This is a genomic window from Veillonella sp. 27098_8_77, from assembly GCF_041431535.1.
Taxonomy (GTDB): domain Bacteria; phylum Bacillota; class Negativicutes; order Veillonellales; family Veillonellaceae; genus Veillonella.
In genome coordinates, this window is sequence record NZ_JAPVXW010000016.1 from 1 (window position 1) to 44,250 (window position 44,250).

Here is a 44,250-nt window from a genome sequence, read left to right on the forward strand (position 1 = left end):
TAATTTGATAGTTACAAATATAAAAGGGACTCCTTCGGGAGTCTCTTTTTTTGTACCCCTTATAAATGGTATAATAGATAAATACAGTAATTATATAAGGGGGTCGGCTGATGAATCCTTCTTTTTCACATATTCAGATGGTGGCTATCGATTGTGATGAAACCTTGTTGCGTAGTGATAACATGGTGTCAGAGTATACTAAGGATGTATTGCATCGATTACAAGATAAAGGCATTCGTATCACTATTGCGACAGGTCGTATGTACCAAACGGCAAAGCCTGTTGGCATGTCATTGCAGCTTGGTAATGTGCCAATGATTTTATTTTCTGGAGGTCTTATACAAGAATTGGAATCAGGTCGTAAGCTATTTGAGCGGACTGTGCCATTAGATACGGTGCAACGCATTTGGAACATAGCTAGTCAATATGGATGGCATATTCAATCTTATGTAGATGATTATCTATTGTGTCATCATCAGGATTGGCAATCGGATGTATATGAACGTCAAACGGGGGCTAAAGCTGAATTTTTAGGCGATTCGTTGTATGAACTTTCACAAGAGCCGAATAAATTAATTGCTATAGATACTGTTGAAAACATAGATTCTATCATTGATACATTGAGGCCCGTTGTAGGGGATACGGCTACGTTAGTGCGGAGCCAAAAGGATTTTTTAGAAATCATTGCACCTCATGTATCTAAGGGCGATGCGTTAGAGCAGTTAGCACAGCAATATGGAATTGGCTTAGAGCATATTGTTTCCTTTGGTAATGCAGAAAATGATATATCTATGCTATCTAAAACGGGGTACTCAGTAGCCGTTGAAAATGCTGTAGATCATGTAAAATCGGTAGCCCGTGAGGTATGTGGACATCATAATGAAGATGGCGTAGCTCATTGGATTGAAGAACATTTATTATAATGGAGTAAGGTATGGAAGCATTTCGTTTATTAATCGTAACTGGCATGTCTGGTGCTGGAAAAACACAGGTATTACAGGCATTAGAAGATATGGGCTATCTCTGTGTAGACAATATTCCGCCTGTATTAATTCCGAAACTGAGTGAAATTTGTCGTCAAGGTGGGGACCGTACCAATCGCGTAGCCCTCGTTGTCGATATTCGTGGCGGCGAATTCTTTGAGGCTTTATCTACTTCGTTAGAGACTTTGAAAGAGATGAAGGTAGATTATGAAATCGTTTTCATGGATGCTAGCGATGAAACCTTGATTCGCCGTTATAAAGAATCTCGACGTAGTCATCCACTCGCACCAAGTGGGCGCATTACAACAGGCCTAAGAAAAGAACGTCAAATTCTAGATTCTGTGCGCCATAAAGCAGATTATATTATCGATACAACAGATATGAAAACCGCATCCTTAAAGGAATACTTGAAAAAACGCTTTACTCAAGTGGCGGATAAACACGGTATGTCGGTAACTGTTGTTAGCTTTGGCTTTAAATACGGCTTGCCATTGGATGCAGATATGATTTGGGACGTTCGTTTCTTGCCAAATCCGTTCTATATTCCAGAATACCGTCATAAAACGGGGCGCGTACAAGTTGTTAACGACTATATTCACTCCTTTGACGTAACGGATGAATTTAAAACACACTATTTTAATACCATGGATTTCCTTGTGCCTAATTATGAGAAGGAAGGTAAAGCACAATTTATTGTAGCCGTTGGATGTACAGGTGGTATGCACCGATCCGTTGCCATGGCAGAGGCTTTGTATGCTCATTTATTAGAAAAAGGTTATCGTGTCACCGTAGAACATCGGGATATGATGAAAAATAATGTGGAAGAAGATTTTAATCCACATCAAGCAGATCTAGGGGATTAAAAGAGGTTTATATGTTACGAAAACGTTGGTTCCGGTGGTTAATTCCGGGCCTCAATATAAAACGTTGGCTTGCTCTCTATAGCTTAGGAGTTGGCTTATTAATCATAGGCATTTCACTCTTATTTAACTATCAATGGTTATCGTATATAGAGGACATTGTTCTTGCCTATTCCTATTCCTTAACGGGATATTATAATTACAATGTGTTAATGTTAGTGGGTGCCGTGCTCATCGGTATCGCGGCTATCTTGATTTTAGTTGGTACCAGCAAGGTTATTAAAACCATTATCCGTGCGGTTTTACCGGACCCATCTAGCAAGGTATCGGATATTATCTTTCAAAATATCCGCCTTGATAAAGGCCCTAAAATCGTCGTTATTGGAGGTGGTACGGGCTTATCTAATTTATTGCGTGGTTTGAAAGCTCACACATCCAATTTATCGGCTATCGTTACGGTTGCCGATGATGGCGGTTCTTCCGGTCGTTTGCGGGAAGATTTTAAAATGATTGCACCTGGCGATTTGCGCAACTGTCTCGTGGCCCTTGCGGAACAAGAAGGGGTTATGGAAAACCTTTTCCGCTATCGTTTTGAAGGGGACAATGAGCTTTCAGGTCATAGCTTTGGGAATCTCTTTATCACGGCGTTAGCACAGGTTTATGATGGCGATGTAGAGGAGGCTCTCGAGGCAGCGAGTAAATTATTGCGTGTCCGTGGTCGTGTCATTCCGTCGTCTACAGAATTTATTCAGCTTCGAGCTGAGCTCATTGATGGCACTGTTGTTGATGGTGAAAGTAATATTCCACACGCAGGAAAGAAAATTAAACGTGTATTTAGTAGTCCAGAACATCCAAAACCAGAAGGTGCTGCATTGCGCGCCATTGATGAAGCGGATGTTATCATTTTAGGACCTGGTAGTCTCTATACAAGTATCATTCCTAATTTATTGACCGACAAAATCGCGGACCATGTGAGTGCTAGTAAGGCCAATAAAATTTACATTGCCAATGTAATGACACAACCAGGTGAAACGTCAGGCTACACATTGGCTGATCACGTACAAGCTATCATCGACCATAGTGGGGTAGGCATCATCGATACGGTTCTCGCCAATGATGGACCTTTGCCAATTCAAATGGTAGAACAGTATAGCGCAGTTGGATCGGAACCTGTGGCTATCGATTCTAAGCGTTTACAAGAGATGGGGATTCGCACGGTTAGAGCAACGCTCATCAGTCAAGAAAAACCGGCTATTCATGACCCAGAACGTTTAGGTAAGGTCCTTATGGATATCATATATGCTATGAAATCAGATATGGAACCACGTGTTTTAGAATATTATTTACGCCGTGCTGATCATTAGAAAGGAAAACCTATGTCTTTTGCAGAAGATGTAAAAAATGAATTATGTGCCTATGAGCCTGAAACGGATACCGATGTGGCCATGAAGATTGAAGCATCCTGCTTATTGCGCATGGGTGGTTCCTTATTGCTCGGTATGAATGGAGCTATCGGTATACGACTAGCCACTGCTAATAATGCGGTGGCTAGACGTTTGCTAGGCATACTGAAAAAACAATACGAATTGCCGACCCATGTTATGGTGCGTCAAGGTTTGAATTTGCGGAAAAAGAATATGTATACATTGACGGTGGATCCATCTCAAGAGGGGCGTCAAGCCTTAGAAGACTTGGCTCTGTGGCCTGTTACTGAGCAGTTGCCGCGGAAGTGGTTACACTCCATGGAGGCACGACGTGCCTTCTTACGAGGTGCTTTTTTAGGGGGTGGATCCGTTAATAAACCACAAAGTGATTATCATCTCGAGTTTATGACGGGCAACGAAGATTTTGCACGAGAGATTGTATATGTATTGAAATTATTTCACATTCATGCAGGGCTGACAGAGCGTAAAGAAGAATACGTGGTGTACCTTAAAGAGGGGGATGCCGTAACGAATTGTTTGCAGGTCATGGGCGCACAGTCAGCATTAATGGAATTTGAAAACGTACGCATCATGAAAACGGTTCGAAATCAGATCAATCGTCAGGTAAATTGTGAGACTGCCAATTTACAAAAAACCGTAGATGCAGCGGTGCGCCAAGTGAAGGCCATTCGTATATTAGATGAGCATATAGGTATTGATGCATTGCCGGATAAGTTAAAAATTGTAGCTAGATTGCGCTGGAATAATCCGGAAGCAAGTTTAAAAGAATTAGAAGAAATGATGAATGGTACCTTATCTAAATCGGGTATTGGACATCGTTTAAAAAAGTTAGAAGCATTAGCCCTTACATATGATCCTATGGGGCTGGAAGAGGTTTAATATTATGTTATTTAAGAAAACATATAAGCTAGCGACGATGTTAGCAGTTATGGGAGCATTAACAGGTCATGCGGCAAGCGATATTGATTTGAACTCCATAGGATATTTTTCATTTACTCCATTACCAGCGGAATTACAAGCGCAGAAGGATACATTGTTATTATCCGATAGTCCTGAATATGTAGGTCCTGTAGGTGGCGTTTTAAGTGCTGGTAGTATAAATGGGAAGGGGCGTATCTACTTTTACCATGTAAATGAAATGGCAGAGCCCCATAAGATTGCTATTATTTTAGAGAATACAGGTAATGAGCCGAATGGTATTGCCGTGTTTCGTGAACTAAAATCCATTGCAACGCCAGACTATTTTGCAGCAGGCCGTGATTTATCACGGAAGGAATTAGAGCAACCATTGTCTGATAAGCCACTTTATTCTTTTGTGATGCCACCTAAAAGTCGTCAGCTCGTATTTACAGATTTAGAACATTCTCCAATACCTAAAGATGCTCTATTTACAGGTATCGTAGATTTGCAAACGAGTGCACCTGTATTTGCACGAGTTATGATGATTCCTATGAATCTGAACTCCATTGAGTCCTCGTATTGGGTGAATAATTTACCTATCGACCATGTGCGGTTGCGTGGTACTTTCACCGGCGCTGAAAGAGAAATGGCGGTAACAAAAGAGTATAATACCACACTTGGTGGCGCCTATGTAGAACTTGGCAATGATAGAGAAGACCGTTTTGTAGAAGGTGTAGATGAGCTTGATAATAAGGCCTATGTAAAGGATGCTGGGAACTATGGTATTTCCTATACCGTTAAAATTCCTACAAGCGGTGAAGACCCTTTCCGTCTCTATTTCAATCCATTAGGCGGTGGTTATTCTGGTTCCTTTACTGTGAAAGCACAACGTCGTTGGCAGAAGGCACCTAGTGAAAGTATGACCTATCACATCGGTGGTGATGACGGACTGATGGCATTAGGTCATAATACTGTATTAGATTCTCGATACATGGGGAACTATTACGGTGGCGATACGTTGACCATCGAGTTCATGCCGGCTGGTGCTTCGAATTTACCGGTTCGCTTCTTACTAGTTCCAGAAGCCTTAGCCAACCCTCAATATGCGCGCGTATTGGCGACCAATGAAGCTGGTCAGCGTGCATTAGAAGCAGAAGCGCAAAAAGAAGCCGCCGAAGCAGCTAGGAAGGTGGCTATTGAAGAAAAATATGTAGCAGCGAAGACGCAAAAAGAAGAACAAGCGCATCAATTAGCAGAGGCAGCTAAATTAGCGGCTGAAAAGGCAGCTGCTGCTCATAAAGCGGTTCAAGATAGACAGGCTGAGCTTGATAAACGAGATGCAGAGGAACAAGCTAAACTTAAGGCAAAAGCTGATGCTGCTGCTGAACGAGCACGTGCTAAGGCGGAAGCTGATCGACAATTGGCTGAACAAAAAGCCAAGGCCGATGCTCAAAAAGCGGAAGCAGTACGTATTGCAGCAGAGCAAAAGGCAAAAGATGATGCGGCTAAGGCAGAAGCGGCTCGTATGGAAGCGGAACAAAAAGCTAAGGCTGATGCTCAAAAAGCAGAGGCAGCACGAATCGCAGCCGAACAAAAGGCTAAGGCTGATGCAGCAAGAGCAGAGGCAGCCCGTATTGCAGCAGAAGAAAAGGCTAAAGAAGAGGCCCGCATAGCAGCCGCTAAAGTTGAACAACAACGCATAGCAGCCGAACAAGCAGCTCGTGAAAAGGCTCAGAAAGAACAGGCCGCTCGAGAAGCAGCAGAGCAAAAAGCTCGCGAGTATGCAGCTAAATTAGAAGCACAACGTTTAGAAGCGCAGCGTAAGGCGGAAGAAGAACGCATTTTGGCTGAACAACGAGCTGAGGCTGCACGCATTGAAGCAGAACGCAAAGCGGCAGAACAAGCGGCTAAAAATGAAGCTGAACGCCAAGAAGCGGCTAGAAAAGCAGAAGCGGCGCGTCAAGAGGCGGCTCGTCAGGCCGAGGAAAAACGCAAGGCTGCAGAAGCCAAAGCAGAGGCTAATCGAATTGCAGCCGAAGCAAAACGCGCTGAAGAGGCTAGAAAAGCCGAAGAAGCTCGTCAGGAAGCATTGCGTAAGGCCGAAATGGCCCGTCAAGAAGCTGCCCGTAAAGCTGAGGAAGAGCGCTTAGCAGCGATTGCGAGAGCTCAAGAAGAAGCGCGTAAGGCTGAGGAAGCACGTCAACGAGAAGAGGCTCGTAGAGTGGAAGCCGCTCGTCAAGCTGAGGAGGCTCGCTTGGCAGCAATTGCGAAAGCCGAAGAAGAAGCACGCAAGGCGGAAGAACGACGCATTGCAGAGGAAGCGAAACGGGCTGAAGAAGCGCGTAAAGCCGAAGAAGCACGCCGTTCTGAAGAGGCCCGTAAGGCTGAAGCTGCAAGAATTGCAGAAGCAGAACGTCTTGCTGAGGCAGCTCGACAAGCCGAAGAAGCTCGCATCCGCGAAGAAAACCGCGCTGCAGAAGCGGCACGTAAAGCAGAGCGTGAACGTATTGCGAAGGAACAAGCAGAAGCGGCTAGAAAAGCTGAAGAAGCTCGTCAATTGGCAGAAAAACGATACCGTGAATACGAAATTGCACAAGAACAAGCCAAAGAAGCGCGCCGTCGTGCTGATATTCAACGGGAAGCTCAGAAAAAGGCAGCTCAACGGGCTGAAGAAATCCGCTTAGCTGCACAACGACAAATCATCGCTAAGCGAAACGCAGAAATTGCACGTCAAAAATTGGCAGAAGAACGTGAAGCAGCGCGTATTGCAGCACAAGGTGGTAAACGTCGTAGCTTTGCTGAATTGAATGATGTGAATACAAATGTGGATCAAGATGAAGATACAACACAAAATGCTGTATCCATTGATCAATTGACGAGAAAACAACAGTAAAGTAATCGGTTGATTCGCAGACTTTATCGGATGTCCATTAGGGCATCCGATTTGTGTTTCTTCATGGGAATTACATTGACTTTCACAGGTAATTTCAGTACAATGAATAGAGATAAGTGCAATATACAGTACGAGATACTGTAGCATTACAAAATCCCTTTTAAATTGGTCCAGAGAGGCTAAAAAAGGACATATAGTTGAAGCGCCCTCAAGGGCTTCTTTGTGCAAACTATTCGACCTTTTGCCCTGGGGCAAGAGGTCTTTTTTGTTATACGGTTAGGAGGCAATCATGGGACAAGTGAGCTTGCATGGCAAACATTTGTTAGGGTTACAACATGCTACACCTGAAGAGATTAAATTGATTCTAGATGTAGCGAAAAAGATGAAGAAGGTTGTTTTGTCTGATGACAAAAAAATCCCTTACTTGAAAGGTAAGGCGATTATCAATCTATTCATGGAACCTAGTACACGTACGCGTAGTTCCTTTGAACTAGCAGGTAAATATTTAGGGGCAGATGTAATCAATATTACACCAAGTGGTTCCTCTATGGGTAAGGGTGAAAGCTTCCGCGATACATTATTAACATTGTCCTATATGGGGACGGATGCTATCGTAATGCGCAGCAGCGCAGAAGGGGCTCCTCTTTATGCGACAAAAGCCGTTGATCCTATCATCATCAATGCTGGCGATGGTGCCCATGAACATCCAACACAAGCATTGCTCGATATGTTCTCTATCATTGAACGCAAAGGTTCACTAGAAGGTAAAAAAGTTGTTATCGTAGGCGATATCATGCATAGCCGTGTAGCTCGCTCCGATGTTTACGGTCTTACTAAAATGGGGGCCGACGTTCACTTAGCAGGTCCTCGCACCATGCTCTATCCTGAGCTTGAAAAAATGGGCGTTACCATTCATCACGATGTGCGTGAAGCTGTAAAAGATGCAGACGTTGTCAATGTACTTCGCATTCAATTAGAACGCATTCACTCTGCTCTATATCCAACAAATCGCGAATATGCGCGTATCTTTGGTATCAATAAAGATGTATTAAGCCTAGCAAAAGATGATGTTATGGTTATGCATCCAGGCCCAATGAACCGTGGCCTTGAAATTTCCCCAGATGTAGCCTACTGGGATCAATCCGTAATTCAAGAACAAGTACGCAATGGTGTATCCGTTCGTATGGCTGTATTGTACTTAACAATTCATGGAGGTGACGGTAGTGAGCTTGCTTATTAAAAATGGTACGGTAGTCAATCCGGCAAAACAACAACATGAAGTAGCAGACGTTCTCGTGAAAGATGGTAAAATTGCAGCCATCGGTCAAAATTTAAGTGCAGATGGTGCTGAAGTATATGATGCAACAGGTCTTATCGTAGCACCGGGCCTTATCGATATTCATACACATTTGCGCGAACCAGGCCAAGAAGCAAAAGAAGATTTTCATTCTGGTACACAAGCGGCAGCTGCTGGTGGTTTTACACGCGTCGTGACTATGGCGAATACAACACCAGTCGTAGATAATGCGGCTCTTGTAAGAGGTTTGAAAAAACAAGCTGAACTTACAGGCGTAGTAAAAGTAGAATTTATCGGTGCTGTATCCAAGAATCTAGAAGGTAAAGAACTTGCTGAATTAGGCGATATGGCTGAAGCTGGCGTTGTAGCGTATTCTGATGATGGTCACTATGTAGAAAGCGCTGCTTTCATGCGCCGTGCATTGGAATATTCTTCCATGTTTAATAAAATGGTTATCGACCATGCAGAAGATATTAGCTTGACTAAAAATGGTCATATGCATGAAGGTTTCGTATCCTATGAAATGGGCGTTATCGGCCGCCCAGCTGTAGCTGAAGATTTGGCTGTAGCTCGTGATATCTTATTAGCGGAAATGACTGGTGGTCATATTCATATCGCTCATGTAAGTAGTAAAAATACGGTTGATATGGTACGTCGTGCAAAGGCGAAAGGACTTAATGTAACATGTGAAGTAACAAGCCAACATTTATCCTTTACTGATGAGTACTTGCGCGACTATAATCCGGCTTTCAAAATGGCACCGCCAATTCGTTCCGAAGATCATCGTCAAGCATTGCTAGAAGGTTTGAAAGATGGCACTATCGATGCTATCATCACAGACCATGCACCACATGCATTCGAAGAAAAAGACCACGAATTCTGCTGTGCTCCAAACGGATTTAGCGGTCTTGAAACATCCTTGGCTGGTGTTATTACAAATGCTTACGGTCCAGATAAACTTAGCATCGACCAAGTGGTGTACTACATGAGTACGCGCCCAGCTGAGTTGATGCATCTAGATGCAGGTGTTCTAGAGGTTGGTAAACCAGCAGATATTACAGTATTCTCTACTACGGAACAATGGACTGTAGATCGAAATAAATTCTATACAAAAGGTAAAGTCAGCCCATTTGATGGCATGACTGTTACTGGTAAAGCAAAACTTACCGTTGTAGACGGTAATATCGTTATGAAGGAGGGCGTGGTCCTATAATGAAAGGCAAATTAGTTCTGGAAGACGGTTCCGTATTTGAAGGTTCCCTATTGGGCGGCGCTCCAACAGTGGGCGAAGTCGTGTTCAACACGGGCATGACTGGGTATCAAGAAATTTTGACTGACCCATCCTATGCGGATCAAATCATTACATTAACATATCCATTGGTTGGTAACTATGGCACATTAAATGCTATTACACAAGGTCCAAAACCTTACTGTAAAGGCTTTATCGTAGGTGAACTATGTGATTTCCCATCCAATTGGCAAAATGAAGGTCTGTTCAGCGAATATTTACGTCTACATGGCATTCCTTGCCTCTATGATGTAGATACGCGTGCTATTACGCGTACTATTCGTAACCATGGTGTTATGAAAGGCGTACTTGTGCGTGCTGATTATCCGATGGAAGATATTCAAAAATTATTTAAACAAGAATTGCCTACAGACCAAGTTATGCGCGTCACTACAAAATGGCAAGGCATGCGTGGCGATAAAAATGCAGAATTCCATGTGGCTGTAATGGATTATGGTGTAAAAGAAAATATTCTTCGCTCCTTAGAGGTTGCTGGTTGCCGTTTAACTGTATTCCCAGCAGACTCTAAAGCAGAAGATGTACTCGCTGTTAATCCTGATGGCATTTTCTTGTCCAATGGCCCTGGAGATCCTCAAGATCTAGGTTATGCAGTAGAAGAAGTGAAGAAAATGTTTGGTAAGAAACCAATCTTTGGTATCTGCATGGGGCACCAAGTATTGGCACAAGCATACGGTGGCACTACATTTAAACTAAAATTTGGTCACCGTGGTTCTAACCACCCTGTACAAGATCTTCGTACCGGCCGTGTATATATTACATCTCAAAATCATGGCTTTGCCGTAGATGATTCTTCTTTGCCTGATTATATTGAAATCACACATCGCAGTGTGAATGATGGTACTGTAGAAGGTATGCGCCACAAAGAATTACCAATCTTCTCCGTACAATACCATCCAGAAGCGTCCCCTGGACCTACTGATAACCTATATTTGTTTGATGAATTTGAAGATATGATGAGAAAGGGAAAATAATATGACCACAGAAGCAAAAAAAGTACTCGTAATTGGTTCTGGTCCAATTATTATCGGCCAAGCAGCAGAATTCGACTATGCTGGTACACAAGCGTGCCGTTCCCTTCGTGAAGAAGGCTACAAGGTAGTATTGGTTAACTCTAACCCCGCAACAATCATGACAGATACAGATATTGCAGACCGTGTATATGTAGAACCTATTAGCCTTGAATTCGTAACAGAAGTTATTAAAAAAGAACGCCCTTGGGGCTTATTGGCTACATTGGGTGGCCAAGTAGGTCTAAATATGGCCGTTCAATTATCTGAAGCAGGTGTACTCGAAGAGTATGGTGTTAAACTACTTGGTACAACGCTAGAAGCTATTAAACATGCAGAAGACCGCGAACTTTTCAAGGAAGCGATGAAGGAAATCAATCAACCAGTTCCTGAATCCGACATCTTCAATGACCTTGAAGAGGCTGTAGCCTTTGCAAATCGCATCGGTTATCCTATCATCATCCGCCCTGCATACACATTGGGTGGTACTGGTGGCGGTATCGCTCATAATGAAGATGAAATGTATGAAATCACACGCCGTGGTTTGAAACTTTCACCAATTCACCAAATCTTGGCGGAACGTTCCGTTGCAGGTTGGAAAGAAATCGAATACGAAGTAATGCGCGATAGTGCAGATAACTGTATCATCGTATGTAACATGGAAAATATCGACCCTGTAGGCGTACATACGGGTGACTCCATCGTTGTGGCACCAAGCCAAACATTGAACGATATTCAATACCAAATGCTTCGTACTGCATCTGTAGATATTATTCGCTATTTGAAAATTGAAGGTGGTTGTAACGTACAATACGCATTGAATCCAGATAGTAACGAATATATCGTTATCGAAGTAAACCCTCGTGTATCTCGTTCCTCTGCGTTGGCGTCTAAAGCAACTGGTTATCCAATCGCGAAGGTAGCTGCAAAAATTGCAGTAGGTATGACATTGGATCAAATTACAAATGCTGTAACAGGCGAAACAAAAGCATGCTTCGAACCAACACTTGACTATGTAGTAACTAAGTTCCCTCGTTGGCCATTTGAAAAATTCAATTTGGCAGACCGTACCTTGGGCACTCAAATGAAGGCGACTGGCGAAGTTATGGCTATCGACCGTACCTTGGAAGGTTCTTTATTGAAAGCTATCCGCTCCTTGGAAATCGGTTTAGACCACATTGAGCTTAAGAAAATCGCTCATGAGTCCATGGAACAATTGATTGAACGTTTACATTTAGTAGATGATGAACGTATCTACGTTGTGGCTGAAGCACTTCGTAAGGGAATTAGCGTAGAAAAAATCCACTACATTACTAAAATCGATACATTCTTCATTGAAAAAATCAAAAATATCGTCAATGTAGAAAAAGCGTTAACTGAACATGGTTTGACTCAAGATGTGTTGCGTTTAGCTAAACGCTATTCCTTCCCTGATACTGTTATCGCACGCTATGCGAATACAACTGCAGAAGAAGTAAAAGCGAAACGCAAAGAATGGAATATTCTTCCAACTTATAAATATGTAGATACATGTGCTGCAGAATTCGAATCCAAAACACCGTACTACTACAGTGCATACGCACAAGAAGACGAAGTTAAACCATTGGGTGAAAAATCCGTTGTCGTACTTGGTTCTGGTCCTATCCGTATCGGTCAAGGCGTTGAATTCGATTACTGCTCCGTACATTCCTCTTGGGCTCTTCGCAAAGCGGGTTACCAATCTATTATGATCAACAATAACCCGGAAACAGTATCTACAGACTTTGATATTTCCGATTCCCTATACTTCGAACCATTAACAGTGGACGATGTTATGGAAATCATCGATAAAGAACAACCAGCTGGCGTTATCGCTCAATTCGGTGGTCAAACGGCTATCAACTTGGCTGGTCCATTGGCTAAGCGTGGCGTAAAAATCCTCGGTACATCTGTAGATAGTATCGATATGGCAGAAGACCGTGAACGTTTTGACGAATTGCTTGCTAAACTTGGTATTCCTCGTCCAGTAGGTGCTCTTGTTACATCTGATGAAGAAGCACAAGAAGCAGCTAAGAACTTAAAATATCCATTGATCGTTCGTCCTTCTTATGTATTGGGCGGTCGTGCTATGGAAATCGTATACAACGATAAAGAACTTGACCTATACATGAAGGAAGCCGTAGTAGCATCCAAAGAGCATCCAGTTCTTATCGACCGTTACATGGTTGGTATGGAAGTAGAGGTTGACGCTATTTCTGACGGTACCGACGTATGTATCCCTGGTATTATGGAACAAATCGAACGCGCCGGTGTTCACTCTGGTGACTCCATGGCAGTTTATCCAGCACAACATTTGAGCCAAGAAATTATCGATCAAATCGTAGATTATACACGTCGTATCGCAATTGGCCTTAATGTTAAGGGCGTTCTTAATATTCAATACATCGTGGCTGATGGCGAACTTAATGTAATTGAAGTTAACCCTCGTTCTAGCCGTACTGTACCATTCATCTCTAAGGTTACCGGTATCAATATGGTAGAATGTGCAACTCGAATTGCTCTTGGTGAAAGCTTAAAAGATTTAGGCTTACCTTTAGGTCTTGTACCTAATAAACCATACGTGGCTGTAAAAGCACCGGTATTCTCCTTCTCTAAAATGGGCCTTGTAGAAATCGCTCTTGGACCTGAAATGAAATCTACTGGTGAAGTAATGGGTATTGGTCGTACTTACTCTGAAGCATTGTTTAAAGCTATCAATGGCGCCAACATGCGTATCCCAGAAGATGGTACAATTCTTATGACCGTAGCAGACCGCGACAAAGCAGAGGCTTGTGAACTTGCAAAAGGTTTCATCGACCTTGGTTATCACATCGAAGCAACTGGTGGTACAGGTAAATACTTTATTGAACATGGCGTAAACTGTAAGGTTGTTAATAAGATTCATGAAGGCGAAGACAACTGTGCTGACCACATTCGTCAAGACAAAGTCGATCTCGTACTTAACACATTGACAGCAGGTAAACGTCCTGAACGTGAAGGTTTCCAATTGCGCCGTCTTGCTGTAGAAATGGGTACACCATGCTTAACAAGTCTTGATACAGCTCGTGAAGTATTGCGCGTTGTAGCGAACCGTAAAGATGATGCTAACTACAATGTAGAAGCATTGCAAGATTTTGAATTGGAGTAATACCATGAGTGGCTATGTAGAACAGGGCGAAGTCGTTCGCAATGAGCAAATAGGCTCTGATGTGTGGATTATGGATATTCACGCACCAAAACAAGCAGCAGAAGCAAAGGTAGGGCAGTTTTGTAATGTTCGCGTAGCGGACTCTACGGCGCCATTATTGCGTCGCCCTATTAGCTATGCTGGATTTGATGCCCGAAAGGGTATTATTACCCTTTTGTACCGCGTCGTAGGTAAGGGGACGGATATTATGACTCGCCTCGTGCCTGGTGATACATTAGATTGTTTAGGCCCATTGGGCGAACCTTTTGTAACATCTGAGAATATGCTTCTCGTTGGCGGTGGCGTTGGTATTGCACCGATGCTATGTATCGCCTCTCATTTACAAAAGGGTGAATCTGCGCAAGTTATCTTGGGCTTTAGAAATGAAAGTGAAACCTTCTGGGCAGATTTGTTTAAGGATACACCTGTACAGGTTCATATCACCACAGATGATGGCAGTGTAGGGACAAAGGGCTTCCCAACAGCTATTATGCCTGAATTAATCAATTCTAATACATTCACTTCCGTTATGACCTGTGGTCCAATGCCGATGATGAAAGGTGTGGCACAAGTGTCTAAAGAACTCAATGTACCTTGCCAAGTGTCCCTAGAGGAACGCATGGGCTGTGGTACAGGTGGTTGCTTGGGTTGTGCTTGTGATGGTCAAGGCGGTAAGCGCTATAAAGTATGTAAAGATGGTCCTGTATTCCCAGCTGAGGAGGTGTTCTTTTAATGAGTGAACGCGATTTAAATAACACCGTTACACCGAATCCAAAACTTGCCATCGATTATTGCGGTATTAAGATGAAAAATCCTATTATCGCTGCATCTGGTACCTTTGGAAATGGTCCTGAATACGCTGGGTATCTAGATCTTAGCAATGAGGTGGGGGCCATCTCTGTGAAAGGATTAACCCCAAAGGGGCGTCATGGTAATCCGGGTCCGCGTATTGCAGAAACTCCATCTGGTGTTTTAAACTGTATTGGTCTTGAAAATCCTGGGGCAGAACATTTTGTCACAGATATTTTGCCAGGCCTAAAAAAATATGACGTTCCATTACTAGCGAATATGTCTGCTGGCACGGTAGAGGAGTTTGCATGGATGGCTGAAACCTTATCCGTAGACGGTATCGCAGGCCTTGAGGTCAATGTTTCTTGTCCAAATGTAGCCTGTGAAGGGATGGCATTTGGCGTTGACCCAAAGGTGGTAGAACAGGTAACTAAGGCTGTTCGTAAGGTAACAGATAAGCCAGTTATTGTAAAACTTTCACCAAATGTAACAGACATCGTAGAAATTGCAAAGGCTGTAGAAGCCGGCGGTGGTAATGGGGTCAGCCTCATAAATACATTGTTAGGCATGGCTATCGATATTCATCGTCGTAAACCATTGTTAGGCAACATTTATGGAGGACTATCTGGTCCAGCTGTGAAACCTGTGGCACTCCGTATGGTTCACCAAGTCTATAAAGGCGTTAACATTCCTATCATAGGCCTTGGTGGTATCATGAGTGGTACAGATGCCATCGAATTTATGATGGCCGGTGCGCAAGCCGTACAAGTTGGTACGGCTACGATGGTAGATCCTACATCGATTTCTCGCATTGCTCGTGAAATGAGCGATTATGTTGAACAATATAATTTAAATAGTATTACAGATATTGTTGGTGCTGTACATCAATAACTGTGTAATAACAACAGAAAAGCAGGAATTGGCAATGCCAGTTCCTGCTTTTTCGTGTATATGCGATTGTTTCGTATCAATATTGGTAAATGTATTATACATAGGCCTTATAGAAGTCTATAAATTGTTGTGCCACTGGTGAAAGAGCATGGCCTTTTAAGGTGATGAATGCTTTCTTATAGTCACCGGAAAATTCAGGCAATTTAATGCGTGACATTTTACGATGGTTAACCATTTCCTTGGTATCCATTGGAACCAATGCCACCGTACGGCCGGATGATGCCCATTCGATAGCAGACGTCTTAGTTGTTGTAATCGCACTCACATTTAGATGCTCCATATCTGTTAAGGAGGATTGCATAATCATTCTCACAGAACCGCCAGATAAGGAAAGAGGACATAGTTTAATATCATCCCAGGTGATGGTATCGTGTTCGCGATCAGTCCAGAACACATCACGTCTAAATAATGCATATAGGTGTTCCTCTTGAGTTAAGAGAATATCAAATTTGTCAGTATCTACCATTTGGATATTAGCAATTCCAATTTCTGCACTACCACTGATGAGCTGTTTTACTACATTGGTCATGAGGCCTTCGTAAATCTCGAAGTGTACAGATGGGTATTTCATGGAGAATGCCGGCAAATATTGTTGTACGATGGGGGTGGAACGGGATGCGGAGGTAGCGATACGTAGTGTACCTTCGATACGTGAATTTAGTTGTTGTACCGCATTATACGTAGATTCCTCAATGGAACATAATTGCTGAGCTTTTTCATAAAAGATCTTACCTGCATCGGTAAGTTGTAAATTGGAACCCCGTTGGCCTCGTTTTATATTGATGAGCTGAGCGCCAAATTCTGCCTCTAAATATTTTAACTGCTTACTCAAAGCTGGTTGTGTAATATGGAGAATTTCTGCAGCTTGTGTCATGTTTCCTGTTTGAACAAGGGTTATAAAATTGTGATAATACGATGTGTCCATAAAATCCCCCTTTAATACACAAATTATGATAATTAAAATTTATAACTAATGAAGGAATAGTTATTTTACCTTTTAAGAAATGTCATATATACTATACACATCAAGAGAATTAAAGCACATAAAAAGTTGTTTTAATAATCTCATCAATATTTTTGATATAGTTACAGTAACTAAGAAAGTGGGTACTACAATGGGCGTAGTAAAAAGAACATTAAGTAAAGCAATTCGTAATTGGGAAGCACGTAGATTAATGACAGCACATGATGCTAAAGTTAGTCGTAAAAAACAATTAGAACGCGTATGGCCATATCCATTGACAACTGAAAAACGTCATGAAATGAATCAAGGTCTTATTGGTTTAGTTCATAATGACAAATAATTAGGTACCATACGAATTGATAGGATACTTAATCTAGTGGCAGTACCACTTCGATAGCATCTAATACATTACAAGTAGCAGCTCCATGACTCATGTCTTGGAGCTCTTTTTGTATGCGTTCTATATCGGTAGGTGGCACTAAGATAGTAAGATCTACCTTCTCTCCAAAGGTAGCCTCATAATGTAGTTGTGCATCCTGTAGATAGCGTTCTATTGTGCCATATAGTGTATAGTCAATGATCGCTTGTAATTGTGTTCTTGTGGTATGCAATTCCTTTGGCGCAAGACGCAATGTTTCAGCGACGGAGTGGGAGTATGCTCGGATTAATCCACCAGCCCCTAGTTTTATACCGCCAAAGTATCGCGTTACCACGACGGCTACATTTGTAATACCTGTCTTTTTCAAAACTTCTAACATAGGCTTACCCGCTGTGCCCGATGGTTCACCATTATCAGACGAGCGTTGTTGTTCTTGCTTTGGTCCTAATGCGAAGGCCGTACAATTATGTCGAGCATCCCAAAACTCTTTATTGATACGGGCGATAAAAGATTGCGCATCCTCTTCGGTACTACATGGATATACGGTAGTGATGAATCTAGATTTCTCCACTACATATTCATGGCGGAATTCTTTGGCAATGGATATGAATTCCACGGTAGGGCTAGTTGTATCTGGCATTTCCTCACCTCCGTTCTTATTTCTACCACTATAGTATTTATTCATCATCATCACTTTATTATAAGCTATTTATAAAGGTAATGTATAGATTATGAGCGATAATGTTTAATAATATATATTTATTTATACAATATATAGCGCTACAATCACAATTATTAATTCCCTTACAGAAAAGGAATAACCCTCTAGTTTTAGTAGGATATTGACGAATTGAGAATCTATGTTATTATAAATAGTAGATATATGAGTATTGGTTCATGTGATACATGTTACAAATATACTGTGTTTATCATATTTTATGAATCTATGATTTGAATTGTTTCGAAGGAAGTTATATATGAGTGCTAAAAAACAAGAGTTTGACATTACAGGTATGCACTGTGCAGCTTGTGTAAAACGCGTTGAAAACGTCGTATCTAAGGTTGATGGCGTAGCTTCTGTAAAGGTTAACCTACTAACCCGTAAGGGGAGTGTAGAGTTTAAGGATGGCGCTACCGTTGAACCACAACAAATTATCGATGCCATAACGAATATCGGTTTTGGTGCAACTGAAGCGGATGAAACGAAACAAGAAATAGAAAAGGTTAATTTAAAACCACATATTACACGCCTCATTATTGCGGCTTGTATGGCTGTACCGATGATGATCAATATGACCTTGCATCGCTTTGGTATTCAAGCGTTGCCGGTTTGGGTTGAATTTGTATTAGCCACCATTGCTCAATTTGGTCCAGGCCTCATGTTCTATAAGAGTGCATGGAGTGCCGTAAAGAATGGAGCTCTTACGATGGATGTCCTCGTTGTTATGGGTACGAGTGTGGCATATCTGTTCAGTATTTATAATTGGCAGTTCCATCCAGAACTTGGTCCTCATGGTATTTACTTTGAAACCTCTGCATGGCTTATTACATTTATCCTTCTAGGTAAATTGTTAGAAGAGGTAGCCAAGGGACGTACATCTGAAGCGCTTCAAAAATTAATTGCTTTGCAACCTGCAACGGCTCATGTGTTGCGAGATGGTGAATTTGTAGATATTCCTACCTCTAAGGTGGTAGCTGGCGATGTTTTACAAGTGCGTGCCGGTGAAAAGATTCCTGTAGACGGTACTATTACAGAAGGTTACTCTACCGTTGATGAAGCTATGCTTACAGGTGAAAGCTTACCTGTAGAAAAACAAGTAGGTTCTGAGGTTATTGGGGCGACTATCAATTTGAGTGGTGCTTTCACAATGGAAGCAAAACGCATTGGTAGCGACACGATGCTATCTCAAATCATCAAGGTTGTTGAAGAAGCGCAAACATCTAAAGCAAGCATTCAACGTATTGCAGATATCGTGGCTCAATACTTTGTACCAACTGTTATTGGCCTTGCTGTACTAACTGGTCTCGTGTGGTACTTTATTGTAGGCGATTCTATCAATGTAGCCCTTATTAATGCGACTGCTGTTCTAGTTATCGCTTGTCCTTGTGCGCTTGGCCTCGCAACACCGACATCCATCATGGTAGGTTCTGGCCTTGGTGCAGAACATGGTGTTCTCATCAAGAGTGCGGAATATCTTGAAAAAGCCGGTAAACTCGATGCTATCGTTATGGATAAAACAGGCACCCTTACACAAGGTGTACTCGATGTAACAGCTTTCAAAAATTATAGCGGTGATGAAAGTGCGAACATGTCCATCATGATGGCCCTCGAAAGTGGTACATCGCATCCGATTGCTAAGGCTATGGTTTATTATGGTGAAGATCATGGCTACAAGGGTAAGGCTGTTGAACTTGAAAGCTTTGGTGATGTACCGGGTAAAGGTTTGCAAGGTGCTTACCAAGGTGTATCCGTACAACTTGGTCATAGCCGTTGGATGAGTGAACTCGGTTATGATTTGTCTAAGGTGCAAGATGACATTCAACATTTTGAAGAACAAGGTGCATCTGTATCCGTTCTTGCTGTAGATGGTGTTATTAGTGCATTATGGGCTGTAGAAGATGAATTGCGTCCAGAAACAATTGATGTTGTTAAAGAATTACGCGCTCAAGGTATTGATGTGTGGATGCTCACTGGTGATAATCGACGTACTGCTCAATATATTGCTAAACAAGCGGGTATTTCCCATGTTATTGCAGAGGTATTACCTCAAGATAAAGCAAGTAAGGTAAAAGAATTGCAAGATAAAGGCCTTGTAGTTGGTATGGTTGGCGACGGCATCAATGATGCTCCTGCCCTCGTAACGGCAGATATCGGCTTTGCTATCGGCAGTGGTACAGATATCGCCGTAGAAGCAGCAGATATCGTTCTTGTGCGCAATGATTTGCATACATTGGTACAAGCCGTACGCCTCAGCCGTAAGACGATGACCAATATTAAACAAAATCTATTCTGGGCATTGATCTTTAACTGTATCGGTATTCCTTTAGCTGCGGTAGGTGCCTTGAATCCTATGATTGCAGGTACTGCGATGGCATTTAGTTCGGTTACAGTAGTAAGTAATTCACTTCGCTTAAAACGAGCTAAGATTTAAACAAAAAATTTTATAATATTGATAAAGCACCTATGCAGTTGCATAGGTGCTTTGTTTTATTTGGATGTTACATTTAATTCCTATAAAGCTAGTATTTTTAAATTGTGTACGATTTGTTATACTGAGTATAGTTATTGATAATTGGAAGAAAGGAGCTTGATTATGAAATTAAAAACTCGTGATATTGTATATATAGGTTTCATTGCTGCCTTATGTGCAGTGGCAACAACGATTCGTATCGAAATCCCAGGAGGGGCCATGGTTCATCTAGGATCTGCAGCACTCTTTACAACCTCTATTCTTTTCGGTGGTCTCTATGGTGGTTTAGGTGCAGCCATTGGTTCCGCTTTATTTGATCTCTTTGGTGGTCATACGCAGTACATTGTATTCTCTTTCTTTATTAAAGGGATTGCAGGTCTCATTGTAGGGTATATGACTGCCGGCTATTTGCCGCCGTCCATTACAAAACCAACAGCTTCCTTTGTACGTATTCTAGTGGCACTCATTATTGGTACTATTTGGACAGCCTTTGGGTATTTCTTAGCATGGTGGTTCGTTCTTGAAAGTGCAGCTGTAGCAGCTAGTAAAATCCAATACTCCTTGATTACAAGTGCAGCTGGTATCGTAGTGGCGATTGTATTGACACCTAAATTGCAATCAGTAGTACGTAGACTGTTCACGAAAAATTAAAAATAAGCGCTCATTAGCATGATTGTAGTAGCTAATGAGCGCTCTTTTTGTGTTTACAATTTATATCAAATAGTATTGTGCTAGAAATTACAAAGGTCGTTTAAATTTTCTGCCATTGTAGGATGTGTAAAGATTTGATTCTTAAAATATGTATATGGAATGTTATTATCCATAGCCATTTTGATTAAGTTGATCAATTCTTCGGCACTTTGCGCGTAGAGTGTGGCACCGAGAATTAAATTGTTTTTTGCATCTACAACGATTTTGAAAGCCCCTTTAAGATTGTCATTTACATGAGCTCTTGGCATCGTCGCAACTAGCAATTCTTTTGTTTTAACAGTATAACCTTTGTTGCTTGCCTCTTGTTCTGTAAGACCTACACGTGCGAGTGGAGGTGTTAAGAATGTTGTATAAGGGATATTTTTTCGATCTTTTAATGTATAGTTACCATTACCTGTAAGTGCACCAAACACGATGCGGAAGTCATCGAGAGAAATATACGTGAATTGAGGACCACCGTTAACATCGCCTACTGCATACACACCTGGGACGGAGCTTTCACAAGTATCATTTACTATGATAGAGCCACGTTCATTAGTCGTGATATCCGTGTTTTCTAAACCGATATTAGTAGTATTCGGTCTGCGACCTGTAGCATATAAAACAGCATCAAATGTATAGTTTTGATTATTGGCAGTGATAACAGGCTTGTTGCCGTCATTAGACACAGAATTTAATGTTACATTATTTAGAATAGTAATACCTTGCTCCGCTAAGTATTCATTTGCTAATTTTTGAACGATAGGTTCTTCGCGTTTTAAAATGTTAGTGTCAATATTGAATACAGTAACCTTTGTACCTAGCTTAGCGTATAGATTAGCAAATTCAAGGCCAATAGGACCAGCCCCAATGACACCTAGTGTACTAGGTTGAGGTGAAAGCTGTTGAATTTCGGTACTATTATAGAAACCTGTTGTAGTATCGATACCATCAATATTAGGTTTGATGGCTACAGCACCTGTGTTAATGATAATAGTGTCACCAGATAAAACAATGTTATCTTCTCCAGCTGTAATAGCGATTTCTTTGTTGCTAACGAATTCGCCGTGTCCAGTATATACATCGACATGTTCATTTGTATCTAACATACCAAAGTTTTTATTGCGTAAACGAGAGGTAACTACCTCGCGTTGGTTTAATACTTGATCGTATGATAAGCCTTTAGATGCGGCTACAATCATAGTCTTTGTTGGAATACATGCAATATTAATACATGTGCCACCGTACATGAGTGGGTTTTCTTCAATCATTGCCACGGTTTTGCCCATTGAGCCAAATTTAGCGGCTAATGTCTTGCCCGCTTTGCCGAAACCTAGGACGATAAGATCATAATGTTTGGTATTCATACGATACCTCCTATCTTTTATATTGAAAATATTAGATGTATGTATTATAGCATATTATAATACAGATAACAGTAGAATATAAAAATAATTCTCGATTGTTTGAGTGTTAAGTATTTTTCCTTGACATAGTATTAGTTTTATTGTACTATATGTAAAGTAATATGACTTGACAGTGATGGAGGTGGCGAAATGGAAGAACGAGTACTTATCAGTTTACTCCTAGATTTCTATGGACCATTGTTGACGGACAAGCAACGCATGTCCTTACAACTACATCACGAAGATGATATGTCCCTTGGTGAAATTGCTGAGGAATTAGGCGTATCAAGGCAAGCTGTTCATGACAATTTACAGCGTGCACGTCATATTTTAAATGACTATGAATCTAAATTACACTTGGTGGCTCAGTACGAGGCACGTGAACAAGTGATAAATGAATTAAAAGATACGTTGCCGGCGGATGTGCTTTCACAATCGCGGGTACAACAATTATTGACGCAAATGGAGGGATAATATGGCATTCGATAGTTTGTCAGAAAAACTGCAAGACGCCTTTAAATCCTTAAAAGGTAAGGGCAAAATTACAGAAGAAGATGTCAATCTTGCGTTGCGTCAGGTGCGAACTGCTCTTCTAGAAGCGGATGTTAACTTTATGGTAGCGAAGGATTTCGTTAAATCCATTAAAGAAAAGGCCCTTGGTGAAGAGGTGTTCGGATCCTTGAACCCAGCCCAAACGGTTATTAAAATCGTTAATGATGAGTTGACAGCTCTCCTAGGTGGTACGCAAAGCCGTATCATGATTTCTAGTAAGCCTCCAACAATTATTATGCTTGTAGGGTTACAAGGTGCTGGTAAAACGACTACGGCTGGTAAATTGGCTGTATACCTTCGCAAACAAGGTAAACATCCAATGCTTGTTGCAGCCGATGTATATCGTCCAGCAGCGATTAAGCAGTTACAAGTGGTAGGTAAGCAAATCGATATCCCTGTATTTGCTGATGAAACACCAGGTGCTAATCCAGTAGACATTGCGCGCCGTGCGGTAGAGCAAAGCACACATATGTTGAAAGATGTTGTGATCATTGATACAGCGGGTCGTTTGGCCATAGACGAAGTCCTTATGGACGAGTTGTCTAACATCAAAGCTGCTGTTCGACCTCATGAAATTCTACTCGTTGTAGACTCCATGATTGGTCAAGATGCAGTAACGACAGCACAAACGTTTAATGAAAAATTAGGCGTTGATGGCGTTATCCTTACTAAACTCGATGGCGATGCGCGCGGTGGTGCTGCGTTGTCTATCAAGGCTGTAACCGGTTTGCCAATCAAGTTTACAGGCGTGAGCGAAAAAATGGATGGTTTTGACGTATTCTATCCAGATCGCATGGCTTCTCGTATCCTCGATTTAGGGGACTTCAAAACTCTTATTGAAAGCGTACAAGGCGCTATCGATGAAGAAGAAGCTCGTGAAATGGCGCAAAAGATGGCAAAAAACAATTTCACCTTAGATGATTTCTTGAAACAAATGAATCAGGTGAGAAAGTTAGGACCATTACAAAATATTATCGGTATGTTGCCTGGCATGGGTCAAATTAAGGATCAATTAAAAGACCTTGATTTGAATAGTAAAGAGGTACGTCGCATTGAGGCTATCATCAAATCCATGACGGCTGCAGAACGACAAGATCCAAACATTTTAAATGGTTCTCGTCGTAAGCGTATTGCTTTAGGTTCTGGTACACAAGTACAAGACGTTAATCGCTTATTAAAACAATTCGAAGAAGCGCGGAAGATGATGAAGCGTTTACAAGGATTGCGTGGCGGTAAGGGTGGATTCCCAGGAATGCCAAAATTGCCGTTTATGTAATACATGGACAGGGGCGCTGAACCTGTCCAGCACATCATTATAAGGAGGTGAATCCCACATGTTAAAAATTCGTTTGACTCGTTTAGGTGCTAAAAAAGCTCCTTTCTACCGTATCGTAGTTGCTGACTCTCGTGCTCCACGTGAAGGTCGTCCTGTTGACACAATTGGTCAATATGATGCTACTAAACAACCAGCTATCGTTAATGTAGACGAAGAAAAAGCTTTGGCTTGGTTAGCTAAAGGTGCTCAGCCTACTGACACTGTTCGCTCCTTGTTCAAAAAACAAGGCGTTATGCAAAAATTTGCAGACGCTAAAAAGTAATTAATAGAGAGGCATACTGTGATGATAGAATTAATTTCATTAATTGCGAAATCATTAGTGAAGCAGCCTGATGCCGTTTCTGTTACCTTGGTCCAAAAGGGCAATATTGAGGTTTATGAGCTTCATGTAGCCCCAGAGGATATGGGTAAAGTCATCGGAAAGCAAGGTCGAATTGCAAAAGCGATTCGTTCTGTGGTGAAAGCGGCGGCTATTAAAGAGAACAAAAAGATATCTGTTGATATTGTCTAAAAGGGAGTGTTCCAATGGAAGAAATGACATTACGTGTCCCTGTAGCAGTAAAAGCAAAAGTAACAGAAGATTTGAAAGCGAAAATTGTATCCGATCTTGAAACTCGCCTTGATATGGTGAATAAAGATTTGGAAGCAATTGAGTTTCAAGCTCAACGTATTTTAGCTGATGCAGCTAAAGTTGATGCGTCAAGTCTTACTGCAATTCGTCAACAAATTGACGAAGAGAAAAATAAACGCTTGGCTTTCAAAGAAGAAGTAACAGCTAAATTGAAAGACGCTCAAGAATTGACATTGGGGACTGAAATTCCTCAAGGTACATTAGAGCAAACAGTTACCGTTAAAATCGGGGATAATTTGGATGCCATGATGGGCGCTGAAATCCTATTAGAAGACGGTAAAATCGTTGCGTTTCGTCAATAATGAAGCCTAACGATTTCATCACTATAGGTGTTATCATCGCCCCGCACGGCGTGCGGGGTGATCTTCGTATTATGCCTAGAACCGATTTTCCAGAACGGTTTATGCATATGGATGCCTGTTACATCGATGGTAAAGAATACCACGTTGCATCCGCACGATTTCATAAACAATTCGTATTAGCTTCGTTTAAGGAAATTCCTGATCGCAACGCGGCTGAATTATTCGCTAAAAAAGAGATTCAAGTACGTCGTGAAGATTTGGTGGAATTACCAGAAGGTCGTTACTATATCTTTGATATGATTGGCCTTGAGGTTCATGATACAAAGGGCAATTTGCTTGGTACATTAACCGATGTATTACAACCGGGAGCTAATGATGTATATGTGGTTTCCAAAGAAGGGGAACCAGATCAATTGTTTGCGGCCATTGATGATGTTATCATTGACATCGATATGGACAAACGCATGATGATCGTAGATCCGCCTGAGTGGGTATAATCCATTTAGGCGGTTTTTTATATCTATTTATAGGTGTCTTATGATAGAATTAATTATAAGATAGCTATATATAGATATATGATAATAATAAGTGTATTTGAGGGAGGCCTGTTGTGAAAATAGATATTATATCCTTGTTTCCAGAGTTTTTTGATGCCTTCTTTAGTCATTCCATCATAAAACGAGCCATAGAGGCGGGGCGGCTAGATATGGCTGTGACAAATCCTCGCGATTTTAGTCATAATAAACATGGACAAGTAGATGATACACCGTATGGCGGTGGGGCAGGCATGCTCATGATGGCGCCTCCTATTTTTGAGGCTGTAGAATCTGTGGTCGCTCAATATGATGGTACTGTTAATGGCGCCTATGAAACGGATGAGATGTGTGATGAGATGAGCCTCATAGGTAATCCTGGTGAAAGTATACGTCGTCGCATTGTATTTATGGGACCTACAGGCCAACCTTTCACGCAGGAAAAGGCTAGAGAACTAGCGACCTATGATCAACTGATTCTCGTATGTGGCCATTATGAAGGTGTTGACTATCGTGTAGAGGAGCACCTAGTAGATGAAACCATTTCCATTGGTGATTATGTATTAACCGGTGGTGAATTACCTGCTATGATTGTAGCTGATGCGGTGGCTCGCATGATTCCGGGTGTATTAGGTGCCGCTAGTGGTGCACAAGAGGACTCCTTTTATGAACCTCTTTTAGAATGTCCTCAATATACAAAGCCACCAGAATTTAGAGGGTGGACCGTACCGGATGTTTTACGTAGTGGTCATCATAAAAATATTGCTGCGTGGCGTCAAAAGGAAGCTCTAAGACGAACCCGCTTGTTGCGCCCTGATTTATTAGAACGACCATTAACAAAAGAGGAAGTTAAGCTTTTAAAAGAGATTATTGCAGAAGAGTCATAGATATGAAGTTTAATTGTTATGATGTTGTAGAGATTCAGGGAAAACGATATGTAGTCGGTGAAGTCATTTCTTATCAGGATTTTATCGTTGATAGCACAATACGCTATGATCTTAATGATGAAAATTATAAGAAAGAACTAGGTGTTTCCAAAGGGGCTCAATCTTGGACTGAGTATGGTCTTTTACCAGTTAGTGGCAATGATAAAAAATGGCTCACCATTGTAAATGGAGAAAAAGAGTATTGTACTTTTTCTGAACCGGTTTTACGATCAACGCAGCCTGATGGGTATAGACTTCATGATAAAGGCATAGAACGTGTCATAGCTGTGGAGGGCCAATCAAAGGCTAGAAGTGGCGACAAAGCAGATTATAAAGAATATAGATCGATTAAAAAGGATAAAACCTATGTATTCTTTAGAGAAGACTGGCATGGTGGTTTAACAGATCAGGCTCAAGGTGAACGGATTCTTTTGTCTGATGTACATCGACGTCGAGATCAAGCTGCGCAAGCAGCGAGTAAAAAGATTCGTAATGCAGCTCGCAGAAAAGAATGGACACGATTGGGTCTGAGTTGGGGAATCATTTTATTCTTTTTGGGTTATTTGTTCGTAGGTGATATGTCCTGGCATGAATTGCGTGATGAAGTAGGATTCCCCTATACCATGGAAGAGCGCATTAAAGATTCCTATTATTATGAACCACAAGGTACAAAAGATGGTTTAATGGTGTATACGTCAAAGCAAGATCCTAATGCAACGGCTATAGACCTTATCGATGCCGTGTATGGAAAGGTTCTTACTATTAAACAAGATACGAAGTCCTCTGAGCGGTGGATTGTAATTTATACGACTAAAGATGTATCTGTTATCAGTGTGGTTAATGGCACTACGTATGTTGAAGTGGGGCCATTAAAAAACTTGTCAGATTCAGAGGATACACGCATAGCGACTATTAGAAACGACAGTGAAGTGCTGTTACGATATGCGTATATGGTGGAATTAAAGAATAAGCAGGGACGTAAGACATTATCAAATATAATAAAAGATTGAGATAGTATTGATTTCAGTTACGAAATCAAACGAAGGAATATTGTATGTATGAACCAAGTAAGAATACTGTTTACATAGCCATAGCGTTTACATCCATAGCAGCTCTTGTAGGTGTTTGTTCGTATTGGGATGATATTAGTTATGCTTTGTGTGATGTTGTCAAACCAGAAGCGAATAATGGGGAAGTACGGCTCGTTGATGATGAAGGTAAAAGCTATACCTTGATTAATCATGGTGATGGAAAAGAAACGGCACTTTATGATGATGCTGAGAAGTCTGTTACCTTTCATCGTGATGAGAAGGGTGATATTATATGGGATGCAGGCTTAGCTAGTTTGATTCCGACTTTGGCGGTAGGATACTATGCATTTCATGGTTTTTCAGCTCCAACGGCATATATGGATGCACCTAGTATGACCTATCGTGTTACATCACCTCTTACACCTTTTGATGCAAATACAGGCGCTAGTAAATCTAATAGTGCAAGAGTGGCTAGAACTATTAATGAAATGACTAAAAATCGTTACAATACTAAAACGAGTAATCGTGCACATAGAATTGGTGAAAAGTATGGCTTTGGTAGTGTAGGGGTCCGAACTTCAAGCGGCGCCTCTTAATGAAAGGATGAACAATGAAATCCTATATTGATGAGCTTGATAGAAGTATATTTAATTTCGTGGAATATGAAGGTTATGATGATCGGTATCCTTCATTGTCTATGCAGGCCTTTCCCGCTGACTTTTATGATGAAATTCGTCATGCATCACGTAGATTATTTCAAATATTTTGTAAAGCTGCAAAAGTATTTCAAATGGCACCAGATGACTTTGCACGAAATATGGATATGCCAGACAATTTAATTCCTTACTTACATAAGTCGAATGCATTAGGGTTACCGACGTGGTTATCTCGCTTTGATTTTGTTCTTGATGTAAATGGTAATTTGCGCATGGTAGAACTTAATGCAGATACGCCATGTTTTCTTATTGAAAGCTATTATGCCAATGAAGTTGCAGCTAAGTATGTAGGACGAAAACATCCTAATGCAGAATGCCGAAAAGAATTACATACATTTTTAAAGTGCATGTATGATGCTGTTTTATCTGCTAAGTATGGTAGAAATCAATATGAGTCTATGCGGGCAAATAGAGAGAGCCTACCTAAGGATCCCTTTGTATTCTCTTGTTTTCATGATTATTTTGAAGACTACGGTACAACACAATTCCTTATGAAGGAATTAAAAACAGCCTGTCCTGAGGCAGATACGCGATTCATATCCTTTTATGATATGAAGATTAATGATGAGGGCATTCCTTTAGAAGATGGTAGTCATGCGACTCTATTGTATCGATTACATCCTATGGAACTTTTGATTGATGAACGAACACCTGATGATGAACCCTTGGGAGAGATGTTTTTGGATCTGTATGAGGATAATAAATTTGCTCTTTTTAACCCGCCAGAGTCCATTATTCTACAAAATAAATCCTTTATGTCCTTGGTATATGCATTGTATTTAACAAATCAATTTTTTACGAAACCAGATCGAGATATCATTGAGAAGTATTTGGCACCATCCTATTTTGAAAATGATTTTTCCGCTCTTGATGATGGCCTTTATATTCAAAAGGAGATTTGGGGCCGTGAAGGAAAGCATGTACAAGTTGTTCAAAAGCATGGCCATACATCTGAGCTTTACATGGAAAAGCTAGTTGATAATTACGACGATATTGTTTGTCGAGATAGTAAAAAAGTTATGTATCAAGATTTTATACAGCAGAAACGTTTTACGCATACTGTTGATTGTGGAGTGAAAAATGGATTTTTAACCTTATCCTGTTTTATGCTTGGTGATCAAGCTTCCGCGGTGGGATGCCGTTTTTCTCCAGATGAGATAGCTGGTACAGAAGCATACTTTGTACCATTATTAATAGAGTGAGGGTGCGTATGGAGTTTAATTGTTATGATGTCTTAGAGGTTCATGGCAGCCGCTATGTTATCACTGAGAAAATTAAATATATGGAGATTATTCCAAAAGCAGATAAGGAACAATCCTATAGGGGACAGCCATCTATGACAAAATCACCGGGTGATTACTGGCATGAATATGGGCTTGAGGCTGTTGAGGGAATTGATAAAATATGGTTAACCATTGAATATAATGATAATGAGTGGTGTACCGTATCTCGAACGTCCTATCATACACAGCCAAGAAAGGAATTTGCATTACATCAAATCGGCTTAGAAAAGGTCGTCGATGTGGATGGTGAAAGTGGTGCCTCCGTAGGGGACCGCGCAGGATATCGAGAATATCAGCTGCCTTGTGAAGGTGGGGCTAGTGTATTCTTTGAAGAAGAGTGGTTTGAAGGTAAAAAAATGTTTGCTGAAGGCTCACGAGTGCCCTTGGTGAACATTCGTCTTTGTAATGATGCAGCCGCTCAAGCTATTAAGCAAAAGATGCGTAACAAATCTATGAAAAAGAGGTTTGGATCTATTGCTGTTGGCGTGGGGTATGGTGTACTATTTTTACTATTTCTGTTTTGGTCGGACAATGATTTGTCTTGGCATAGTATACGCGCTATGTTTGGAGTGCCTTATACGGCAAAAGAACATATGCATGATACATCTGCATATTATACAAAAACAGATTCGGATAGCGATTATGTATACACGTCTACACTGGATCCAGTTAGCACCGCATTAGACTTGATTGACTCTGTGAATGGTGATATTAAAAATGAACGAGACAACTTGGAAGAAGGGCATGAAGTGATTGTCTTTTATTCAGGAGACTCGGTGTATATCATTACTAATACGGATGGACAAACTAAGGTTAAGGTATGTGAACAATCAAAATTGACACAAGAGGATTGGAAAGTTATTGATCGTACAGTAATCAGTTCTCATATACTTGATAACTATGCGACTATGGTTCGCCTTCAGGATAATGCTGGACGAGAACGCTTGTATCCTACTACCAATTCTAACAACACATCTAATACAAAATTATATTATTAGGAGGTTTATTATGATTTATATACCAGATGTATTATTGACAATTTTTTATGCTTGCTTTGGTATTATACTGATGTTGACAGCGAATACGGTTATCGACTTCTTCGTGCCTGGTAAATTTAGTGAAGAAATTAAGCGTGGTAATTGTGCTGTTGCATGGCTTTCAGCGGGATCATTTATCGGTATAGGTGAAATTTTGCGTGCTGTTATCATGTCACCAGCTGTAACTACAGCTGATACCTCTCTGTTACATGGTATCGTAGCCAGTGTTGTATACGCTGTTCTTGGTATTATACTATTTGTAACGGGTTATATGTTTATCAATATTTGGCATCGTAAATATAAATTGTCCGAAGAAATCATGCGTGGTAATACGGCGGCAGGTATTCTCGTATTTGGCATCTTCGTAGGCCTTGCTCTAGTTATCAGTGGTGCTGTGCACTAAGGGAGCGTTGTATGTATAAGCCAAGTAAGAAAACCGTATATCTAACAGGTGCCTTTGCCGCTGTTGCTGGCCTTGTTGGTGTGTATTCCTACTGGAATGACATCTCCTATGCCGTATGCGATAAAGTTTATCCAGAGGCAAATGAGGGGGAGGTTCGATTAAAGGACAGTCAAGGAAATCGGTATTCACTTTTAAATCATGGGGATGGTAAAGAAACTGCCTTATATGACGACAATCGGTCTGTTACTTTTCACCGAGATAATGCTGGAAATTTAGTATGGGATGCTGGTTTGGCAGGTTTGCTACCAACTATCGCAGCCGGATATTATATGTTTCATGGGTTTAATCCTCCTACGGCACGTATGGATGGACGAACTATGACCTATCGCGTGGCATCACCATTAAAACCGTATGAGCAACCTACTGAATATATGTCATCGGGATCAACCGTACATAGCTATGGCGGTGGAAGAAGCTTTCGAAGCTATGAAAATAATAGAAGTAAGAAAGCATCATCAATAGGGCAAAAGTCTGGCTTTGGCAGTGCTGGTGCGCGGTCTAGTGCTTCGTAATGGATACGGTGGCACCATGGTTGATGAAAGTTGTTTAAGATTTAGGAGATATAGCATTGGCAAATTTATATATTGGACTCGTTCATTATCCCATTATGAATAAGCATAAAGAGGTAATAACGACGGCCATTACAAATTATGATATTCACGATATTGCACGTGCATCTATTACCTATGATGTATCTAAATATTTTGTGATTCATAATATACCTGCTCAACGAGAATTAGCAGCTACTATTATGGAGCATTGGAAATCTGGATTTGGTAGCACCTATAATCCGGATAGAAAAGATGCTTTCACAGGCGTCGAACTCGTTAATTCTATCGCAGTTGCGGTGCGTACTATTGAGGAATTAGAAGGGGTAAAACCTATCGTAGCGACTACGGATGCTAGGACCTATAATAATACAATTTCCTATGCACGGATGCGTGAACATCTTGAAAATGAGGGCCGCCCTGTGTTAGTATTATTTGGTACCGGTTATGGTATGATAAAAGAAACGATGGAAAGCTTTGACTATATTTTAGAACCTATATATGGCCATGGTGAATACAATCATTTATCTGTGCGCAGTGCCGTTTCAATCATCTTAGATCGATTGCGGGGCGAAGCATGGTGGAATAAATAGGAGGCGTCTATGTCAGGACATTCAAAATGGGCAAATATTAAACATAAAAAAGGTAAAACCGATGCATTGAAGGCTAAGTTAGCTACGAAAATCGGTCGTGAAATTACCGTAGCAGCACGCATGGGTGGTGCAGATCCGACAGGTAATATGCGCTTGAAATTAGCGTTGCAAAAAGCTCGGGAAAACAATATTCCTAAGGATAATATTCAACGTGCTATCGACAAGGGCGTTGGTGCTACGGATATGAACGCATACGAAGAAATCGTATACGAAGGTTATGGCCCTGCCGGTGTGGCCGTTACCGTAGAGGTTATGACGGATAATCGTAACCGTGCGGCTGCCGATGTGCGCCATGCATTCTCTAAACAAGGTGGCAATCTTGGTGAAAGCGGTTGTGTAGGCTGGATGTTTAAATCTAAAGGTGTATTCGTTATCGATAAAGAAGGTCACGATGAAGATGAATTGACATTGTTGGCTCTTGATGCGGGTGCAGAAGATCTTAAAGCGGAAGATGATGTATTTGAAATTTATACAACACCAGAAGATTTTGATGCAGTAGAACAAGCATTGGCTGATGCGGGCATCGAAACTGAAGTGGCGAAGATTACAATGATTCCAGATACAACTATCGAATTATCTGGTGACGACGCTGTAAAAATGCAAAAAATGCTCGATGTTTTGGATGACCTTGATGACGTACAAAATGTATATCACAATGGTATTTTGCCAGACGACGAAGAAGAATAATAGAAACAGGGAGTGCTCTAGTGGCACTCCTCATTTTTTGTGCTTATCGTGTCTAATTATGTAAAAAGGTAGAAAAATATCGTGATTTCATGAATTTCGATGTTCTAATATGCTATAATAAAATAGATTATGAGTGTTACGAGGTAAGCGTTGGCTTATCTCATTTTTAAACTGAGGGGGATGGAGTGCGGATTTTAGGAATCGATCCTGGTACGGCAATTTGCGGCTATGGCATTATTGACGTACAGGGAAGTAAATTAACGCCTGTAGCCTATGGGGCTATTACAACCCCTAAGGAATTAACAGATGCGCAGCGTTTAGAAATTTTATTTAATGACCTAAGCGATATTTTAGAGGAATACAAACCGGACAAGTTTGGCGTAGAGGAACTCTTTTTTAATCGGAATGTAACAACGGCGATTAAGGTAGGTCAAGCTCGCGGAGTCATTTTGTTGGCTGCTGAGCAACAGCGGATACCTATATATGAATACACGCCGTTACAAATTAAACAGGCTGTTACCGGTTATGGTAAAGCTGATAAAAATCAGGTCATTTATATGACCATGAATATTTTGGGGATTCGTGAGAAGATTAAGCCCGATGATACGGCCGATGCATTGGCTGTAGCTATCTGTACGGCGCATAGTTCTCACCAAGATAGATTGATGAGGTTAGTTAAATGATAGGGTATGTACGAGGCATTGTAACACATCTATTCAAGGAGTCTTGTTATGTAGATGTACATGGTGTAGGGTACCGTGTATATGTGCCAACCACGACACGACAACAATTAATAGAAGGTCAAGAGTCTACATTGTTTACCTATCTCAATGTCCGAGAAGACGTGATGCAGTTGTACGGATTTTGGACAGAAGACGAGTATGAGCTTTTTATTTTGCTCATTTCTGTTTCTGGTATTGGTCCAAAGGTTGGTTTAGGCATATTGTCTGGCATGACACCAGAGGCTTTCAAATTGGCTGTCATTAATGGACAGGTACAACAGTTAACCAAATTACCGGGGATAGGGAAAAAATCGGCAGAGCGTCTTGTTTTAGAATTAAAAGATAAGTTGGCTAAAATGACACAGATTAGTGTTGAAACCCCTGCGGCAATTCAGCCTATCGGTGTTTCTCATAGCGGGCCAAGTGGTGAGGCTATTGAAGCGCTTGTGTCATTAGGATATGCTCAAAGGGATGTAGAAACCCTTGTTGAATCCTTAAACGATGGTTCAAAAGATGTATCTGCCTTGATAAAAGCTTGTTTAGTTGAACTTGGGAAAGGACGTTAGCCATGAACGAAGAAGTACGCCTCGTAGGCGGCGGTGATCGGGAAGAGGACATGTGGCAATATAGTCTGCGACCTAAGTATTTTAATGAGTATATTGGCCAACGTGAGGCTAAGGATAACCTGAATATTTATATTCAAGCTACTAAACAGCGTGGTGAAGCCTTAGATCATGTTCTGTTATATGGTCCTCCAGGGCTAGGTAAGACCACATTAGCTGGCATTATTGCTAATGAACTGGGTGTTAATTTTCGTATAACATCAGGTCCTGCTATAGAAAAGGCCGGCGATTTAGCTGCTATTTTGACGAATCTTGATGAACATGATGTATTGTTTATTGACGAGATTCATCGCCTGTCACGCAGTGTAGAAGAGGTATTGTACTCTGCCATGGAGGATTATGCCTTAGATATTATCATTGGTAAGGGACCAAGTGCTCGTTCTGTCCGTATTGATTTGCCGAAATTTACCTTGGTTGGTGCGACGACGCGGGCAGGTGCATTGGCTGCTCCATTGCGTGATCGCTTTGGCATTGTAAGTCGCTTGGAATATTACAAACAAGAAGAGTTAGAATTTATCGTAACTCGTGCAGCGGATATTTTGAATATCGGTATTGAGCAGGCTGGTGCTAGTGAAATAGCTCGTCGCTCGAGAGGCACACCGCGTATTGCGAATCGTTTGTTGAAACGGGTTCGCGATTTTGCACAAGTTGTGGGGGATGGCGTTATTACTGCGGATATTGCAGATGAGGCGCTAAAACGTCTACATGTGGATAAGATGGGACTTGATCGCATTGATAGACGCGTGTTGAAGTGTATTATTGAGAATTATGATGGCGGCCCTGTGGGGATAGAAACAATAGCGGCTGCTGTCAGTGAAGAGAGAGATACCATCGAAGATGTGTATGAACCATATTTGATGCAATTGGGATTTTTAGGTAGAACACCGCGGGGACGTGTGGCTACCAAATTGGCTTATGATCATCTCGGTATTTCGCAAACAGGGAAATAAAATGAAAAAGAAACAATTACCATTAATGATTATGACAACATTATTGTTAGGCATTCATAGCTTTGGAACTGTTGAGGCCGCGCAGGTAGCAGGTAAATCGGGGACAAAACCTATTGTTGCAAAATCCTCAACAGCTGTGTCGGGAAAAGCTCCTGTGAAAGCTGTGCGTGGAACTATTGGTAAATCCACGTTTAAACCGCTTGTTACAAAACCGGCGCCAAAGGTTACTGCATCTACGGCTATAAAACCAAAGGTTACTGCCTCTACGACGGTTAAAACTAAGGTTACTGCCTCCACGACAGTTAAACCTAAGGTTACTGCACCATCAAGCGTAAAACCAAATGCTACGACAGTAGCAAGTACAAAACCAAAGGTTGCGACTACTACTGTAAAACCAAAGGTTACGGCTTCTGTTACAACGTCGCGTGCAACGGCTGCAGTGGTGACGAAGAATCAAGTAGAACAAGCAACAACGCGCGTTCGTGTAGAAAATACACCGGACGTACGTGTTTTATTGGGCAGTCGTCGCCAAGATGCGTCTGTATCGAGTGCAAATGGTGTAGACGTTCTTACTAGCAATAATGGTAAGGTTGGTAGCCATAAGGTTGTATCCGTAGGTGTACGGGGCAATAAGATTGCTGTTAATGGCAAAGCTCTTGATTCTGTTGTTACATTGAAACCATCTAGTGGTGATATTTTTACTTTTGAAGGAAAATCATATAGAGGGGCCCTTACATTACGTGCCAATAATGGGGCCATGATGGTTATCAATGCAGTACCGTTGGAGTCGTACTTATATGGCGTTGTTCCACAAGAGGCTATTCCATCTTGGCCTGCAGCTGCCTTGGAAGCACAAGCAGTGGCAGCCCGTACATATGCACTTCATACGATGGAGCAAAATAAGAATCAACTCTATGATGTGAGTACCTCTACAGACCATCAGGTATATGGCGGTGTAAGTGGTGAAACGCAAAGTACTACGGCAGCTGTAAATCATACAAAGGGTATTGTTATGTTATATAATAATCGCCCTATTAATGCATTGTTCCATTCTGATGGCGGTGGCTACACAGAGGATAGCGTCAATGTGTGGGGCAATGATATTCCGTACTTGAAAGGTGTTAAAGATTTTTCAAATAGCAATTCTAGTGCGTCAAACTGGACAGTATCTACGAGTCGTAGCGCTTTAGAGGGCAAGTTAAATGCTGCTAGTAAGGGCGTGGGTAAGTTGAAGAGTATTCAATTGACACCATTGGGAAATCCTGGTAAGGCTACAGCCGATAGAGGCGTATCTGGGCGTATTAAATCGGCGACCTTTGTAGGTACCGCGGGTAAGGTTACGGTAAGCGGTGATGATTTGAGGGGCATGTTAGGTTTAAAGTCAACATTATTTGATTTTTATGTCAATCAAAATCCAGCAAGTTCAACCGGTAAGTCATATCATACTTTCACAGGCAAGAATGATACAGTGTACATTAAAGGTCATGGGTGGGGCCATGGTCTTGGTATGTCACAATGGGGCGCCGCTGAAATGGCGAAACGAGCTGGTGCGGGGGATACCAATTATTATCAAACAATTTTAAGACATTACTATAGTGGTATTACATTGAAAAAAATGTATTAAGGATAAGAATGAAAGTTACAGATTTTGATTATGATTTACCAGAGGAGCTTATTGCTCAACATCCTGTAGAGCCACGCGACACATCGCGTTTGCTTACATTGGATAAAATAACTGGTGAATATACACATAAAGTGCATTTTTACGATTTACTTGATGAATTACATAAAGGCGATGTGCTCGTATTTAATAATACGAAGGTTATTCCTGCTAGATTGTATGGTCATCGCGAAGGTTCTGGCGGAAAGGTTGAGGTTTTACTACTAACACCGTGTGGAGAAAATCGCTGGGAATGTTTAGTTAAGCCTGGCAAGAAATGTCCGATTGGACAGGTTATTGTGTTTGATGACCGTTTGAAAGCGATTGTTTTGGATAAAACCGACTTTGGCGGTCGTATTGTGGAATTTACGTGCGATGGAGTATTTGACGATATAATTCAAGATATCGGTGAAATGCCATTGCCTCCTTATATTCATGAAAAATTGGAGGATAAGGACCGTTATCAAACGGTGTATGCAAAGGAAAAGGGATCTGCTGCTGCACCAACAGCGGGGCTCCATTTTACACCGGAACTATTAGAAAAAATTAAAGCAAAGGGTGTAGAACTTGAGTTTGTTACGCTTCATGTTGGATTAGGTACATTTAGACCGGTATCTGTAGAAACTATAGAAGATCACGATATGCATAGTGAATTCTACTGCGTATCCGAAGATACTGCTCGTCGTATTAATGAAGCAAAATCGAAGGGTAAGCGTATTATTGCGGTAGGTACTACGTCGATTCGCACCTTAGAATCCGCCTCTACCGATGATGGAGTATTACATGCTACGAGTGGATGGACTAATATCTTTATCTATCCAGGCTATAAATTTAAAATGGTAGATGCACTAGTAACGAATTTCCATTTGCCACAATCTACATTATTGATGCTTATTAGTGCACTAGCTGGTCGTGAACATTGTTTAGCGGCTTATAAAGCAGCTGTAAAAGAACGATATCGATTCTTTAGTTTTGGCGATGCTATGTTTATACGTTAGGAGATTCTATGCCGAGTATTACCTATGAACTACAGAAGACCTGTCCTCATACGGGTGCTCGTGCGGGGTTATTACATACGCCGCATGGCACATATGAAACACCTATGTTTATGCCCGTTGGGACACAGGCAACAGTAAAAACGATGACGCCAGAAGAGTTAAAGGCCATCGGGTCACAAGTGATTTTAAGCAATACTTATCATTTGTTCCTGAGACCAGGTCCTGAACTCGTAGAAGAAGCTGGTGGCCTTCATAAATTTATGAACTGGAATCAAGCAATCCTTACGGATAGCGGTGGTTTCCAAGTATTTAGCTTAGGCGATATGCGTAAGATTACTGAAGAAGGGGTAACATTTAGATCTCATATCGATGGATCTAAACAATTTCTTTCCCCAGAGGTTGCCACAAAAGTACAAGAACAATTGGGTTCTGATATTGCGATGGCCTTTGATGAATGTATTCCTTATCCTGCAGAACATGACTATGCAAAACGCTCTACAGCGCGTACTACGCGTTGGGCACATCGATGCCAAGAGGCTCGTCATGCTCATGATAGACAAGGTATGTTCGGTATTGTACAAGGCGGTATGTATAAGGACTTGCGCAAACAAAGTGCAGCAGAATTAGTGGCAATGGACTTTGAAGGATACAGCATTGGTGGTTTATCCGTAGGGGAACCACATGACTTGATGAATGAAATTCTTGAATATACAACACCGTTGTTGCCAACCAATAAAGCTCGTTATTTGATGGGCGTTGGTACAGCTGACTGTTTAGTAGAAGGGGTGGCTCGCGGTGTTGATATGTTTGACTGCGTATATCCTACACGAGTTGCACGAAATGGGATGGCTATGACTTGGCATGGGCGTCTTAATATTCGAAATGCTCAGTATGCGCATGACTGGGGACCTCTTGAAGAAGGTTGTCAATGTTATACATGTAAAAATTATTCACGTGCATATCTACGTCATTTATATAAAGCGGAAGAAATATTGGCATTGAGACTCGTTACATATCATAACTTATATTTCTTATTAGAGTTTATGCGTCAAATGCGTAAAGCTATTTTAGAGGATCGATTCCCTCAATTTAGAATGCAATTTTGGGATAACTTCAATAAATAATATAAAAAAACTAGTCAAATTCATTTTGAATAGATATACTTATAAAGATAAGATGAATTTTAGTGAGGAGGATTACCCATGGGTGATATTGAACAAATTTTACAAACCAGCTGGCCGATTCTTTTAATGGTCGTTATTTTCTATTTCTTATTGTGGCGTCCACAAAAGAAACAACAAAAAGAACGCGCTAATTTATTAGGTAGCTTGAAAAAAGGCCAAAAAATTGTGACTATTGGTGGTATCTATGGCGAAATCATCGAACTTGATGATGAAAAGGTTAAGGTACAAGTAGCGGAAAAAGTAGAAATGACATTTGCTCGTACTGCTATCGCATCCGTAGTTTCTAAAAAAAATAAGGAAACTAAGTAATGAAAACAAAAGAAGCAGTGCGCCAGGCGTGCAAGTCCCAGCGCGCTGCTTTATCTATTGAAGATTGTGAATCGTGGGCCGCAATGTTGTGCGACGAGATTGTTCATCTGCCTCAGTATGAACAGGCACAATCGATTATGGTCTACTTGGCGATGCCGAAAGAAGCCAACTTGGATGATGTTATAGAACATGCTTTACAGTCAGGTAAACGAGTTTATGTACCTGTATGTGTTGATAAGATTACGATGATTGCCGTGCGACTACATAATTTAGACGATGTCGTACGAGGTGTTTTAAATATCCGTGTGCCTAAAGAACCATATGAGATAATTGATCCTACTGACATTGATTTAGTATTAGTGCCTGGTGCAGGATTTGATAGATATGGTGGGCGTATGGGAATGGGAAATGGCTATTACGACCGTTTCTTAAAGGAACTTTCGCCGACGCACTATATCGGTGTTGCATGGAACGCGCAAATTTTGGATGAGTCTATACCGATGGAACGCTATGATCAACGTATGCCTGCTATCGTTACAGAGCAGGGTGTAATTTATGTTAATTAGAAGGGAGCAACAATTTTGAGAGGCAAGGCTATAGTTAAATTCTTAGTCGTTATTGCTGCTATCATTGGTTGTTTTGCGTATTTTATTGGGCCTTTAGCAGGTTCATTAAAACAAGGCCTTGATTTGCAAGGTGGTACGCATATCGTGCTAGAAGCAGAGGATACTGAACATGGCACAGCAGATAATGATGCGGTAGAACGAGCAAAACAAATTCTTGAACGACGCATTAATGAAATGGGTTTGTCTGAACCTATTGTACAACGGGAAGGTGCAAAACGTATTATCATTGAATTACCAGGTGTTAAAGATCCTGATGAAGCAATGAAACGTATCGGTAAAACAGCGGTCCTTGAATTTAAAAATGAAAAGGGCGAAACCGTTATGACCGGTGATGACCTAAAAGATGCAAAAGAGGAAATGGGACAAAATAAACAACCTCTAGTTGCGATTGAACTTAGTGATGAAGGGGCAAAGAAATTTGCTGATTTAACATCTAAGAACATCGGTCGTCATATTGCAATCACACTCGATGGTGATGTGTTAACAAATCCTGTAGTACAACAAGCTATTACTGGTGGTAAAGCGACTATTTCGGGTAGTCAATCTCTAGAAGAAGCCAAAGATTTGGCAATTTTATTACGTTCTGGTGCATTACCTGTAAAAATCAATGTTCTTGAAGTGCGTACAGTAGGTCCTTCTTTAGGTCAAGATTCTAAGGATAAATCTGTTGTTGCCTTTGGTGCTGGTATTGCCATGATTATGGTATTTTTGCTTGTTTTATACCGCCTATCCGGTTTTGTAGCAAATCTAGCATTGCTTGTTTATGTTATGTTATTATTACTCGTATTGGGTAAGGGCTTTAATGCAACTATGACCTTGCCGGGCATTGCGGGTATTATCTTATCCATGGGTGTCGCGGTAGATGCGAATATCCTTATCTTTGAACGCTTTAAGGAAGAGGTTTTCTCCGGTAAATCCATGCGTGTTGCCATGGAAGCCGGTTTTAAACGTGCTCTTTCCACAATTACTGATGCGAACGTATCCGTTATTATCACAGCTGGTATCTTGACCGTATTAGGTTCTGGTCCGGTGCGTGGTTTCGCAATCAGCTTGGGCGTAGGTGTTGTGGTAAGTATGTTTACAGCGATTACGGTGAGCCATTTCTTGCTTCGCCTATTAATTGATTGTAACTTTACTAATCATCCATTCTGGTTTGGTGCCAATATTTCACCAAGTAAAAGTTCTGATGATTTTGCACCAAAATCTTTGAAAGGAGGTAAGCGCAAATGAGTTTCAACGTAATTAGACATCATCGTTGGTGGTTTGTGATTTCCTCCGTTCTTGTGATTATCAGTTTAATCTCTATTTTCACAAAAGGGTTTAACTTTGGTATCGATTATACGGGTGGTACCATTGTAGAAGTTCAATTTACGAAACCTGTAGAAGTCAGCCAAGTGCGTGATGTATTGAAAACATTTAACCTTGAAAATGCACAAATTCAGCTTTCTGGAGATACTGCAGAAACAGCAGGGGAAGATGTTATGATTCGTACTCGTAACCTGGAACCTAGTGAAAGTGCAGCTGTAGTAGAAAAATTGAACAGTGATATCGGTGAAAATACGGTAAAACGTATTGAAACTGTAGGTGCTGTTATCGGTTCTGAAGTAACACAACATGCACTTTTAAATCTTGTTATCGCCTTTGCTGTATTGGCGCTCTATATTTCGTATCGTTTTGAATATAGAATAGCTGTATCTGCATTGACTGCCATTTTCCATGATTTAATTATGGTATTAGGTGTATTCTCCTTCTTCCAATTAGAAATTGATGCATCCTTCTTGGCAGCCATCTTAACGGTTGTAGGTTATTCCATGAATGAATCGGTTGTTATCTTTGACCGCGTTCGTGAAAATGCTCATACTCATAAACGTACTGATACATTTGAAGATTTGGCGAATGCTTCTATTGCACAAAGTATTCATCGTAGTATCTATACATTAGCTACTGTAATGTTTGCCTGTGTATCTCTATTCGTATTTGGTGGGGATACAACGAAAAACTTCGCTCTTTGTATGATTATCGGTTTTGCCAGTGGTGCATACTCTTCTATTTGTGTGGCTACATCCTTGTGGGTGCTTTGGAAAAATAGAAATAAGAGTGACATTCGCAATCAATAATTTCATTGTTATGGTGAAAGCTATAAACCCTAATCGCATTTTACTGTGATTAGGGTTTTTGCGTTATGAGTAAAATTTTTGTATCTTATGAGAGAGTAACGTACAATAAGAGATACATAATGTTTTGTCTAGAAAGGGTGATATAGTGAATTCAGAATGTTTATGGAGCCCTGCTTTTATCAATTATGGTGTAAGTAGTGGCATTTTTTATATGACACAGTATGTTTTGGTAGCAGCACTGCCCATAATTTTAACAGCTGAATTAGGTGGCACTGCTTTAGATGCGGGCCTGACTATGACATATTTTCAAATTGGTACTATTCTATGCCGTCCTTTTGCAGGACGATTGATTGATGGATTAGATAAACGCGTAATTTTATTGATTTCATCTGTTTTATTCTTTGTTATTATGGGGTTATTTAATTTAACTACATCGTTACAAACGATTTTTGTGTTACGGGGATTACATGGAATAATTTTTGCTCTTGGTACAACTGTAATGGCTGCACTGGCTGTTGTAGTATTGCCAGCATCGCGTAAGGGCGAAGGTATTAATATGTTTGCTGTATTTTCAAACATTGCCATGGTATTGGGGCCTGCAGTAGGTTTATATGCATTACAAGCCTATGGAAGTTCAGCATTATATATTTTCTTGACAGGAATGACTGCTTTGGCCCTTATTTTAAGTAATATTATTCGATTACCTAAAGAACTAGCAAAACCTAAGCAGAAAAGTAGCAAGGGCTGGCATATATCCCAGTTCATTGAAAAACGAAGTTTGCCATGGGCTTTAATGGGATTATTTATTGGATTCACCTATTCTGGTGTACTTGTATTTATACCTATTGAGCTCAATAGTATGGGCGCAGGCGTTTGGGGGAGTGTATTCTTTGCATTGTTTGCACTTATGATAATTATTAGCCGTCCCTTAGTTGGAAAGGTGTATGCAAGATTTGGTTCAAAATTTGTCATTTATCCAGGTGTAGCTCTTTTTATATTCGGCTTAGCTGCTCTAGGTATTGTAACGACACCTATTGGGATAATCTGTACGGCTCCATTATTAGGGCTTGGATATGGTGCTGCGCAGCCTGCCTTTCAGGCATTAGCAGTGCAATCGGCACCGATAGAGCGAGCAGGCGTATCTACAGCAACGTATTTTTTGGCCCTTGATATAGCAGTAGGTGCAGGATCAGTTGTACTAGCTTTGATTGCAAATGCTTTAGGGTATCAATATTTATATCAAATTACGGCTCTTATTATGGTAGTAGCTTTAGCTCTCTATCATTTTGTAATTAGAAAACATTCATATATAGCAGAATAGTAATTATAAAAGCACGTATTTGCTTTAGTATTTATTAACAATAATTTATTAGAATACTAAGCAAATACGTGTTTTTTATATGTCATCATAAGAGGATGGAATCAAAATAAATGGGTGAACGTTTGGTATATAAATGAGTAAACGTGTAGTAGCTAAATGAGATATAAATGAAATTGTTGAAAGTGTTCAAAAACTGGTTGACGTTTTCTTTGTTTATGATATACTAATACAAGTCGTTAGGACACAGCGTAATTCGGATGACAGCACATCATTAGAACAGTTGAATTTAATTCAAAAAAGTTTTAAAAAGTGCTTGACGAAATACTCTGAACTTGGTATTATAATCAAGTCGCTAGCGCACGACAGTGACTAGCAAACAGATCTTTGAAAACTGAACAATGATAGGTAATCAATCATATGATTGAACATATGCCAGAGTGCGGGTTTTGACATAGTCAAAACCAACCATAATTCAAAGTTACTTAACAGTAACGACAACACATAATGAGCTATTCAAATAGCTTCAAGATATCTTGGAGAGTTTGATCCTGGCTCAGGACGAACGCTGGCGGCGTGCTTAACACATGCAAGTCGAACGAAGAGCGATGGAAGCTTGCTTCTATCAATCTTAGTGGCGAACGGGTGAGTAACGCGTAATCAACCTGCCCTTCAGAGGGGGACAACAGTTGGAAACGACTGCTAATACCGCATACGATTCAATCTCGGCATCGAGACTGGATGAAAGGTGGCCTCTATTTATAAGCTATCACTGA

Annotated in this window: 43 protein-coding genes and 1 rRNA gene; 41 read left to right on the top strand and 3 right to left on the bottom strand. The window is 40.9% G+C overall.

Going from position 1 to position 44,250, the window contains the following annotated elements; genetic code table 11:
- The first annotated feature begins 110 nt into the window (after window positions 1-110).
- The 11 genes from O3617_RS08355 to O3617_RS08405 all read left to right on the top strand — a co-directional run bounded on the left by O3617_RS08355 (window position 111) and on the right by O3617_RS08405 (window position 15,579).
- Entirely contained in the window at window positions 111-923 is an 813-nt protein-coding gene (locus O3617_RS08355; RefSeq protein WP_371449535.1) for a Cof-type HAD-IIB family hydrolase, read from the top strand.
- An 11-nt stretch (window positions 924-934) separates the two neighbouring features.
- Window positions 935-1,846: an RNase adapter RapZ gene (gene rapZ / locus O3617_RS08360; RefSeq protein ID WP_038125210.1), complete on the top strand. Its 912-nt coding sequence runs from the start codon at window positions 935-937 to the stop codon at window positions 1,844-1,846.
- Between the two features lie 11 nt (window positions 1,847-1,857).
- A complete protein-coding gene (gene yvcK, locus O3617_RS08365; protein ID WP_371449536.1) occupies window positions 1,858-3,207 on the top strand; it encodes a uridine diphosphate-N-acetylglucosamine-binding protein YvcK in 1,350 nt (449 codons plus the stop codon).
- A 12-nt stretch (window positions 3,208-3,219) separates the two neighbouring features.
- Window positions 3,220-4,167, top strand: coding sequence for a DNA-binding protein WhiA (gene whiA, locus O3617_RS08370; protein WP_371449537.1), 948 nt, complete (start codon window positions 3,220-3,222; stop codon window positions 4,165-4,167).
- A 4-nt stretch (window positions 4,168-4,171) separates the two neighbouring features.
- Window positions 4,172-7,081 (top strand): ATPase, encoded by a 2,910-nt coding sequence (locus tag O3617_RS08375; protein WP_371449538.1) that lies wholly within the window; start codon window positions 4,172-4,174, stop codon window positions 7,079-7,081.
- Between the two features lie 289 nt (window positions 7,082-7,370).
- Window positions 7,371-8,321 (top strand): aspartate carbamoyltransferase catalytic subunit, encoded by a 951-nt coding sequence (locus O3617_RS08380; RefSeq protein ID WP_005377928.1) that lies wholly within the window; start codon window positions 7,371-7,373, stop codon window positions 8,319-8,321.
- On the top strand, window positions 8,305-9,591 hold the full coding sequence (locus O3617_RS08385; RefSeq protein ID WP_371449539.1) for a dihydroorotase: 1,287 nt from the start codon (window positions 8,305-8,307) through the stop codon (window positions 9,589-9,591). The genes O3617_RS08380 and O3617_RS08385 overlap by 17 nt, the downstream gene beginning before the upstream one ends.
- Complete coding sequence (gene carA / locus O3617_RS08390) at window positions 9,591-10,658, top strand: glutamine-hydrolyzing carbamoyl-phosphate synthase small subunit (RefSeq protein ID WP_301834508.1); 1,068 nt, start codon at window positions 9,591-9,593, stop codon at window positions 10,656-10,658. Before O3617_RS08385 ends, carA begins: the two co-directional genes overlap by 1 nt.
- 1 nt (window position 10,659) lies before the next feature.
- A complete protein-coding gene (gene carB, locus O3617_RS08395; protein ID WP_371449540.1) occupies window positions 10,660-13,860 on the top strand; it encodes a carbamoyl-phosphate synthase large subunit in 3,201 nt (1,066 codons plus the stop codon).
- Window positions 13,861-13,864: 4 nt separating this feature from the next.
- Window positions 13,865-14,632 carry a dihydroorotate dehydrogenase electron transfer subunit gene (locus tag O3617_RS08400; protein ID WP_371449541.1) on the top strand — a complete coding sequence of 256 codons (768 nt, stop codon included), beginning with the start codon at window positions 13,865-13,867 and terminating at the stop codon, window positions 14,630-14,632.
- Window positions 14,632-15,579: a dihydroorotate dehydrogenase gene (locus O3617_RS08405; RefSeq protein ID WP_316601359.1), complete on the top strand. Its 948-nt coding sequence runs from the start codon at window positions 14,632-14,634 to the stop codon at window positions 15,577-15,579. The genes O3617_RS08400 and O3617_RS08405 overlap by 1 nt, the downstream gene beginning before the upstream one ends.
- Before the next feature lie 94 nt (window positions 15,580-15,673).
- On the opposite strand, the gene O3617_RS08410 is transcribed toward O3617_RS08405, so the two are convergent.
- Window positions 15,674-16,564 carry a LysR family transcriptional regulator gene (locus O3617_RS08410; protein ID WP_316601358.1) on the bottom strand — a complete coding sequence of 297 codons (891 nt, stop codon included), beginning with the start codon at window positions 16,562-16,564 and terminating at the stop codon, window positions 15,674-15,676.
- A 190-nt stretch (window positions 16,565-16,754) separates the two neighbouring features.
- Between O3617_RS08410 and O3617_RS08415 the strand changes: the two genes are divergently transcribed.
- Window positions 16,755-16,943: a hypothetical protein gene (locus O3617_RS08415; protein ID WP_316601357.1), complete on the top strand. Its 189-nt coding sequence runs from the start codon at window positions 16,755-16,757 to the stop codon at window positions 16,941-16,943.
- A gap of 28 nt (window positions 16,944-16,971) precedes the next feature.
- Here O3617_RS08415 and O3617_RS08420 read toward each other — a convergent pair whose 3' ends face one another.
- Window positions 16,972-17,622 carry a YigZ family protein gene (locus O3617_RS08420; protein WP_371449542.1) on the bottom strand — a complete coding sequence of 217 codons (651 nt, stop codon included), beginning with the start codon at window positions 17,620-17,622 and terminating at the stop codon, window positions 16,972-16,974.
- 337 nt (window positions 17,623-17,959) lie between these two features.
- Between O3617_RS08420 and O3617_RS08425 the strand changes: the two genes are divergently transcribed.
- Entirely contained in the window at window positions 17,960-20,134 is a 2,175-nt protein-coding gene (locus O3617_RS08425; RefSeq protein WP_371449543.1) for a heavy metal translocating P-type ATPase, read from the top strand.
- 162 nt (window positions 20,135-20,296) lie between these two features.
- A complete protein-coding gene (locus O3617_RS08430; protein ID WP_371449544.1) occupies window positions 20,297-20,824 on the top strand; it encodes an ECF transporter S component in 528 nt (175 codons plus the stop codon).
- An 80-nt stretch (window positions 20,825-20,904) separates the two neighbouring features.
- On the opposite strand, the gene O3617_RS08435 is transcribed toward O3617_RS08430, so the two are convergent.
- Complete coding sequence (locus O3617_RS08435) at window positions 20,905-22,230, bottom strand: FAD-containing oxidoreductase (RefSeq protein ID WP_371449545.1); 1,326 nt, start codon at window positions 22,228-22,230, stop codon at window positions 20,905-20,907.
- A 189-nt stretch (window positions 22,231-22,419) separates the two neighbouring features.
- Here O3617_RS08435 and ylxM point away from each other — a divergent pair, with 189 nt between their 5' ends.
- The 27 genes from ylxM to O3617_RS08570 form a co-directional block, all read left to right on the top strand.
- On the top strand, window positions 22,420-22,743 hold the full coding sequence (gene ylxM / locus O3617_RS08440) for a YlxM family DNA-binding protein (protein WP_005382996.1): 324 nt from the start codon (window positions 22,420-22,422) through the stop codon (window positions 22,741-22,743).
- A gap of 1 nt (window position 22,744) precedes the next feature.
- Window positions 22,745-24,097 carry a signal recognition particle protein gene (gene ffh, locus O3617_RS08445; protein WP_009661458.1) on the top strand — a complete coding sequence of 451 codons (1,353 nt, stop codon included), beginning with the start codon at window positions 22,745-22,747 and terminating at the stop codon, window positions 24,095-24,097.
- Window positions 24,098-24,155: 58 nt separating this feature from the next.
- Window positions 24,156-24,419: a 30S ribosomal protein S16 gene (rpsP, locus tag O3617_RS08450; RefSeq protein WP_005377914.1), complete on the top strand. Its 264-nt coding sequence runs from the start codon at window positions 24,156-24,158 to the stop codon at window positions 24,417-24,419.
- A gap of 21 nt (window positions 24,420-24,440) precedes the next feature.
- Window positions 24,441-24,668, top strand: a complete 228-nt coding sequence (locus O3617_RS08455; protein WP_371449563.1) for a KH domain-containing protein — start codon at window positions 24,441-24,443, stop codon at window positions 24,666-24,668.
- Window positions 24,669-24,682: 14 nt separating this feature from the next.
- On the top strand, window positions 24,683-25,090 hold the full coding sequence (locus tag O3617_RS08460; RefSeq protein ID WP_105084334.1) for a YlqD family protein: 408 nt from the start codon (window positions 24,683-24,685) through the stop codon (window positions 25,088-25,090).
- Entirely contained in the window at window positions 25,090-25,587 is a 498-nt protein-coding gene (gene rimM, locus O3617_RS08465; RefSeq protein WP_371449546.1) for a ribosome maturation factor RimM, read from the top strand. The genes O3617_RS08460 and rimM overlap by 1 nt, the downstream gene beginning before the upstream one ends.
- 113 nt (window positions 25,588-25,700) lie before the next feature.
- On the top strand, window positions 25,701-26,510 hold the full coding sequence (gene trmD, locus O3617_RS08470; RefSeq protein ID WP_371449547.1) for a tRNA (guanosine(37)-N1)-methyltransferase TrmD: 810 nt from the start codon (window positions 25,701-25,703) through the stop codon (window positions 26,508-26,510).
- A gap of 2 nt (window positions 26,511-26,512) precedes the next feature.
- Window positions 26,513-27,559 (top strand): DUF4178 domain-containing protein, encoded by a 1,047-nt coding sequence (locus tag O3617_RS08475; protein WP_371449548.1) that lies wholly within the window; start codon window positions 26,513-26,515, stop codon window positions 27,557-27,559.
- A 44-nt stretch (window positions 27,560-27,603) separates the two neighbouring features.
- Window positions 27,604-28,176 (top strand): hypothetical protein, encoded by a 573-nt coding sequence (locus O3617_RS08480; protein ID WP_371449549.1) that lies wholly within the window; start codon window positions 27,604-27,606, stop codon window positions 28,174-28,176.
- 14 nt (window positions 28,177-28,190) lie between these two features.
- Complete coding sequence (locus O3617_RS08485) at window positions 28,191-29,498, top strand: glutathionylspermidine synthase family protein (RefSeq protein WP_371449550.1); 1,308 nt, start codon at window positions 28,191-28,193, stop codon at window positions 29,496-29,498.
- A gap of 8 nt (window positions 29,499-29,506) precedes the next feature.
- Entirely contained in the window at window positions 29,507-30,577 is a 1,071-nt protein-coding gene (locus O3617_RS08490) for a hypothetical protein (protein ID WP_371449551.1), read from the top strand.
- 10 nt (window positions 30,578-30,587) lie between these two features.
- Window positions 30,588-31,019 (top strand): DUF350 domain-containing protein, encoded by a 432-nt coding sequence (locus tag O3617_RS08495; RefSeq protein ID WP_005377920.1) that lies wholly within the window; start codon window positions 30,588-30,590, stop codon window positions 31,017-31,019.
- A gap of 11 nt (window positions 31,020-31,030) precedes the next feature.
- Window positions 31,031-31,591 (top strand): hypothetical protein, encoded by a 561-nt coding sequence (locus O3617_RS08500; protein WP_371449552.1) that lies wholly within the window; start codon window positions 31,031-31,033, stop codon window positions 31,589-31,591.
- Between the two features lie 56 nt (window positions 31,592-31,647).
- Window positions 31,648-32,220, top strand: a complete 573-nt coding sequence (locus tag O3617_RS08505; protein WP_371449553.1) for an RNA methyltransferase — start codon at window positions 31,648-31,650, stop codon at window positions 32,218-32,220.
- 9 nt (window positions 32,221-32,229) lie between these two features.
- Window positions 32,230-32,967 carry a YebC/PmpR family DNA-binding transcriptional regulator gene (locus O3617_RS08510; protein WP_009661479.1) on the top strand — a complete coding sequence of 246 codons (738 nt, stop codon included), beginning with the start codon at window positions 32,230-32,232 and terminating at the stop codon, window positions 32,965-32,967.
- 185 nt (window positions 32,968-33,152) lie between these two features.
- Window positions 33,153-33,650 (top strand): crossover junction endodeoxyribonuclease RuvC, encoded by a 498-nt coding sequence (ruvC, locus tag O3617_RS08515; protein ID WP_371449554.1) that lies wholly within the window; start codon window positions 33,153-33,155, stop codon window positions 33,648-33,650.
- Entirely contained in the window at window positions 33,647-34,255 is a 609-nt protein-coding gene (gene ruvA / locus O3617_RS08520; protein ID WP_371449555.1) for a Holliday junction branch migration protein RuvA, read from the top strand. Before ruvC ends, ruvA begins: the two co-directional genes overlap by 4 nt.
- Window positions 34,256-34,257: 2 nt before the next feature.
- On the top strand, window positions 34,258-35,262 hold the full coding sequence (gene ruvB / locus O3617_RS08525; protein ID WP_105084344.1) for a Holliday junction branch migration DNA helicase RuvB: 1,005 nt from the start codon (window positions 34,258-34,260) through the stop codon (window positions 35,260-35,262).
- A gap of 1 nt (window position 35,263) precedes the next feature.
- Window positions 35,264-36,886, top strand: coding sequence for a SpoIID/LytB domain-containing protein (locus tag O3617_RS08530; RefSeq protein WP_371449556.1), 1,623 nt, complete (start codon window positions 35,264-35,266; stop codon window positions 36,884-36,886).
- An 8-nt stretch (window positions 36,887-36,894) separates the two neighbouring features.
- Window positions 36,895-37,920 (top strand): tRNA preQ1(34) S-adenosylmethionine ribosyltransferase-isomerase QueA, encoded by a 1,026-nt coding sequence (gene queA, locus O3617_RS08535; RefSeq protein ID WP_371449557.1) that lies wholly within the window; start codon window positions 36,895-36,897, stop codon window positions 37,918-37,920.
- Window positions 37,921-37,928: 8 nt separating this feature from the next.
- Window positions 37,929-39,044 carry a tRNA guanosine(34) transglycosylase Tgt gene (gene tgt / locus O3617_RS08540; protein ID WP_371449558.1) on the top strand — a complete coding sequence of 372 codons (1,116 nt, stop codon included), beginning with the start codon at window positions 37,929-37,931 and terminating at the stop codon, window positions 39,042-39,044.
- A 78-nt stretch (window positions 39,045-39,122) separates the two neighbouring features.
- Complete coding sequence (gene yajC / locus O3617_RS08545) at window positions 39,123-39,413, top strand: preprotein translocase subunit YajC (protein ID WP_105084348.1); 291 nt, start codon at window positions 39,123-39,125, stop codon at window positions 39,411-39,413.
- Entirely contained in the window at window positions 39,413-39,979 is a 567-nt protein-coding gene (locus tag O3617_RS08550) for a 5-formyltetrahydrofolate cyclo-ligase (protein WP_371449559.1), read from the top strand. Before yajC ends, O3617_RS08550 begins: the two co-directional genes overlap by 1 nt.
- 15 nt (window positions 39,980-39,994) lie before the next feature.
- The gene (gene secD / locus O3617_RS08555) at window positions 39,995-41,269 is read left to right on the top strand and encodes a protein translocase subunit SecD (protein ID WP_371449560.1); all 1,275 of its coding nucleotides are present in this window, start codon (window positions 39,995-39,997) and stop codon (window positions 41,267-41,269) included.
- Window positions 41,266-42,156 (top strand): protein translocase subunit SecF, encoded by an 891-nt coding sequence (secF, locus tag O3617_RS08560; protein WP_371449561.1) that lies wholly within the window; start codon window positions 41,266-41,268, stop codon window positions 42,154-42,156. Before secD ends, secF begins: the two co-directional genes overlap by 4 nt.
- A gap of 145 nt (window positions 42,157-42,301) precedes the next feature.
- Window positions 42,302-43,477 carry an MFS transporter gene (locus O3617_RS08565; RefSeq protein ID WP_371449562.1) on the top strand — a complete coding sequence of 392 codons (1,176 nt, stop codon included), beginning with the start codon at window positions 42,302-42,304 and terminating at the stop codon, window positions 43,475-43,477.
- Window positions 43,478-44,007: 530 nt separating this feature from the next.
- Window positions 44,008-44,250: ribosomal RNA gene (locus O3617_RS08570) — 16S ribosomal RNA — on the top strand; the annotation flags it as partial.

Excerpts from the sequence above, each read along its gene's own strand:
- O3617_RS08475 (WP_371449548.1), top strand. The coding sequence starts at position 26,513 with ATGAAGTTTAATTGTTATGATGTTGTAGAGATTCAGGGAAAACGATAT.
- ruvB (WP_105084344.1), top strand. The coding sequence starts at position 34,258 with ATGAACGAAGAAGTACGCCTCGTAGGCGGCGGTGATCGGGAAGAGGAC.
- tgt (WP_371449558.1), top strand. The coding sequence starts at position 37,929 with ATGCCGAGTATTACCTATGAACTACAGAAGACCTGTCCTCATACGGGT.
- O3617_RS08455 (WP_371449563.1), top strand. The coding sequence starts at position 24,441 with ATGATAGAATTAATTTCATTAATTGCGAAATCATTAGTGAAGCAGCCT.
- O3617_RS08415 (WP_316601357.1), top strand. The coding sequence starts at position 16,755 with ATGGGCGTAGTAAAAAGAACATTAAGTAAAGCAATTCGTAATTGGGAA.
- O3617_RS08410 (WP_316601358.1), bottom strand. The coding sequence starts at position 16,564 with ATGGACACATCGTATTATCACAATTTTATAACCCTTGTTCAAACAGGA.
- queA (WP_371449557.1), top strand. The coding sequence starts at position 36,895 with ATGAAAGTTACAGATTTTGATTATGATTTACCAGAGGAGCTTATTGCT.
- O3617_RS08485 (WP_371449550.1), top strand. The coding sequence starts at position 28,191 with ATGAAATCCTATATTGATGAGCTTGATAGAAGTATATTTAATTTCGTG.
- O3617_RS08495 (WP_005377920.1), top strand. The coding sequence starts at position 30,588 with ATGATTTATATACCAGATGTATTATTGACAATTTTTTATGCTTGCTTT.
- O3617_RS08430 (WP_371449544.1), top strand. The coding sequence starts at position 20,297 with ATGAAATTAAAAACTCGTGATATTGTATATATAGGTTTCATTGCTGCC.
- rpsP (WP_005377914.1), top strand. The coding sequence starts at position 24,156 with ATGTTAAAAATTCGTTTGACTCGTTTAGGTGCTAAAAAAGCTCCTTTC.
- ruvA (WP_371449555.1), top strand. The coding sequence starts at position 33,647 with ATGATAGGGTATGTACGAGGCATTGTAACACATCTATTCAAGGAGTCT.
- ffh (WP_009661458.1), top strand. The coding sequence starts at position 22,745 with ATGGCATTCGATAGTTTGTCAGAAAAACTGCAAGACGCCTTTAAATCC.
- O3617_RS08355 (WP_371449535.1), top strand. The coding sequence starts at position 111 with ATGAATCCTTCTTTTTCACATATTCAGATGGTGGCTATCGATTGTGAT.
- O3617_RS08425 (WP_371449543.1), top strand. The coding sequence starts at position 17,960 with ATGAGTGCTAAAAAACAAGAGTTTGACATTACAGGTATGCACTGTGCA.
- O3617_RS08550 (WP_371449559.1), top strand. The coding sequence starts at position 39,413 with ATGAAAACAAAAGAAGCAGTGCGCCAGGCGTGCAAGTCCCAGCGCGCT.
- O3617_RS08460 (WP_105084334.1), top strand. The coding sequence starts at position 24,683 with ATGGAAGAAATGACATTACGTGTCCCTGTAGCAGTAAAAGCAAAAGTA.
- O3617_RS08510 (WP_009661479.1), top strand. The coding sequence starts at position 32,230 with ATGTCAGGACATTCAAAATGGGCAAATATTAAACATAAAAAAGGTAAA.
- O3617_RS08375 (WP_371449538.1), top strand. The coding sequence starts at position 4,172 with ATGTTATTTAAGAAAACATATAAGCTAGCGACGATGTTAGCAGTTATG.
- O3617_RS08530 (WP_371449556.1), top strand. The coding sequence starts at position 35,264 with ATGAAAAAGAAACAATTACCATTAATGATTATGACAACATTATTGTTA.
- secF (WP_371449561.1), top strand. The coding sequence starts at position 41,266 with ATGAGTTTCAACGTAATTAGACATCATCGTTGGTGGTTTGTGATTTCC.
- rimM (WP_371449546.1), top strand. The coding sequence starts at position 25,090 with ATGAAGCCTAACGATTTCATCACTATAGGTGTTATCATCGCCCCGCAC.
- O3617_RS08490 (WP_371449551.1), top strand. The coding sequence starts at position 29,507 with ATGGAGTTTAATTGTTATGATGTCTTAGAGGTTCATGGCAGCCGCTAT.
- carB (WP_371449540.1), top strand. The coding sequence starts at position 10,660 with ATGACCACAGAAGCAAAAAAAGTACTCGTAATTGGTTCTGGTCCAATT.
- O3617_RS08405 (WP_316601359.1), top strand. The coding sequence starts at position 14,632 with ATGAGTGAACGCGATTTAAATAACACCGTTACACCGAATCCAAAACTT.
- O3617_RS08500 (WP_371449552.1), top strand. The coding sequence starts at position 31,031 with ATGTATAAGCCAAGTAAGAAAACCGTATATCTAACAGGTGCCTTTGCC.
- ylxM (WP_005382996.1), top strand. The coding sequence starts at position 22,420 with ATGGAAGAACGAGTACTTATCAGTTTACTCCTAGATTTCTATGGACCA.
- rapZ (WP_038125210.1), top strand. The coding sequence starts at position 935 with ATGGAAGCATTTCGTTTATTAATCGTAACTGGCATGTCTGGTGCTGGA.
- O3617_RS08400 (WP_371449541.1), top strand. The coding sequence starts at position 13,865 with ATGAGTGGCTATGTAGAACAGGGCGAAGTCGTTCGCAATGAGCAAATA.
- whiA (WP_371449537.1), top strand. The coding sequence starts at position 3,220 with ATGTCTTTTGCAGAAGATGTAAAAAATGAATTATGTGCCTATGAGCCT.
- O3617_RS08480 (WP_371449549.1), top strand. The coding sequence starts at position 27,604 with ATGTATGAACCAAGTAAGAATACTGTTTACATAGCCATAGCGTTTACA.
- yajC (WP_105084348.1), top strand. The coding sequence starts at position 39,123 with ATGGGTGATATTGAACAAATTTTACAAACCAGCTGGCCGATTCTTTTA.
- O3617_RS08380 (WP_005377928.1), top strand. The coding sequence starts at position 7,371 with ATGGGACAAGTGAGCTTGCATGGCAAACATTTGTTAGGGTTACAACAT.
- yvcK (WP_371449536.1), top strand. The coding sequence starts at position 1,858 with ATGTTACGAAAACGTTGGTTCCGGTGGTTAATTCCGGGCCTCAATATA.
- O3617_RS08420 (WP_371449542.1), bottom strand. The coding sequence starts at position 17,622 with ATGCCAGATACAACTAGCCCTACCGTGGAATTCATATCCATTGCCAAA.
- O3617_RS08435 (WP_371449545.1), bottom strand. The coding sequence starts at position 22,230 with ATGAATACCAAACATTATGATCTTATCGTCCTAGGTTTCGGCAAAGCG.
- carA (WP_301834508.1), top strand. The coding sequence starts at position 9,591 with ATGAAAGGCAAATTAGTTCTGGAAGACGGTTCCGTATTTGAAGGTTCC.